At 46.5% G+C, this 57,671-nt stretch carries 56 protein-coding genes (1 of these 56 only partly in view); 36 read left to right on the forward strand and 20 right to left on the reverse strand.

The window, feature by feature from the left end; translation table 11 throughout:
- The first annotated feature begins 355 nt into the window (after window positions 1-355).
- The 5 genes from HFD99_RS19465 to HFD99_RS19485 all read left to right on the forward strand — a co-directional run bounded on the left by HFD99_RS19465 (window position 356) and on the right by HFD99_RS19485 (window position 4,048).
- A complete protein-coding gene (locus tag HFD99_RS19465) occupies window positions 356-514 on the forward strand; it encodes a hypothetical protein (protein ID WP_225164838.1) in 159 nt (52 codons plus the stop codon).
- Window positions 514-852: a hypothetical protein gene (locus HFD99_RS19470; RefSeq protein ID WP_031462774.1), complete on the forward strand. Its 339-nt coding sequence runs from the start codon at window positions 514-516 to the stop codon at window positions 850-852. Before HFD99_RS19465 ends, HFD99_RS19470 begins: the two co-directional genes overlap by 1 nt.
- A 1-nt stretch (window position 853) precedes the next feature.
- The gene (locus HFD99_RS19475) at window positions 854-2,287 is read left to right on the forward strand and encodes a glutathionylspermidine synthase family protein (protein ID WP_049828241.1); all 1,434 of its coding nucleotides are present in this window, start codon (window positions 854-856) and stop codon (window positions 2,285-2,287) included.
- A gap of 71 nt (window positions 2,288-2,358) precedes the next feature.
- Window positions 2,359-2,772, forward strand: a complete 414-nt coding sequence (locus HFD99_RS19480; protein ID WP_031462776.1) for a DUF350 domain-containing protein — start codon at window positions 2,359-2,361, stop codon at window positions 2,770-2,772.
- Window positions 2,773-2,971: 199 nt separating this feature from the next.
- On the forward strand, window positions 2,972-4,048 hold the full coding sequence (locus HFD99_RS19485; protein ID WP_031462777.1) for a Gfo/Idh/MocA family protein: 1,077 nt from the start codon (window positions 2,972-2,974) through the stop codon (window positions 4,046-4,048).
- A 7-nt stretch (window positions 4,049-4,055) separates the two neighbouring features.
- Here the strand turns inward: HFD99_RS19485 and HFD99_RS19490 are convergent, their stop codons facing one another.
- Entirely contained in the window at window positions 4,056-5,525 is a 1,470-nt protein-coding gene (locus HFD99_RS19490; protein WP_016819506.1) for an MFS transporter, read from the reverse strand.
- 166 nt (window positions 5,526-5,691) lie between these two features.
- Here HFD99_RS19490 and HFD99_RS19495 point away from each other — a divergent pair, with 166 nt between their 5' ends.
- Complete coding sequence (locus HFD99_RS19495; RefSeq protein ID WP_123796769.1) at window positions 5,692-6,114, forward strand: MarR family winged helix-turn-helix transcriptional regulator; 423 nt, start codon at window positions 5,692-5,694, stop codon at window positions 6,112-6,114.
- A 170-nt stretch (window positions 6,115-6,284) separates the two neighbouring features.
- Here the strand turns inward: HFD99_RS19495 and HFD99_RS19500 are convergent, their stop codons facing one another.
- Window positions 6,285-6,863: a TetR/AcrR family transcriptional regulator gene (locus tag HFD99_RS19500; RefSeq protein WP_039276702.1), complete on the reverse strand. Its 579-nt coding sequence runs from the start codon at window positions 6,861-6,863 to the stop codon at window positions 6,285-6,287.
- Window positions 6,864-7,053: 190 nt separating this feature from the next.
- Here HFD99_RS19500 and HFD99_RS19505 point away from each other — a divergent pair, with 190 nt between their 5' ends.
- Window positions 7,054-8,277 (forward strand): MFS transporter, encoded by a 1,224-nt coding sequence (locus tag HFD99_RS19505; RefSeq protein ID WP_045245063.1) that lies wholly within the window; start codon window positions 7,054-7,056, stop codon window positions 8,275-8,277.
- 14 nt (window positions 8,278-8,291) lie between these two features.
- On the opposite strand, the gene HFD99_RS19510 is transcribed toward HFD99_RS19505, so the two are convergent.
- Entirely contained in the window at window positions 8,292-8,720 is a 429-nt protein-coding gene (locus HFD99_RS19510; RefSeq protein ID WP_045245062.1) for a DUF3995 domain-containing protein, read from the reverse strand.
- A gap of 13 nt (window positions 8,721-8,733) precedes the next feature.
- On the reverse strand, window positions 8,734-9,288 hold the full coding sequence (locus HFD99_RS19515; protein WP_045245061.1) for a TetR/AcrR family transcriptional regulator: 555 nt from the start codon (window positions 9,286-9,288) through the stop codon (window positions 8,734-8,736).
- A gap of 548 nt (window positions 9,289-9,836) precedes the next feature.
- Here HFD99_RS19515 and thrS point away from each other — a divergent pair.
- Window positions 9,837-11,750 carry a threonine--tRNA ligase gene (thrS, locus tag HFD99_RS19520; protein WP_016819512.1) on the forward strand — a complete coding sequence of 638 codons (1,914 nt, stop codon included), beginning with the start codon at window positions 9,837-9,839 and terminating at the stop codon, window positions 11,748-11,750.
- A gap of 155 nt (window positions 11,751-11,905) precedes the next feature.
- Here the strand turns inward: thrS and HFD99_RS19525 are convergent, their stop codons facing one another.
- Window positions 11,906-12,706 carry a GTP pyrophosphokinase gene (locus tag HFD99_RS19525; protein ID WP_016819513.1) on the reverse strand — a complete coding sequence of 267 codons (801 nt, stop codon included), beginning with the start codon at window positions 12,704-12,706 and terminating at the stop codon, window positions 11,906-11,908.
- Between the two features lie 277 nt (window positions 12,707-12,983).
- On the opposite strand from HFD99_RS19525, the gene HFD99_RS19530 reads away from it, so the two are divergent.
- From HFD99_RS19530 to HFD99_RS19540, 3 genes are read left to right on the forward strand one after another with little or no spacing between them, the layout of a single operon-like run.
- The gene (locus HFD99_RS19530; protein WP_013369209.1) at window positions 12,984-13,445 is read left to right on the forward strand and encodes an S-ribosylhomocysteine lyase; all 462 of its coding nucleotides are present in this window, start codon (window positions 12,984-12,986) and stop codon (window positions 13,443-13,445) included.
- Window positions 13,446-13,450: 5 nt separating this feature from the next.
- Complete coding sequence (locus HFD99_RS19535) at window positions 13,451-14,221, forward strand: SDR family NAD(P)-dependent oxidoreductase (protein WP_016819514.1); 771 nt, start codon at window positions 13,451-13,453, stop codon at window positions 14,219-14,221.
- 29 nt (window positions 14,222-14,250) lie between these two features.
- Entirely contained in the window at window positions 14,251-15,132 is an 882-nt protein-coding gene (locus HFD99_RS19540) for a MetQ/NlpA family ABC transporter substrate-binding protein (protein WP_016819515.1), read from the forward strand.
- Between the two features lie 67 nt (window positions 15,133-15,199).
- On the opposite strand, the gene HFD99_RS19545 is transcribed toward HFD99_RS19540, so the two are convergent.
- Window positions 15,200-16,039: an AraC family transcriptional regulator gene (locus HFD99_RS19545; RefSeq protein ID WP_045245060.1), complete on the reverse strand. Its 840-nt coding sequence runs from the start codon at window positions 16,037-16,039 to the stop codon at window positions 15,200-15,202.
- A 239-nt stretch (window positions 16,040-16,278) separates the two neighbouring features.
- Here HFD99_RS19545 and HFD99_RS19550 point away from each other — a divergent pair, with 239 nt between their 5' ends.
- From HFD99_RS19550 to HFD99_RS19575, 6 genes are all read left to right on the forward strand, one after another.
- A complete protein-coding gene (locus HFD99_RS19550; protein WP_123796770.1) occupies window positions 16,279-18,462 on the forward strand; it encodes an alpha-galactosidase in 2,184 nt (727 codons plus the stop codon).
- Between the two features lie 130 nt (window positions 18,463-18,592).
- Window positions 18,593-20,374: a cache domain-containing sensor histidine kinase gene (locus HFD99_RS19555; RefSeq protein ID WP_123796771.1), complete on the forward strand. Its 1,782-nt coding sequence runs from the start codon at window positions 18,593-18,595 to the stop codon at window positions 20,372-20,374.
- Entirely contained in the window at window positions 20,371-21,921 is a 1,551-nt protein-coding gene (locus HFD99_RS19560) for a response regulator transcription factor (protein ID WP_123796772.1), read from the forward strand. Before HFD99_RS19555 ends, HFD99_RS19560 begins: the two co-directional genes overlap by 4 nt.
- A gap of 86 nt (window positions 21,922-22,007) precedes the next feature.
- Complete coding sequence (locus tag HFD99_RS19565; RefSeq protein WP_016819520.1) at window positions 22,008-22,964, forward strand: ABC transporter permease; 957 nt, start codon at window positions 22,008-22,010, stop codon at window positions 22,962-22,964.
- Between the two features lie 14 nt (window positions 22,965-22,978).
- Window positions 22,979-23,917 carry a carbohydrate ABC transporter permease gene (locus HFD99_RS19570; protein ID WP_016819521.1) on the forward strand — a complete coding sequence of 313 codons (939 nt, stop codon included), beginning with the start codon at window positions 22,979-22,981 and terminating at the stop codon, window positions 23,915-23,917.
- Window positions 23,918-23,959: 42 nt separating this feature from the next.
- Complete coding sequence (locus HFD99_RS19575) at window positions 23,960-25,639, forward strand: ABC transporter substrate-binding protein (RefSeq protein ID WP_016819522.1); 1,680 nt, start codon at window positions 23,960-23,962, stop codon at window positions 25,637-25,639.
- A gap of 231 nt (window positions 25,640-25,870) precedes the next feature.
- Here the strand turns inward: HFD99_RS19575 and HFD99_RS19580 are convergent, their stop codons facing one another.
- Entirely contained in the window at window positions 25,871-27,928 is a 2,058-nt protein-coding gene (locus HFD99_RS19580) for a glycosyl hydrolase (protein WP_225164839.1), read from the reverse strand.
- A 357-nt stretch (window positions 27,929-28,285) separates the two neighbouring features.
- Here HFD99_RS19580 and HFD99_RS19585 point away from each other — a divergent pair, with 357 nt between their 5' ends.
- The gene (locus HFD99_RS19585) at window positions 28,286-29,080 is read left to right on the forward strand and encodes a GNAT family N-acetyltransferase (RefSeq protein WP_025363919.1); all 795 of its coding nucleotides are present in this window, start codon (window positions 28,286-28,288) and stop codon (window positions 29,078-29,080) included.
- 359 nt (window positions 29,081-29,439) lie between these two features.
- Window positions 29,440-30,774, forward strand: coding sequence for an SMI1/KNR4 family protein (locus HFD99_RS19590; RefSeq protein WP_025363920.1), 1,335 nt, complete (start codon window positions 29,440-29,442; stop codon window positions 30,772-30,774).
- A 113-nt stretch (window positions 30,775-30,887) separates the two neighbouring features.
- On the opposite strand, the gene HFD99_RS19595 is transcribed toward HFD99_RS19590, so the two are convergent.
- Together HFD99_RS19595 and HFD99_RS19600 are read right to left on the reverse strand one after the other, a co-directional pair.
- Window positions 30,888-31,649: an SDR family oxidoreductase gene (locus HFD99_RS19595; protein WP_025363921.1), complete on the reverse strand. Its 762-nt coding sequence runs from the start codon at window positions 31,647-31,649 to the stop codon at window positions 30,888-30,890.
- A 211-nt stretch (window positions 31,650-31,860) separates the two neighbouring features.
- Entirely contained in the window at window positions 31,861-34,293 is a 2,433-nt protein-coding gene (locus HFD99_RS19600) for a UvrD-helicase domain-containing protein (protein ID WP_167440987.1), read from the reverse strand.
- Between the two features lie 311 nt (window positions 34,294-34,604).
- Between HFD99_RS19600 and HFD99_RS19605 the strand changes: the two genes are divergently transcribed.
- Window positions 34,605-35,450: a zinc ribbon domain-containing protein gene (locus tag HFD99_RS19605; protein WP_025363923.1), complete on the forward strand. Its 846-nt coding sequence runs from the start codon at window positions 34,605-34,607 to the stop codon at window positions 35,448-35,450.
- Window positions 35,451-35,515: 65 nt separating this feature from the next.
- Window positions 35,516-36,304 (forward strand): TrmB family transcriptional regulator, encoded by a 789-nt coding sequence (locus tag HFD99_RS19610; protein WP_017428008.1) that lies wholly within the window; start codon window positions 35,516-35,518, stop codon window positions 36,302-36,304.
- Between the two features lie 9 nt (window positions 36,305-36,313).
- Here the strand turns inward: HFD99_RS19610 and HFD99_RS19615 are convergent, their stop codons facing one another.
- The gene (locus HFD99_RS19615; RefSeq protein ID WP_025363924.1) at window positions 36,314-36,946 is read right to left on the reverse strand and encodes an NUDIX hydrolase; all 633 of its coding nucleotides are present in this window, start codon (window positions 36,944-36,946) and stop codon (window positions 36,314-36,316) included.
- Between the two features lie 173 nt (window positions 36,947-37,119).
- Here HFD99_RS19615 and HFD99_RS19620 point away from each other — a divergent pair, with 173 nt between their 5' ends.
- Together HFD99_RS19620 and HFD99_RS19625 are read left to right on the forward strand one after the other, a co-directional pair.
- The gene (locus tag HFD99_RS19620) at window positions 37,120-37,413 is read left to right on the forward strand and encodes a hypothetical protein (protein ID WP_016819532.1); all 294 of its coding nucleotides are present in this window, start codon (window positions 37,120-37,122) and stop codon (window positions 37,411-37,413) included.
- Between the two features lie 76 nt (window positions 37,414-37,489).
- Window positions 37,490-38,191, forward strand: a complete 702-nt coding sequence (locus HFD99_RS19625; protein ID WP_016819533.1) for a histidine phosphatase family protein — start codon at window positions 37,490-37,492, stop codon at window positions 38,189-38,191.
- Window positions 38,192-38,275: 84 nt separating this feature from the next.
- On the opposite strand, the gene mscL is transcribed toward HFD99_RS19625, so the two are convergent.
- Entirely contained in the window at window positions 38,276-38,770 is a 495-nt protein-coding gene (mscL, locus tag HFD99_RS19630; protein ID WP_016819534.1) for a large conductance mechanosensitive channel protein MscL, read from the reverse strand.
- Between the two features lie 150 nt (window positions 38,771-38,920).
- Here mscL and HFD99_RS19635 point away from each other — a divergent pair, with 150 nt between their 5' ends.
- Window positions 38,921-39,364 carry a carboxymuconolactone decarboxylase family protein gene (locus tag HFD99_RS19635; RefSeq protein ID WP_016819535.1) on the forward strand — a complete coding sequence of 148 codons (444 nt, stop codon included), beginning with the start codon at window positions 38,921-38,923 and terminating at the stop codon, window positions 39,362-39,364.
- 17 nt (window positions 39,365-39,381) lie between these two features.
- A complete protein-coding gene (locus HFD99_RS19640; RefSeq protein ID WP_031462794.1) occupies window positions 39,382-40,338 on the forward strand; it encodes a sigma-70 family RNA polymerase sigma factor in 957 nt (318 codons plus the stop codon).
- Window positions 40,339-40,395: 57 nt separating this feature from the next.
- Here the strand turns inward: HFD99_RS19640 and HFD99_RS19645 are convergent, their stop codons facing one another.
- From HFD99_RS19645 to HFD99_RS19665, 5 genes are all read right to left on the reverse strand, one after another.
- Window positions 40,396-40,734, reverse strand: coding sequence for a DUF4870 domain-containing protein (locus HFD99_RS19645; RefSeq protein ID WP_019686043.1), 339 nt, complete (start codon window positions 40,732-40,734; stop codon window positions 40,396-40,398).
- Between the two features lie 141 nt (window positions 40,735-40,875).
- Window positions 40,876-41,559, reverse strand: coding sequence for an MOSC domain-containing protein (locus tag HFD99_RS19650; protein ID WP_103042151.1), 684 nt, complete (start codon window positions 41,557-41,559; stop codon window positions 40,876-40,878).
- Window positions 41,560-42,003: 444 nt separating this feature from the next.
- Window positions 42,004-42,285 (reverse strand): hypothetical protein, encoded by a 282-nt coding sequence (locus HFD99_RS19655; RefSeq protein ID WP_016819539.1) that lies wholly within the window; start codon window positions 42,283-42,285, stop codon window positions 42,004-42,006.
- A 30-nt stretch (window positions 42,286-42,315) separates the two neighbouring features.
- Window positions 42,316-43,467, reverse strand: coding sequence for an MGDG synthase family glycosyltransferase (locus HFD99_RS19660; RefSeq protein WP_016819540.1), 1,152 nt, complete (start codon window positions 43,465-43,467; stop codon window positions 42,316-42,318).
- A gap of 43 nt (window positions 43,468-43,510) precedes the next feature.
- Window positions 43,511-44,548, reverse strand: a complete 1,038-nt coding sequence (locus HFD99_RS19665) for a serine hydrolase domain-containing protein (protein ID WP_025363931.1) — start codon at window positions 44,546-44,548, stop codon at window positions 43,511-43,513.
- Window positions 44,549-44,911: 363 nt separating this feature from the next.
- Here HFD99_RS19665 and HFD99_RS19670 point away from each other — a divergent pair, with 363 nt between their 5' ends.
- The 3 genes from HFD99_RS19670 (at window position 44,912) to HFD99_RS19680 (ending at window position 46,682) form a co-directional block, all read left to right on the forward strand.
- Window positions 44,912-45,100: a hypothetical protein gene (locus HFD99_RS19670; RefSeq protein WP_007428354.1), complete on the forward strand. Its 189-nt coding sequence runs from the start codon at window positions 44,912-44,914 to the stop codon at window positions 45,098-45,100.
- Window positions 45,101-45,205: 105 nt separating this feature from the next.
- On the forward strand, window positions 45,206-45,988 hold the full coding sequence (map, locus tag HFD99_RS19675) for a type I methionyl aminopeptidase (RefSeq protein WP_016819542.1): 783 nt from the start codon (window positions 45,206-45,208) through the stop codon (window positions 45,986-45,988).
- Window positions 45,989-46,172: 184 nt separating this feature from the next.
- Entirely contained in the window at window positions 46,173-46,682 is a 510-nt protein-coding gene (locus tag HFD99_RS19680) for a GNAT family N-acetyltransferase (RefSeq protein WP_017428004.1), read from the forward strand.
- Here the strand turns inward: HFD99_RS19680 and HFD99_RS19685 are convergent.
- Window positions 46,674-47,939 (reverse strand): DUF438 domain-containing protein, encoded by a 1,266-nt coding sequence (locus HFD99_RS19685; protein ID WP_019686048.1) that lies wholly within the window; start codon window positions 47,937-47,939, stop codon window positions 46,674-46,676. The two genes, HFD99_RS19680 and HFD99_RS19685, sit on opposite strands and share 9 nt — an antisense overlap.
- Window positions 47,940-47,953: 14 nt before the next feature.
- Window positions 47,954-48,181: a DUF1858 domain-containing protein gene (locus HFD99_RS19690; protein ID WP_017428003.1), complete on the reverse strand. Its 228-nt coding sequence runs from the start codon at window positions 48,179-48,181 to the stop codon at window positions 47,954-47,956.
- Window positions 48,182-48,419: 238 nt separating this feature from the next.
- Here HFD99_RS19690 and HFD99_RS19695 point away from each other — a divergent pair, with 238 nt between their 5' ends.
- The 5 genes from HFD99_RS19695 to HFD99_RS19715 are packed head-to-tail and all read left to right on the forward strand — an operon-like array spanning window position 48,420 to window position 52,764.
- Window positions 48,420-49,139: a hypothetical protein gene (locus tag HFD99_RS19695; RefSeq protein WP_016819546.1), complete on the forward strand. Its 720-nt coding sequence runs from the start codon at window positions 48,420-48,422 to the stop codon at window positions 49,137-49,139.
- Window positions 49,140-49,180: 41 nt separating this feature from the next.
- Complete coding sequence (locus HFD99_RS19700; protein WP_025363932.1) at window positions 49,181-49,582, forward strand: GntR family transcriptional regulator; 402 nt, start codon at window positions 49,181-49,183, stop codon at window positions 49,580-49,582.
- Window positions 49,583-49,587: 5 nt separating this feature from the next.
- On the forward strand, window positions 49,588-50,553 hold the full coding sequence (locus tag HFD99_RS19705) for an ABC transporter ATP-binding protein (protein WP_025363933.1): 966 nt from the start codon (window positions 49,588-49,590) through the stop codon (window positions 50,551-50,553).
- A complete protein-coding gene (locus HFD99_RS19710) occupies window positions 50,550-51,452 on the forward strand; it encodes an ABC transporter ATP-binding protein (protein WP_017428000.1) in 903 nt (300 codons plus the stop codon). The genes HFD99_RS19705 and HFD99_RS19710 overlap by 4 nt, the downstream gene beginning before the upstream one ends.
- Entirely contained in the window at window positions 51,445-52,764 is a 1,320-nt protein-coding gene (locus HFD99_RS19715) for an ABC transporter permease (protein WP_016819550.1), read from the forward strand. Before HFD99_RS19710 ends, HFD99_RS19715 begins: the two co-directional genes overlap by 8 nt.
- Before the next feature lie 213 nt (window positions 52,765-52,977).
- Here HFD99_RS19715 and HFD99_RS19720 read toward each other — a convergent pair whose 3' ends face one another.
- A complete protein-coding gene (locus HFD99_RS19720) occupies window positions 52,978-53,559 on the reverse strand; it encodes a TetR/AcrR family transcriptional regulator (RefSeq protein WP_013369248.1) in 582 nt (193 codons plus the stop codon).
- Between the two features lie 93 nt (window positions 53,560-53,652).
- Entirely contained in the window at window positions 53,653-54,663 is a 1,011-nt protein-coding gene (locus HFD99_RS19725) for a fumarylacetoacetate hydrolase family protein (protein ID WP_025363934.1), read from the reverse strand.
- Between the two features lie 165 nt (window positions 54,664-54,828).
- Here HFD99_RS19725 and HFD99_RS19730 point away from each other — a divergent pair, with 165 nt between their 5' ends.
- The 3 genes from HFD99_RS19730 to HFD99_RS19745 all read left to right on the forward strand — a co-directional run.
- Window positions 54,829-55,851, forward strand: coding sequence for an MBL fold metallo-hydrolase (locus tag HFD99_RS19730; protein ID WP_025363935.1), 1,023 nt, complete (start codon window positions 54,829-54,831; stop codon window positions 55,849-55,851).
- 198 nt (window positions 55,852-56,049) lie between these two features.
- The gene (locus tag HFD99_RS25520; RefSeq protein ID WP_155399775.1) at window positions 56,050-56,220 is read left to right on the forward strand and encodes a hypothetical protein; all 171 of its coding nucleotides are present in this window, start codon (window positions 56,050-56,052) and stop codon (window positions 56,218-56,220) included.
- 820 nt (window positions 56,221-57,040) lie between these two features.
- On the forward strand, window positions 57,041-57,671 hold the 5' portion of the coding sequence (locus HFD99_RS19745; RefSeq protein ID WP_025363936.1) for an alpha/beta fold hydrolase. Its footprint extends 188 nt past the window's final position; only the first 631 of its 819 coding nucleotides appear in the window; the start codon lies at window positions 57,041-57,043; its stop codon lies beyond the right edge, outside the window.

Genomic DNA, 57,671 nt, shown 5'->3' on the forward strand with positions numbered 1-57,671 from the left:
CAGAAGCGTACAGGAAGGGAAGGGAATCATCATCTATTATTCATTAACGTATCGCGAATGGTCAGAAGACACTCAAAAGGAACTGCGCAGCCTAACACGGGAGTCCGTATCGGGAGATGAGCTGTTCCTGCGCAAGCTTGTAGACGCTACGCGTCTCCATGACAAGCTGTGGGCGCATATCTCGAATGAAAGTGAGGAGCATACGGATCATTCCGTCTATGTAACCGAATTTACGGGGGAACGTGCGAAGCCTTACGGCGCGTCGATCACAGACCTCGTCCTGGCTAGTGAGGGAGGCTACAACTCCACATTCAGCGCCATGTACTGGGTATGGCATGAGCCTGCGTTCCGTAGCATGGATCAGCGGGAAGGTTCGGTATTTACCTTGGAGCTAGCCCAGCGGCTACTGGATCACTATACGGTTTTGGGTGGCAAAACATACGAATTTATATATTCAGTATTGGACCCTCAGCTGAAAAAGGTGCATTTGTTTGTGAAGGAGGTCGATCTGTGATGGAGCATTCTTGGGAAACCATGAAATCCAAGCCCGGCTCTCGTGCACGGATGGCGGCCTTTGCCCTGATGTTGGCTGTCCCAGCCGCTCTGACGGGTTGCGGTGACGACGAATATTATGACTGCGACGAGCTCCCCGTATCGGAGCAAACGGCCTGCCGGGATTCAGGCAGCAGCGGGTATTATTATGGCGGATCGACCTATTATAGCGGAGGCTCCTCATATCATAGCAGCCGTTCATCTTCCAGTTCTTATCGCAAGAGCTCGTCTTCATCTTCCAGCTCACACAGTGGTTTTGGCAGCAGCGGCTCACACAGCGGCTTTTTTTCTGGGGGTTAAGATGAGCATGCGTACGATTCGTCAATTACCTTATGAACATGACGAGCTTTTTCAGGGTGAAATCAGCCGTATGATTCCGTACCATCGTATGTACGGCAAGTCCTATTGCGTGCCGGCCTTAACGGTGTATCTGGAAAGCGAGCTGGCAGAGCTTCAGGCTGCTTCTGAGGCGGTACATCGTATTTATCGCAAGGTTCAGCAATTCATCCAGCGCTATATGCCGGATGAATACCTGGTGGAGCGGTTGGGAATTCATCCAGGCTTGCTGCGTGCTGCACGTATGGAGGTCGCACCGGATGGGATCACCCGACAGGACTGGATTGTGGGGGAAGCGGGGATCAAGTGCATTGAGAATAACACCGATACCCCAACCGGGATTCCCGAGGTGGCTTATCTCGAAGGAAAGCTGCTGGAGGTGCTGCATAGTGAGGGAATGTCAAGGGATGACATTGCTCTACATGGACCCTCATCTGGAATGGATGAGGCGATTCAGTCTGCCTTGACGGAGCTCATTCATTTTTATAGCCGCAAGGGTTTGGGGACAAAGGTGCACTTCACTTGCTATGATTGGCATGTTGAGGATCAGACGAATACCAAATATATTATGCGTTTATGTGAACAAGCCGGGTTTGAAGTGGTTTATGCGCCATTGGAAGAGCTGGAAATTATCCCGAACGAAGGATTGTATCACCGGGGAGAGCAGATTCACATCCTCTATCGCCTGTATCCGCTGGAATACCTGATTGATGATCGGGAAGAGGACACGGGGCTTGAGGTGGGGCAGGCGTTAATGGATATGGTGGCAGACGGGAAAATAGGACTCATTAATCCGCCGCAGCATATCATTACCCAGAGCAAAGGGTTCACCGCAACCGTATGGTCACTGTACGAGCGCAATGAGCAGACACCAGCGTTCTGCGGTTTTCGTTTATTTGACGACCGGGAGCTGGAGGTCATACGAACCTACCTGCTACCTACATATTTTGAGCCATCCGTGTTTCTGCAAAATCAAGAGCCTTATGTGGCGAAAGGTATATGGGGACGAGAGGGTAAAGGGACGCATTTGATTGAGCAGCCTGAACCCGAGGAGAGACTGGAAGGCGTCTTGGGAGTGGTTGAAAATGTGAAGGCTGACCAGCCTGATCTGCTTCATCAAGTTGATGCTCCACTAACGCCTGAACAGGAGGAAGCCGCACATATTGCCGCTTATTACGAGGGACAGCCTAAGATTTATCAGCAGCTGTGGCCCATGCAGAGCGCAGAGGTGCAGACGGAGGAAGGGCTATTTCACGGCTACGTGCTGACAGGCATATTCGTGATCGGGGGGCGTTTTGCGGGGGTCCTGCCGCGAATCGGTGAAAAGGTAACAGGGGATATGGCCTATTATTGCGCTGCCTCCGTTGCCAACGAACCTTCTAATCCACCCGCTGTATAGGCGAATTGCACAATGTATACTATTCGAACAGATCTGTTCCCTATTCATAAGTATCATAAGGAGGAAAAAAATTGGACTCTCATATCAGTTTGGGCAACGCATTGGGCAATGTAGGTATCGGCCTGCTTATCTTGTTTGCCATCTTAATCGTAGGTTATTTTGTGTTCAGCTTGCTGACACGTTATAACGATAATAAGGAAATCGCACGCGGCAATGAAGCGGCAGGTATCTACATGGGGGCAAAGCTGCTAGGCCTGTGTATCATCGTGGGAATGGTGTCGTATAGCAGCCATTCATGGCTCGATATGCTGACCTGGTCGGCCGTAGGCATTGTAGTGCTGTGCCTGGTCTATGTGATTTTTGATCTGGTAACGCCGCGTACCAAGGTGTGCGAGGAAATTGCTAAAGGCAATGTGGCTCTGGCACAACTGCTACGCTCAATCATCATCGGGGTATCTTTTGTCGTAGGTACATTTTTGATGTAGTCGAAATGATGTAGTTAATATAGAGAAGAGGTACAAAGAATCTGCAAAACCGGACAACGGAGCTGCAGATTCTTTTTTTTACGGGGAATTGTATTCACTTGGTGGGGACTATTCTACAAAGGTAAGGGTGATACTGCATAGCAAAAAGAAATGTGCTCCAGATATCAAACCAAATTGCAAAGAAGGGAATTCTGAACATATGAGTACCTTTACCTCCCCAATCCTACCCATTCGGGTGGGGATCATCGGCTTGGGCTTGATCGCTGAATATCATATCAGATCATTACACAGCATGTCGGGGGTATCGATTGTGGCCGTTAGTGATGTAAACGCGAACCGCCTTCAAGTCATCGGAGAGCAATTGCAACTGCCTGCTTCCAAGCGGTACTCCCATTATGAAGCATTGATCCGTGACCCAAAGGTAGATGCGATTCTGTCGCTGACACCCAATGATGTGCATTTTGACATTATTAGGATTGCGCTGGAAGAACATAAAGCTGTACTGGCAGAAAAACCATTGACGCTCACGTGGTCTGAGGCAGGTGAATTGAAAAAGCTGTATACTGCGAATCCCGTGCCTTTGCTGGTTCACTACAAGCATCGCTACGGAGCGGCCTTCCAATATGTCAAGCAACTGCTGGAAGAGCATAAGCTGGGTAAAATCTACAATATTCAATTCCGCTATCTAATGGATTCATTTTCACCGTATCGTCAGCATCCGTATACATGGCGACACAATTTAGCCAAGGCCGGCTCTGGAGTCGTGGGGGATACTGCCTCACATATTATTGATCTGGCCCGTTTTCTGATTGGTGAATTTAAAAGCGTCGCGGCGCTGCTACATATCATTACACCTGAGCGGCCCGATCCGGTCACGGGTCTGCCTGTAAAAGTGGATGTGGAAGATCTCGCCGCCTTTCATGGTATCATTGGCGATAATACCGTGGGTACCTTCATCACTCACAAAAATGCCATCGGCAAACGTCACGATATCGAAGTGGATATCTACGGCGAGGTCGGTACGCTGCACGCTAGTCTCAATAATCCGGAAAGTATTCGCATCGTGCTGCGTGACCTGGAACACCCGGATGCCGAATACGAGAATTGGGCTGTCCCACCAATCTATAATCATACAGCCGATGGCGATTTTGTTAAGCTGGCAAGGGGGGAGTTCGTGGACCGAGCCCCATTATTCGATGACGGATACAAGAATCAGTGGGTACTTGAGAAAATACTTCAATCCTGGAGAGAGAACGGGCGTTTAGTAGAAGTGTAAGGAGGCCCTAACTCTTTTCTTGTTGCGTTCTTGCCCGTTTAGCCCCGATCAGCCTCCAGCCTGTTAACAATGCCGACACAAGACAGATGGAGGCAGACGTCATAAAGACTACATGCATGCCTGCCAGAAAAATTTCAGGGTGACCCGGAACCAATCCGGTGACCCGATAACCAGCCTCTTTACTCATAATATAAAAGAGAATGGATGTGGCCAGCGTGATCCCCACAACCATACCGACGTTGCGCACCAGCGAATTAACACTTCCGGCCGAGCCAAGCTGTGTGCGGGGTACCTTGGACATAATCAGCGAGTTGTTCGGCGATTGGAATAAACCACTGCCAATACCCAGCATGGCAATCCACAGACCGACGAGCGGGATGGAGCTGCCTGCATGCAGCTGGGCTAATCCAATTTGGGCAACGACCATAACGACCAGCCCGGCGAAAGTGAGCAGTTCAGACCCGATTTTATCGGAAAGCGCACCGCTGAGCGGGGCCACAATAACCATAGAGATGGGGAACAACATCAGCAGAAATCCGGCATAAAAAGGCGACAAGTTCAGCATATTCTGCGCATAGAAAGGCGAAATGATGTTAAAGCAGAAGTTAGCGACAAACACCAGAAAAGCACACAAAATACTGAGCGAAAACAGCGGATTTTTGAATAGTGCGAGCTGTAACAGTGGCTGTGGACGACGCAATTCCAACCGAATGAATACGGCAAAAGCAACTACAGCCACCACCAGTGAAGCAATAATACGTGCGTCTCCATACCCGACCTGCTGTCCCAGCAACAATCCGACGAACAAGGTCAGAATAAAAATGGCAAACACCAGGCTGCCGGGAATGTCAACCTTATCCTTCACCTTGATCAGATCCTTCGGTAGAAGCTTCCAGCCAAGAAAGACAGCGACCAGGCCTATCGGTACATTGACCCAGAAAATGTATTGCCAGCCCAGCGAGGAGACAATAATACCGCCCAAGCTCGGCCCGGCGATACTGCCCAGAGAAACGAAGGTTCCGATGAGGCCAAGCGCTTTGCCCCGTTCAGTGGACGGGAAGATATCTGTTACGATCCCTTGGCTGTTCGCCATGGTCATGGATGCTCCAATGGCCTGAATGATGCGGGAAATCAGCAATAGGGAGAGTGAAGAGCTAAGACCGCACAATAGGGAGCCGAGAATGAATATAATTGTGCCGATTTTGAATATTTTGATTTTACCGACCATATCCCCCAGCTTGCCGAAAAATAAAATAGCGGTACATATCGCCATTAAATAGGCGGTTGTCACCCATTCAATTTGTGCCACAGGTAAGTGTAACGTGCGGGACAACACAGGAAGAGCAATATTAACGATGCTTCCATCCAAAGTGGACATAAACGTAAACAGATTTAAAACAATCAAAATCATCCAACGTTTCTTCTGAACTTCGATATTCTCTTGATAGGTTGCAACAGTTGTAGCAGTTGAACTCATTATGAACACCTCTTTATCGTTGAAAGCCCTTTTTATTAGTTGCATGCGCAACTAAATGAACGGTTCTAGTGTACAGCAAATTAGTTGCGTGCGCAACAATAGTATTGTAAACTTTGTTTTGGTCCCAGCTGGGGATTGCCATTTTCAAGCCAATGAGGTGTATTTGATGAGAAAAAAACCGATTGGAAAGCTAATTTCCCACCTGTACCGTCGAAATCAAAAAATACTGTCCAAAAAACTGGCTCCTTATGGAATCGGCAGTGGGGGACAACACAGTTTCCTAAAGCTGATTTTGCAGCGGCCGGGCATTACACAGGAGCAGCTGACGAATGAACTTAAATTTGACAAGGCAACCACGACACGCTCTGTAAAACAATTAGAGGAATCAGGCTACATTGAACGTAAAACGGACCCCAATGATCGTCGTTCCCAACTTGTGTCTCCTACGGCCAAGGCGTTAGAATTCGCTCCTGTCTTACAAGGGATATTGGACGAGCTCAATACCGGTCTTGCCCGCAATTTATCCGAAGAGGAAGAGGACCTTCTAATCGACTTACTGCAAAAGATTAGTACAGATCCTGACGAATAAATAAATCAGGAGTTAGCATAGAGGATCGGCGGGTAAAAGAAAAAGGAAAAAAGAAGAAAGAGAAAAGAAAAAAGCAGCCATTCTCAGAGAATACTCTGTGGTGGCTGCTTGGTGCAGTCTGAGGGTTTATTGCACGGGAGAACGGTCGCCGCTTATATGGCATTCGCAATTCAGTCCAAGCTAATGCCTTCAAACGCATTCATGACTAATTGTCGTACATAGGCATCGTCTAATGGATAACCAGTTACCAGCAATCGATAAAAAACCGGCCCATAAATGAGATCGATACATAATTCAACATCGAGATGCTCCTTCAATTCCCCGCGCTCAATTCCCCGCTCAATTAGATGCCTGGCTTCAAGTCTTCGAGGATGGAAATATCGTGTTCGGTATGCCTCTGCTAATCCTGGATCAAGTTGCCCTTCACCAATTAACTCCGTAATGATTTTACCTTCTCGACTGGTTAGGAACCGTACTAAATTCGTAGCATGAATAAGAATATCGTCCAATACACGACCTGTGTCGGGTACGGGCAATCTTGCCATGGTAGCTGATAGGAAACCATCCATTACTACGGCAGCTTTGTTAGGCCACCATTTATATATGGTGGCTTTGCTCACTTTTGCTCGCTCAGCAATTTTTTCTACCGTAACAGCCCCAAATCCTTGCTCCAACAGTAGTTCATAAGAAGCGGTAAGGATAGATTTTTGCGACTCAACATTACGCGGACGTCCTCTTTTACTCTGCACTGGAATGCTCACCTTCTTACATAGATATAAGAAAACATAGAAAAGTAAACTATACGTTCAGTATATCAAATATCGGGTAAGAATAAAAATTTGAATTTGCCTATTTACAAAACGAAACGTTCAGTATATTATTTGATTATCGAATTAACGAACTATACGTTCAGTATTTAAATTATTGAGGAGGATTATCATGCAAAGAGAACAACAAGCCGTAGAAGGTAACCGTATTTCAAATTGGATGATGTTTCTGTTGGCAGCAGCATGTGGCCTTATTGTTGCCAACCTTTACTATGCTCAAACTCTGGTAGGGCCTATTCATGTGGCGCTGGGTCTTTCTTCCACAACAGCGGGCTTCATTGTCACCTTAACTCAAATCGGTTATGTTGTGGGATTGCTGTTTATCGTACCGATTAGTGACATTATTGAAAATCGACGTCTAATGATCGTATCGCTCATCATTACAGTCTGTGCATTGCTCGTTGCTGCCTTCGCCCCCAATGCCACGTTGTTCCTTACTGCATCCTTGTTCATTGGAGTTGGATCTGTAGTTGCCCAAATACTGGTGCCGTATGCTACCTATTTAGCATCCGAAGAGCAGCGCGGACGGGTTGTAGGGAATGTTATGAGTGGACTCCTGCTAGGGATTATGTTCGCACGTCCATTGGCAAGCTTCATAACCAGCATCTGGGGATGGCAAGCCGTATTTATTATGTCAGCCATTGTTTTGACGTTGTTGACGATTCTCCTGTCGAAAGCACTTCCGGAGCGCAAGCCTGTGCCTACGGTATCTTACAGTAAACTGATTTTCTCACTAGGTACTCTGTTCAAACAAACGCCTGCATTGCGCCGGCGTGCCCTGTATCAAGCCTGCTTATTTGGCGCCTTCAGCCTGTTTTGGACGGTTGTTCCTCTACGCTTGGCGGATGATTTCGGCATGTCTCAGCAAGGGATTGCACTGTTTGCTTTAGTAGGTGTAGGCGGCGCAATAGCTGCTCCGATTGCCGGGAGATTGGCTGACAAAGGCTGGAGCAAAGTATTAACCGGGCTAGCTATGGTCATTGCCGCCTTGTCCTTTTTGGTCATCTATATTTTTCAAAGTCATTCGACGGCTGCGCTCATCCTTCTCTTTATTTCAGCCATTACACTGGATATGGCTGTATCGGGAAATCTTGTGCTTGGACAGCGTGTTATTTACTCCTTGGGAAGTGAAGCGAGAGGGCGTCTGAACGGATTATTCATGTCTATCTTTTTCATAGGTGGAGCGATTGGATCATCATTAGGTGGTTGGTCTTACGCATTAGGTGGTTGGAATTTAAGTGCTCTGATTGGAGTCATCTTGCCTGTGCTGGCTTTACTGTACTTTTTCACTGAGAAAGAAACGAGTGGAGACGTACGAAAGAAACAAAACGGGTAAAGATCATCTTTAGGCTATGCCGTACGCAAAAGCATGATCATTAAAATGGCTGTTCCCAAGAGAAAACAAAGGGGCGAGTAGAGCACGGTGTCCCATTTTGCAAAAACAGTTCCTTTTTTTCTCTTGAAGAACCCAACCCATTTGAAATCTCCTATTGAACGTAAAATAAATAAGCTCGACAACAAGCCTGCACCGTAGGAATAGAAGGAATGAAAAAACCGAAATGGTGCAACTCCCCCTAGCTGCAGGACGAACCAAGCGGCTAAAGCTAGTAAAAAGGCAACAATTGATGTCCCTATTTTGGAGGGTATAAAGAGCAAATCCGTTCCCGTGCTTGGGATCGCTGCCTTAGCACCTTTTTGTCCGCCGAATACCCAATATACATGCATGCCGCTCAGTATAAATAAAATTCCGCCAACTGCCCATGTAAGTAACTCCAACATCTGACTTCCCTCCTTAATTTGAAATCCACTCTGTCCAAATCATATGAATATGCTGCTGAATGGCTTCTTCACTTAACGTCTCTTGCTTGTGACGCTCATACCAACCCAAGTAGTAATGGTACAATATCCATGATCTCTGAAAGGCTTTTTCTGGCTGCATTCCCTTCTGGATTAAAAGCTCTTTCATAAACTCCATTCTCATCTGTTCAACTTCATCGAGTAAAGCACGGTAACTATCATCCTTCAATGACAGCCTGCGTAGATAAAACAGAAAATCTCCCCGTTTCGTCTTGCCGAACATCTGGGTTAGCACTTCTCGAATCCGCTCATCTGCGGCAGCATGGGTGATGGACGCGGCCATAACCTGTTGCGTCGTCTGTGCCTTCCATGTCTCTACAATCTGTCGAATATAGCTGTTGCGATTGTTAAAATACCAATAAAAACTGCTCTTACTGCACCCTAAAGCAGCGGCCATTTTTTCAACAACAAGTTGATCGATCCCACCCTGCTCAAAACGTTCCATTCCTTTTTGAATCCATTGTTCTTCTGTGACAATAATCTTAGGCATCTCTCGCGCTCTCTTTCTGTACGGTATCGTCTAGATAAAATGATTTTACAATGGTTTTAGTGGTGTGTAAATATAAGCCGATTCGTCTCCACAGCCAGATGATCAATAACGGGCATAAAATTACATAAACGCCCACTTGAAATACCTGTGAATTTGAACTATAATGCTGAAGCATATAGTAATATTCAAGGCATTGACCAAAGACATGATTTCCTTGAAGGGCCGTTCAGAGAGAAAAGACGAGGCTGAGAGCTTTTCCGGCAACCGCATGTGAAGTTACCCCTTTGTAGCCGTGACGTTGAACATGTAACTGTGCAAGGTGGCAGTGACATCAGTAAGCGCCCACCGATTTATCCCCGTTAACGGATACCAATGGAGGGCCACGCAGGTCGTGCATGAGCATGTTCCGATGAACATGAATGTACGTACAGTAGCGAGCCGAACTAGGGTGGAACCACGAGCTGAACGCACTCGTCCCTTGAGGGAGAGAGGCGTTTTTTTGCGTTCAATTTTGATATAGCACACAATTTGAAATGGAGGCTTTAATCGTGAGTATTCAAGTGAAATTGCCGGATGGAGCCGTGCGCGAGTACGAGCAGGGTGTATCCATTGCCGACGTGGCGGGTTCGATCAGCTCCGGTCTGAAAAAGAATGCAGTAGCAGGTAAAGTGAACGGGAAGGCTGTAGATCTGAACACCGTTTTGGATCAGAACGTTGACCTTGAAATTATTACGCTGGACAGTGCGGACGGCCTGGAAATTTATCGTCACAGTACAGCGCATTTGCTGGCACAGGCGCTCAAACGCATTTACGGTGAGAAAAACGTGAAGCTGGGTATTGGTCCGGTCATCGACAGCGGATTCTACTATGACATTGATATCGAAAACCCATTGTCCGTTGACGATCTGGCGAAGATCGAAAAGGAAATGACGAAGATCGCGCAGGAAAATCTGCCGATTACACGTCGTGTGGTCAGCCGTGAGGAAGCCACTCGCATTTTTGGTGAACTGGAAGATCCATTGAAGCTGGAACTGATCCGTGATTTGCCGGAAGAAGCGGAAATTACGATTTATGATCAAGGCGAATTTTTTGACCTGTGTCGTGGTCCGCATTTGCCATCAACTGGCCGTATCAAAGCGTTTAAACTGTTAAGTGTAGCGGGTGCATACTGGAGAGGCGATTCCAACAATAAGATGCTGCAACGGATCTACGGAACAGCATTCCCGAAGAAAGCGCAACTGGATGAGCATCTGCACTTGCTGGAGGAAGCGAAAAAACGCGACCATCGCAAGCTGGGTAAGGAACTGGAACTGTTCATGTTCTCCGAAGAAGCACCTGGCATGCCGTTCTACCTGCCTAAAGGTATGGTTGTCCGTACTGCGCTGGAAGATTACTCCCGTGACATTCAACGTTTGCATGGCTATGAGGAAGTACGTACACCGCTGATGATGAACAACCGTCTGTGGGAACAATCAGGACACTATGACCATTACAAAGAAAACATGTACTTCTCCGAAGTAGACGAAACTACATTTGCTCTGAAACCGATGAACTGCCCGGGGCATATGCTTGTGTTTAAAAATGAACTTCATTCTTATCGCGACCTGCCGATTCGTATATCCGAATTTGGACAAGTGCATCGTCATGAGCTGTCCGGTGCGTTGAACGGTATGATGCGTGTTCGTACATTCTGTCAGGATGATGCGCATATTTTCGTGACACCAGAACAGATTGAAAAAGAGATTACAGACGTAATCAAGCTGATTAACGAAATGTACAGTGTGTTTGGCTTTGAATTCACAGTGGAATTGTCCACTCGTCCAGATGACTTTATGGGTGAGCCAGCGCTGTGGGATCAAGCGGAACAAGCTTTGCAAAACGTGCTGGAACATCTGGGCATGAACTACCGTATTAATGCGGGAGATGGAGCATTTTATGGTCCAAAAATTGACTTCCACATTCTCGATGCACTCAAACGCAGCTGGCAGTGCGGAACAATCCAATTGGACTTCCAAATGCCTGAGAAGTTCGACCTCACTTATGTGGGCGAGGACAACCAGAAGCACCGTCCAGTCGTTATTCACCGTGCCATCTACGGTTCGATTGACCGCTTCATGGGCATTCTGACTGAGCATTTTACAGGTGCATTCCCATTGTGGTTGGCTCCTGTTCATGCGAAGCTGTTGCCTGTATCCGAGAACTATATCGAGACTGCCAATGAGGTGCAGGAAGCGTTGCTGAAAGCGGGTCTGCGCGTCGAAGTGGATACTCGGAATGAGAAGCTTGGTTATAAAATCCGTGAAGCGCAATTGGAGAAGGTTCCATACATGTTCGTTATCGGGGAAAATGAAAAAACAACCGGTACTGTAGCTGTGCGTAAACGGGGCGAAGGCGATCTGGGATCATTCAGCATTGCGGACATCGTAGAGAAAATCAGCACAGAGATTCACGAGAAGCAGTAATATTGGATTAAAAAATATATAAAAGAGCCGTCAAAACCATGATCATAGTGGTTTTGACGGCTCTTTATTTATACATCATACATAAGTTCCTAAGCTTCAGCACGAGAGAGGGAACAGCCTCGATTGAATGCTTTAGTTATCCTGTGCCTGTATGCCTAGCACGTCTGCGACCGAGAAGTGGCGTGATCTGCGGGGAGGGAAAGTGCCTTCAAAGCTGACTCCTCGGCTCGTTTGACCGAGGCCTCTTCCACATCCTGTTCCTCGCTAAGCGATAAAATTTCGCCACGCAATTTGAGCATTTTCTGATCCAGTTCGTAGGTTGCACGTGCAGCTTCGGTCAACCCGTTAACCACGTGTTCGGGCACTTTCTTATCAAACTTATAGTACAAAATATGCTCCATACTGGCCCAGAAATCCATAGCCAATGTGCGCAATTGAATTTCGACCTTAATCCAGCGTGTGCCCTCAAACAGGATTAGCGGAATCTCCACAATGACATGTAGGCTCTGATAGCCGTTGGGCTTAGGATGGGCAATATAGTCCTTGACCTCTAGAATCCGAATGTCTTCCCGTGTGCGGAGGTGATCCATCAGACGATAGATATCTTTGACAAAAGCACATACCACGCGCATGCCTGCGATATCATGAATTTCACGCAATATATTGTCCAGGGTGACCTCATGCCCTTTGCGCCGAACCTTTTCCACAATGCTGTGGGGTTCTTTGATCCGGGTTTTAATGTGCTCAATCGGGCTAAAACCATCTATCAGTTTCCATTCCGTCTGGATCAGCTTAATTTTATTCTTTAACTCCTCCAGAGCGAGTTGATAAAGGACGGGAATCTTTCTCCATTCCTCTAGTTGCTTGGCGTCAACACTGTTCTGGTCCAGCTGTAGCTGAAATTCCTGCAAGGGCAAAGGGACAGCATTCAAGTGCTTCCAATCCGGTTCATTCACAGAGCATTCTCCTAAATGAGGCTTACGATGTCCTCGATCTATTTCGTAAAAATGGATTACCGTATATATTGTACACTATGTCAAAACGTACAGGCAAAGGAGAGACGGACAAAGAAATAAGAAATAAAATAATAATTATAGTGGTAAAACCGAGTAATCCGATGTATAATTGCAAAAATGCTGATTTAAAGCATTAAATTTTTAAAAAAATAGCACAAATGTTGAGTAGTCGTTATTAGATCAAAAATATAAATTATAGAAAATGAGGATGAGCAAAATGGCAAAAGTAGAAAGCTTTCAATTAGACCACACGATTGTAAAGGCTCCTTATGTAAGAGCAGCGGGAGTAGAGCATGATGAAAAAGGAAGCACGGTACAAAAGTATGACTTGAGATTTCTGCAACCGAATGAAGACGCACTGCCAACAGCTGCTGTACATACGCTGGAGCATTTATTGGCGACGTATCTGAGAGACGAAATCAAGGGAATTATTGATATTTCTCCTATGGGCTGCAGAACGGGATTCTACTTGATTTTATGGAATGAACACGAGCCTGAGGAAATTGCACTTGCTTTGGAAAAAACGTTGAAGAGAATTCTGGAAACGACAGAAGTACCGGCTGTTACTGCTTTGGAATGCGGAAACTATAAGGATCATTCCCTTTTCTCCGCGCAGGAATATGTGAAGATTGTTTTGGAGGCTGGCATTAGTCGCGATCCTTTCAAAAGAGTATTTTAAAATCTATGATTTCAATAGACCTATCTCATCAGACAGCAGTAGTGACAGGCGGTAAGTCGGGTATAGGCAAGGGGATTGTAGAGCTTTTCATTCAAAGTGGAGCTAAGGTGATTTCTGCTGATATTTCATATGAAGAGCCGTATAGAGTGATCAATTCACAGTTGGTTGAAACTCAATTGGACATATCCAAGCCGGATGATATCGAAAGATGGTGCAATCTGCTAATCAGCGAAACGGGAGTTCCTGACATATTGGTGAACTGCGCAGGTACTTCTACGATGGATTATGTCATTGATAGTGAGTTGGCTGATTGGGAGAAAGTATTTTCGATCAATTCAACCGGGCTGTATGTAGCGTCCAAACGGTTTGCCAAGGAAATGGTGGATGCGCGTAAACCGGGGCGAATTATCCAAATTGCTTCACAGGCTGGAAAAAATGGATATCGGGCTATGGGCGGATATTGTGCATCCAAACATGCGGTTCTCGGCTTGACCAAGGTGATGGCCATTGAGCTTGCTCCGCATCAAATTTTGGTGAATGCGGTTTGTCCAGGTATCGTAGAAACGCCGATGAAGCATCGTGAGCGGATTGAAGGGGGCGTCATTCGCGGAATGACCGCCCAGGAGATATATGAAGAAGATTGTTCGCAGGTACCATTGGGGAGAACCGCCGAGGTAGAGGATGTCGCCAATGTGGTGCTGTTTTTGGCAAGTCCGCTCTCCGCATATATGACAGGACAAGCGATTAATGTTACAGGTGGAATGACGATGCACTAGCATACTAGCATGATCTGGGGGAAAACAACATGAAGAAATCGTTCGTTTTACTATTAGGGATTAGTTTATTACTCGTAGCCGCAGGGTGCGGTAATAAAAGTACAGACAGTAATGGCTCCAGCTCCGCTTCCGGTGCGGAAACGCAAAAGGTAGTCATTGGCTCCATGGGGTCTGACGCGCAGATTTGGAAGCATATTGCTCAATCCCAGGCCGCCAAGGATGCCAAGCTGGATATTGAAGTAAAGGAAATTAACGGTGGAATCGAAACGAACAATGCGACTAAACAAGGCGATGTGGACGTAAATGCATTCCAATCGTGGGCATATCTAGTGAGCTATAACAAAGAGAGCAAAGCCGATTTGAAGGCGATAGCCACTACTTATCTGGAGCCGATGGGGATTTATTCGCAAAAGTTCAAAAGTATTGATGAAGTGACCGACGGAGCGCTGGTGGCTCTGGCGGACAATCCGGCGAATACAGCAAGAGGTTTGAAGCTGTTGGAAGCATCCGGTTTGATTAAACTTAAAGCTGACTTTAATGATGCTTTAGGTACAGTCAATGATATTACGAGTAACCCAAAAAACTTGAAATTTGAACTCATCGACGACAAAACTGGTCCACGCGTGATTCAAGATGTAGGCTTGGTGTTGATCGGGAACACGATTGCTTTAGAAGGCGGTCTGAATGTACTGAAGGATTCCTTGTTCCACGAAGAGATCAGTCAGGCAACAAAGAACAATATTAACGTTCTGGTAACTTCATCGGATAAGGCAAACGATAAGGGACTACAAAAATTAGCGGATCTCTATCATAACGAGGATACTCAAAAGTACATTAAGGATGAATTTGGCGGTACCAAAGTAGAGGTTAAAGAACCTGTTTCTTATTTGGAAGGACAAACTGCAAAATAAACATAAAAGAGGTCAGCCAGTTTTCTGGTTGACCTCTTTTATTCGTTAGAGGCTTCTACTGGTAATTTCAGTAGTCGTTTTGCATTTGAGCATGGGTTTCGGCTCGATAATGTTTGGGAGAGAATCCCTTTACCTTTTTAAAAATTTTTGAGAAGAGTAAAGGGTCATTATAGCCGACTGAACGGGAAATATCGCCTATCGAAAGTTCAGCGTTACCCATCATTTCACAAGCTTTGTTGATCCTGTAGCGAATCAGATAGTCCTGAATGCTTGTGCTTACTCGTTGTTTAAATAACGAACATAAATAACTCCGATTGAGTCCGATAAAATTTGCAATATGCTCAATGGTAATTTTCTGAGCATAATTCATTTCGATAAAATCCTTCACTTTTTCAACGTAAATTTCCGCCCGACCTTCCTTTTGTCCAGAGAACGTTGCCGGACTGAACTCAATTAGCTCCGATAACATTGAGTAAAGCAGCCCGGCCAATCTGGTTTCCCGAGCTTTATGATACCCACTTGATTCGTTCATTTGCTGCAAATACTGATAAATCAAATGCTCTCCTTCAAAGTAGAGGATTGGGGACATCATCGTCAGGCCTGCCTGCTTGAGGAGTGTTTCTGCCAGTGACCCGTTAAAACCAAACCAGCAATAAGACCAAGGATTCACTACATCGGCTTGATAATAAGTGATGACTTGCGGGCAGATTAGGAACCATTGTCCTTTCCGTAAGCGATAACTGAACCCACCGACCTCGAAGGTACCCTCCCCGTCCAAAATATAATGGAGCAGATAGTGATCTCTTATAGCAGGTCCAAAAAAGTGACCGGGTATGCATTCCTCTATGCCAAACTGAGTTAGATACAATTCAGAGTGATGTTTACTACGTGGCAAATACTCAATCACGGTATATCTCCTTATGTAAATTATCAAGCATTATAACATAAATAGTGAGTACCATGCCATGTACTTCATATCTAAAATTAATATATGATTTCTATAGAACCTATTGCTATATCATTGAATCTTATCAAGCTTTACACCATATGGACTTAGTTGATGGCTGTTACAAAAGGGTTGTTCTAAGTGCCATTTTAGGTGTGGATCTCCGATGATTATTATCTAAGAGAGGGGTTATTTTCCCAATGGGTATCATTGTTCAAGAGCAACCGGGGCTGTTTCATTTGCAGTCGTCGGGCATGAGTTATATTATTCAGATTGTCGATGGATTTCCTGTGCATGTATACTGGGGAGACAGTTTGAAGCACCGTGAGCCCATGGCTGATCTATTGCTTCACACTCCCGCGACGGCTGGATTAGATCGGCTGCCGCAAGAATACCCGCAGTATGGGAGTGGAGACTTCCGTACACCGGCGTATCAAGTAGAGCTTGAGGATGGAACACGCATCACGGAGTTAAAGTACGATGGTTACCGGATCATTAAGGGAAAGCCATCTTTACCCGGGCTTCCGGCCGTTTATACCGAGAATGAAGCCGAAGCGGATACGTTGGAACTGGAATTAAAAGATGCCTTTTCAGGTCTTAAAGTGGTTCTTCTTTACACCGTCTTCGCGGATCGAAACGTAATCGCTCGTTCGGCTCGTCTAAGTAATGCGGGGGAACAAAATCTTCGACTCCTCCGCGCGCTAAGTGCCAGTGTCGATTTCGCGGGGAAAAGCGATTTAGAGTTCATGTATCTTTCGGGAGCATGGGCTCGGGAAGGGAATATTACCCGCAAACCGATTCTTCAAGGTGAAACCCGAATTGATAGTAAAAGAGGCATGAGCAGCCATCAGCTCAATCCTTTTACTGCATTAGTCACGCAGGAGACCACGGAAAGCCAGGGTGAGGCATTCGGCTTTAGCCTTGTGTACAGCGGAGGCTTTGAGGCGGGAGCAGAATTAGATTCATTTGGCTCTACACGGTTTAGCATTGGCGTAAACTCGTTTGACTTTTCATGGTTACTGAATCCAGGGGAGAGCTTCCAAACGCCAGAAGCCGTTATGGTTTATTCCGGTCAAGGACTGGGAGAAATGTCGCGTACATATCATCGCTTGTATCGGACTCGGCTTTGCCGAGGGACATATAGGGATGAAGAACGCCCTATTCTGGTCAATAACTGGGAGGCTACCTATTTTGACTTCGATGCGGATAAGTTGGTATCGATAGCGAAAGAGGGGGCTGAGCTAGGCATCGAACTCTTTGTCTTGGATGACGGTTGGTTCGGCAAACGGGATTCTGACAATTCGTCTCTCGGTGATTGGTACGAGGATCGTCGGAAGCTGCCAGACGGACTGGCCGATGTTGCCAAACGTATCAATCAGCTGGGTCTTAAATTCGGACTCTGGTTCGAGCCGGAGATGATCTCCCCAGATAGTGAGCTGTACCGGAAGCATCCAGACTGGTGCCTTCATGTTCCAGGGCGGCGACGTAGCGAAGCCAGATGGCAGCTGGTGCTGGACTATACTCGCAAGGAAGTACGCGATTACATCTACGATTCGCTGGCGGCCATTTTCTCCAGTGCCCCAGTCTCTTACGTGAAATGGGATATGAATCGCTGCCTGACGGAAATTGGTTCCGCTGATCTGCCGCCGGAACGCCAATCCGAGACTGCCCATCGCTATGTTCTTGGATTGTATGAGCTGTTAGAGCGCGTCACCACCGAATTTCCGCATATTCTTTTTGAGAGTTGCTCAAGTGGTGGAGGACGTTTTGATCCAGGCATGCTTTACTACATGCCTCAAGTCTGGACTAGTGATAATACCGATGCGGTGGAACGCCTGAAGATTCAATATGGAACTAGCCTTGTCTATCCCGTAAGCGCCATCGGAGCCCATGTGTCGGCCGTTCCGAACCATCAAGTTGGACGCATAACGCCCCTTGATTTTCGAGGTGATGTCGCCATGTCTGGAAATTTTGGATATGAGCTTGATCTCACGAAATTTACTGATGAGGAAAAAGAGACGGTTAAACGTCAAGTCACAGCATACAAGCAGATTCGTGGCTTAGTACAGAAGGGTGACTTGTATCGCTTAAAGAGTCCGTTTGAACATAACGAGTCGGCTTGGATGTTTGTTTCCGAAGACCAAGAGGATGCCGTCGTCTACTATTTCCAAGTGATGGCTGTCCCGAACGCGCCTTGGCGAGCTCTGCGCCTTGATGGACTAAATCCAGAGCTCGAATATGAAGTTCAGTCAGGAAATAGCGGGCAAAAGTCTATCCATGGGGGGGATAGGCTTATGAAGTTGGGCCTCCCTCTTGTCTATAGACAGAAAGACTATGAAAGTGGATGGTTCAGGCTTCGGGCCATAAAGTCCAGCAAGGCTTAGGGCTTAAAGGATCAGTACAACAGTACAATTGGCGAAAGATAGAAAACAATTGATTGAGTTATGCATGCCCCTTTTTGTATGAAAAGGGGTATTTTGCGCGTATCAGCGTACTGATCGGGGAGGGCAAGCCATGTTTTTTATACGAATGATGAATGATATGAAACTAAGGAAGAAGATGACGCTTACATTCATTTCGGTAGCTGTTCTTCCCTTGCTGTTATGTGGCCTGTTTCTGACGGGAAAGCTCCGAGAGGCCGTCATTAGGGACGCTTTTATGCAAGTATCCAACAATGTCGAGCGGGTCCGAAATCGTACAGAAGAATTGATTAAAGTGCCGCTGGACATCTCATACCGGCTAACCAATGACAATCGGATGAAAATGGTGGCTAGCCAAAAGTATGACAGCTACATCGAAGTCATTCAGGCTTATCGGGAGTATACAGGTATTCGTGACTACCTCCAATTGTACAAAGAGATATCCGGCATCCGAGTCTATGTCTCTAATCCTGGAGCATTGAACAACTGGGAATTTATTCAGCCGGACGAAAGAATCACAACCGCAGATTGGTACAAGGAGGCCATCGCACAGAAAGGATTGGCTGGCTGGAACTTAATCAAGGATGAGAGGGACGATGCCGATTATCTCAGCCTGATTCGTTCATTCGCAGTGAATTCACTAGGGCAAAAAGGAGTATTGGTCATCAATGTTAGTAAGCGCCAATTAAATTCAATCCTGAATCAGGAATCGTTCCCTACCTTGATCGTGGATAACCGGAATCAGATCGTCGCGTCCAATGAAGCAGAGTTGTTCGGAAAGAATCTATCTGAAATTCATGCCGACGAGAATATACTTTTCCAACAGGAGGGAAGTTACAACACACTCATTAACGGAAAAGCGTCAAAAGTGGTGATCGCAAATCTAACGCCACAGAACAGCTGGAATGGACTTCGCATTATTTCCGTTTTTTCCGTTTCCGAGATTACCCGAGATGCTAATCAAGTGATATGGCTCGGTGGAGTCGTGATCACGGCCAGCCTGATATTTGCAGCCTTACTTATCTATGCTTCTGCTTCGCTATTATCCAGAAGGATTCTCCGCTTGAGCAAGCATATGACCCAAGTAGGGGCGGGCTCATGGCAAACCTATCTCCATATCGACGGAAAAGATGAAGTTGGTCTACTATCGAGAGAATTTAACGCGCTCGTCAGTAACGTAAACCATTTGGTCCAGGAGGTTCAAGAAACGAATCGTCAGAAAAGTCTGGTGGAGCAAAGGCAAAACGAGATCAAGTTTAAAATGCTGGCAAGCCAGATTAATCCGCATTTTCTCTTCAATTCTTTGGAGTCCATCAGAATGGAAGCCCACATTCGCAAACAGGACGATATCGCCAAAGCAGTATGGCAGTTGAGCGCGTTGTTACGCAGCAGTCTGGAGGCCGGTAACGACAAGATTCCGCTGCGTAAAGAGCTTGAGCGGGTGTGCTGTTATCTTGATCTTCAAAAGTTCCGGTATGAAGAGCGTTTGGAGTATCGCTTAACGATTGATCCGGATTTGGAGGAAATGTTGGTTCCACCTCTGATTATCCAACCATTGGTGGAAAATTCTATTGTACACGGTCTGGATAATCAAGCAGAAGGAGCTGTCATTGAAGTGAAAGTAAAGGAAATCCCAGAAGGGGTCCGAGTTATGGTATGTGACAACGGCGCCGGTTTCACAGGTGATCGTCTCGCCCTTGTACGAGAAGAGCTTGCTGCATCCGTACATGAGCAGGAGGTCCAGCGAATTGGATTGCGAAATGTAAACGATCGTCTTGTCTTATTGTATGGGACCTCTAGTGCCTTAAGCATTGAGAGCGAGCCGGGGAAAGGCACTTGTATTCAGTTTTTCATACCTGGGGGTGAATCCAAATGATTAAGGTAGTTATCGTTGACGATGAGCCGAAGCTTCGTCAAGGCCTTCAAACGCTGATTCCATGGGAGAGTCTTGGGTTTACCGTTACAGCTACGGCAGCCAATGGAAAAGAAGCATTGGAAGTCATCCAGGAAAAGTCCCCCGATGTCGTAATCGTCGATATCCGCATGCCGGTTATGGATGGCTTACAGTTGATTGAGCACTTGAGATCTGACGGTCATCATTTACATTTTATGATCCTCAGTGGATATGCCGACTTCGAGTATGCCAAGCAAGCGATCAAATACGGGGTGTGCGGCTATCTCCTTAAACCGGTGGACATTGTTGAAATGTCGGCCAGTTTAAAGCAGGTACGCGAGCGGATCGAAGAGGAGCGCCTTCAACGGGAGTGGCGTAAGAAGGAGGTTATAAATCGGGATTTATACCTGCACAGCCTGCTCGTCTCTCAAGAGAAGACGGAAGATCCCACCAAGTTGAGAAGTAAGGCAGTAGAAGCAGACTTGTTGTGGACCCACTACGAAGTTGTGGTCGTGTATCCGCGCGTTTCCGAAGTGGACCGTTCCGATATCGCATACCAGCTTTCGAATGGATTGAAGGCAACGATCGAGGGGCAGATGATGGGACTTGTCACAGTAATCCCGCCGTATACGGTCCTTTTGCTCAACGAGCCGCTGCGTGGAAGACAACGACGCGAAACTCTGTACAACGAGATTCGTAACGCTGCGGATAAGGTCCGGTTCGCCGCTGCAACCGGAGGGGGAGTAACTGCTCCCGAAGATATTTGCAAATCTTTTTTAAAGGCCCAGGAAGCGGTAAAACGATCCTTTTTCAGCGAGAAGAACCGACTGCTAGATCCGTATCCTTTCTTTTCTCCTTCGCTGGCTTCCCCCGGATTGTCTGTCGATAAAGCTGAAGAAACGATGGAGGAATTCATCTTCCGCCTGTATTACAGTCTGGAAGTAGGAAACCAGAATGTCATACTACCATTGTTGAACGAGGTGGCAGCATTTTTTCTCCAACAGGGGCAAGATGAAAAGTCGATCAAAGAGTCGTTCTTCTTTCTATCCAATGCGATCATTCACAAGCTGACCGCGGGGTTCTGTATCGAGTTGAAAGAGACGGAGGAAGTTTCCCGTTTTTTGAATGGGATATACCAGCATGATCACCTAGATGACCTTTTGGAAGAGACCTACCGTTTCCTGCTAGCTTTGGCGAAAGACTCCGAACCTCGTGGAAAGGAGCAGGAATTCAAAAAAATGATCGACTTTATTCACAAGCATTATGCAGACAACCTGAGGCTGGAAGCGTTAGCCGGACTACTAAACTACAGTACCGCCTATTTGGGCCAGCTCTTTAAGAACAAGACAGGGGAGTACTTTAACACCTATCTGGACAGAGTCCGTATCCACAAGGCAAAGGAGCTACTGGATCAGGGAATGAAAGTTTACGAAGTCGCTGAAAGCGTGGGCTACACAAGCGTCAACTACTTTTACAGCAAATTCAAAAGGTACGAAGGCTGTTCACCGTCGGAATATAGAAATCCATAATTTGTGGATGATTTTTCCCGAAATCCGTTATCTGGGCTCTGACTCTCCTCTGTTTTATGATGGATTTTAAGAGAGGGGATGAGAAAATGAAAGCGGTAACAGCAAATTCGGAAAACGTATACAAAAAACCGAAGAGGAATGCTTGGAAGGTATTTAAAAGCCAAAGGTATCTTTACTACATGTCTATTCCGTTCGTTATTTGGGTCTTCGTCTTTCAGTATTTGCCGCTATGGGGCTGGACAATGGCATTTCAGAAATACAGACCCGGTTTGAGTTTTTTTGAACAGAAGTGGGTGGGCTTGGAGCATTTTCGTACTTTGTTCCAAGATGATCATTTCTACCAAGTACTGCGGAACACGTTGGCTATGAGTCTTATGGGACTGGTCGCTGGTTTTATTGTACCGGTTGTCTTTGCTCTATTGCTCAACGAGGTTCGCATACAAGTGATAAAGCGATTTGTTCAGACCGTATCTTATCTGCCACACTTTGTTTCATGGGTGGTTGCTGCAGGCATCGTCACCAAAATGCTTTCAGCGGATGGCGGTGTCGTAAACGATATGCTCATGGGTCTAGGCATCATCGATCAGCCAGTCCAGTTTATGGCCCAAGGTAAATTATTTTGGTGGGTTGTAACTTTCGGAGACATCTGGAAGGAAACCGGTTGGAACGCCATTATTTATCTGGCTGCCATCGCCGGTATTGGTCCTGAATTATACGAGGCTGCGCGGGTGGACGGCGCTAGCCGATTCCAGCAAATGTGGCACATTACGCTGCCGGGAATCCGGCCGACCATTATCATTCTCCTGATTATGTCTATTGGCCATCTGCTCGGTACGGGATTCGAGAAACAATTTCTGCTGGGCAATCACCTGGTCATCGATTACTCTGAAGTACTTGATTTGTATGCGCTTAATTATGGTCTGGCGATGGGACGTTACTCTTTCGGAACGGCCATTAATATTTTCAATTCGGTGATCAGCCTAGTCCTATTGTTTGCGGCTAACGGAATCTTTAAGCGCTATACCAACGAGAGCATTATGTAAGGAGGAGAATGGACATGGAGGCTGTCAAAAGCACTACGCCGGTCGGCGGATTAAACAACAAGCTTCAGGCGAAATCACCACAAGACCGAATCCTGGGGGTAGTTGTTTATCTTTTCATGATTGTGGTCACCGTTCTGACGATCTACCCGTTCTTAAATGTGCTGGCTATCTCTTTTAACGATTCGGTAGACACCATTAGAGGGGGAATCACCATCTGGCCAAGGCAATTTACGTTGAAGAATTACGATTTGATTTTCACCTATGAGGGGTTAATCACTGGATTCAAGATCTCCTTTCTGCGGACCATCATTGGCACCGTAGCGGGTTTGGTCAGCGGCTCGATGCTTGCCTATACACTTGCCCGAAGTGATTTTCAAGCTAGAAGGTTCATCTCCATCTTTCTTGCTGTCACTATGTATGTTTCCGGGGGGTTAATTCCAGGTTTTATCCTGATGAAGGAACTGCATCTAATTGATACATTTGCCGTCTATATTTTACCAGGTCTTGTAAGTGCGTTTAACGTCTTCATTATTCGTTCCTTCATTGACGGTCTGCCTTATGCGTTACAGGAATCAGCCAAGCTGGATGGTGCCAACGATTTCACAATCTACTGGCGCGTTATACTTCCTCTTTGCAAACCGGCATTAGCGACCGTAGCACTCTTCTTGGCCGTTGGGCAATGGAACTCTTGGTTCGATACTTATCTGTTTAATGGGTCCAATGAATCGTTGACGACCCTGCAATATGAATTGATGAAAATTTTGCAAAGTACGACAACAAGCGCAACCAATTCCCAGGACGCTGCCAATATGGCGGAGCGTATGGCACAGGTATCCCCGGAATCGGTTAAAATGGCAATTACCATCATTGTTACCGTGCCGATTCTTATCGTCTATCCTTTTTTACAAAAATATTTTGTTAAAGGTATGACGCTTGGAGCGGTAAAAAGCTAAAACGAAGCAGCAAACATTCATTATACAGGGAGGTTTCGCTCCATGAAGTCAAGAAAAAACAGAATGATCGTATCTTTCGTAATGTCACTGACTTTAGTGGCTACCCTAGCAGGGTGCAGCGGTAATAATCCGTCTGAGGCTACCAAGGCCGTAACTACAGGTGACATCACGCTTACTTATTTTTCGGAAGACTCCAGCACGAATTGGAATAATATGAAGGATGAAGTCGGCAAGGTCATCGCGGAAAAAACCGGAGTAACTCTAGATGCTGAATTCGCTGTCGGCGACCCGGTCCAAAAGATTTCATTGATTGCAGCCACAGGAAACTATCCTGATTTAATCGCTGCTAAGGCGGATGTCGGCAAACTTGTCGATGCTGGCGCAATCATTGATTTGACGGATTTGATCGACAAACATGCACCAAACATCAAAAAAATGCTAGGAGACAAGCTTGTTCGGGCGAAGTACAGTTTAGATGACCAATCCATCTATGTTATTCCGACCTGGTCCGCTGTCGAAGAAGAAAAAATCAAACCCGACGTAGGATTTAAACTCCAGCACCGTGTCGTCAAGGAAGCGGGATTCCCGGACATTCGTACAGTACAGGATTTCGAAAAAGTCATTAAGGACTATATAACCAAGCATCCGACGGACGAAAATGGCAACAAAAATATCGGACTGTCCCTAAATGCCGACGATTGGCATATGTACCAGGTAACCAACTCAGGCTTCCAAACGACCGGGGGACCAGACGACGGCGAATACTACATTGATCAAAAAACACACCAAGCGACTTATCATTTCCGCCGACCGGAAGAAAAGGAATATTTCCGTTGGTTAAATCACATGAATGCCATTGGATTGCTTGATTCGGAAAGCTTCGTGCAGAAGACCGATCAGTTTAAGGCAAAAGTGGCTTCTGGCCGCGTACTGGGTCTAGCCGATCCAGAATGGGACTATGGCGATGGACAAAATGCACTGAAGGCGGAAGGCAAATTCGACCAGACTTACGGTCATTACCCAGTCACCATGAGCAAGGAGTACAAGGATACCAACTTCTGGCTGCCTGGTTTTGATGGGGGATACGGAATTTCGATCTCAAGCAAGTGCAAGGACCCGGTACGCGCTATTAAGTTCCTCGATTTTCTGGCATCGGAAGAAGGTCAAGTCCTGAATAACTGGGGAATTGAAGGCAAGCATTACACGGTTAAAGACGGCAAACGGACGATTATTCCGGCTGTACTTGAACGGATGAACAATGACAATGCGGCTTTCCAAAAAGAGTCCGGAATCGGTCTATATTGGAACTTGATGGTCCATTATGGTGATGGCATCAAGGACTCAACTGGCAACTATTTTACTCGTAGTTATCCGGAACTGCTGACGGCGACTTATAACAAGTCGGAGAAGGAAGTTCTGAAGGGCTATAAGATTGAGCACTGGAAGGATCTATTCCCGAAGGAAGATGAATTCCAACCGAGAGCATACGGAGCAGCTTACACGATGTCTCTTCCCAATGACGATCCGGCTGTTATTCTCGGAGCCAAGATGAAGGATATTACATGGAAACGAATTCCGGAAGCTGTCATGACCAAGCCGGAAAACTTCGACAAGGTTTGGGATGCCTATATGGCAGAACTGGAGAAAGCCGGAGTACAAGAAATGGAAGAATCTTTTACCAAGCATATCCAAGACCGAATTAAGCTGTGGTCCACTAACTAACTTGATTCACATAAAAGAACGGGACCGTTTCCACTTTCCTGCCGGAAAGGAGACGGTCCTTTTTTCATAATGGTTTGCCATAGACGACTTTTGCTCAAGGCACAAACAAACAGCGGCTACCCCGGTTATTTTTAGAGGTGGCCGCTGTTTGTTTAAAGTAGACTACTTCGTTACTTCATGACGCTGACGGGACGGTATAGTTACGGATACGATAATTCTCATAAAAGCGCCTTACTCCGCTTTATTTTTGAATAAAGTAAGCAGGTCTTGAGGAAGCTCATCCCTCGTGATCACGTAATCGCTGTTGAACACTTTTATGAGATGATCCAGGGAGTTATATTGTCCATTGCGGATGAAGTCGCCCGTCCACGTAGTGAAAAAGAGCCAATGCGCTGAATAGGTTTGAAGCAATTCGGGATCGCTAATCGGGCCGTTTTCAGACAGACCAACCAGCTTCTTACCCTGCACGAGATTTACCAAACTGTCGTACTTTCCAATACTTGGGCTATAATTAGCCGCCTGGTTGTAGATATCCACACTTACAATATCGACGACATCATCCCCTGGATACCAGTCGGGACTCTCGGAGTTCCAAACCCAGATCAGGTTGTTCAGGTGATGGTAGTGTGTTAGGCGGTCGTACATGATACGGTACAGCTGCTTGGCGGAGTCTGGACCTTGGGCGCCCCACCAGAACCATTTGCCCTCCGCCTCGTGCAGCGGTCTCCACAGCACCGGAACGTGAGCGTCTTGGAGGCGTTTCAACTGAGCAGCAATGGCATCGATATCCCTTAGCATAAGCTGATACTCTTCCGACTCGGGATGACTAAGTGCATATTGAACGTCGAATGTAGTAGCGTCCGTGTAAAACCCGCGCCACCATTCTTTACCGGGAATATCATACAGTCCCTTAGGAGCATTCCAGTGCCATGCGAATGTGACAAGTCCACCTTCTTGGGCCCATTGAATTGCCTTTTCCACCTCAGTTGAGGTGGCGCCATGCTCGATGCGAGAGGGGGAATAATCCATCATGTCCATTGATAACATGGCAGGATACTTTCCAGTTTGGTCTTTAATCCACTGTGCATCCTCCAAAGTGTGCTGACCGGAAAGAATGTGGCTGCCGTAACTATCCACAAGATAACCCATGAGTGCCGTGGTTTCCGCAGTCGCATTCGGGTTTACTGGCTTTTTCTCAATTTGATGCAGTTTCGGGGGGGACACTGCTGATAGCTTGACGTAGTCGATATGATATTGGTCCGAGTCGACATTGAACTGTAAGATATTGTTTCCCGAATTCAGCATCAGTTTACCGCCGGATACCTCTGTGTAGCTTGCTGTTGTCGGCAGTGATATTTCGCTGGTCTGGCCGTTGACCACCAATTGGGTCTTTTTGTCTCCATTGGGGTTACTGTAACCGATTGCAAGATTGTAAAGCCCGCTTGAAGGTGCATTATAGGCAAAGGTTAACGAGCCTGTGCTTTTGAAGGCGGCGTAACCGCTACCCGAATAGCCTGTATCAGCAGCTTCGATGTTGACCTCACCAGTAATGACTCCGTCTTCGGCTTCAATTTTGCTAATTGCAGCAGGCAGATTGGCGAATTCAACCTTCACGTATTCGATCCCGTAATATCCCCAGCCTCTTGCAAAAGTAAGCTCGTTTGTGCCGGCATTCAGCATGATCTTGGTTAATATTTTCTCGTTCACTGCCGCACCTTTCGGAGGAGCAGCCAGCGTTATGTTCTCAGACATTGTGCCATTGACCTCGATGCTGGTATCCTTGGAGCCAGTGCCCGCCGGAATGTAGTAGCCGAGGCTCAGTCTATAAAGACCTGCTGTAGGCACGTTCACTTTAAACGTGGCCGTCCCGTCGGACTTGCCGGAATTTGGGTCGTAGTCATAAAAGAAGGATACATAGCCATCGCCTTTATAAAGCGTATCGCCGGTATAGGGGGTATCCCGTTTTTCTACACCGTAACCTTGAAGAATTGCATCTTTGGAGCTGACGACGATAGAAGAGGAATTGTCGTTAGTGGATGAATCTTGACTTGCATTCATCAACGTTCGGTCTTCAACATCGGTGACCAAGTGAGTTGATTCTGCTTTAGCTAAGCTTGGAATTAAACCGAGAGATACCAACAAAAAGGATAAGAGAACAAAACTGAGAATACTGAAAAACCTTTTTTTCCATGGATCTGGCATATGACTCACTCCTTGAATTAGTAGATGATACCGCCTCAATTGACCTGCAACATGCATTACGGAAAACGCTTTCATTAGTGCGTACATATGAAGTACACTTTGAAGTAATCGATGACAGGTGATTAAGGACTAGCTTGCACTTGTAAGCATTTTTTCTTCATTTGTATACGTTTTCAATATTTGGTATTCGTTTTTTGGCACCTCACCTCTCTTTAATTTCATCATAAATTAGAGGTGAGGCAGGAACCATACAATGAATTTCGGAGAAAATCATCCTTAAATTATGGATTTTTATACTCCGGTGGCAAGCAATCTTCATATATTCTTTGAGATGTATAACACAAGATTATTAAGGCTATATGGGGTAAGCGGGAAGGATAGTTTCAATTTGTGGTATCATGCCCATAAGAAGATTACCCACATGGAAATGAAAGGGACTAATACATGATTTCTCATCGACTGCTTACCTACGAAACTATTTATCAATTAACGGACCAGATTCATAGGGATCAACACTTGTTATTCTATAGCTATTTAACTCAACGTAAGGAGCAGGCTAAATTTGTTGGTCAATATGTAGATGACAAGCTGACAGGGGTCTTAGCATACTTTTGTGGGCTCTCCTTCCCTGCGTTTTCTTTCCACTGCATAAACCGAGAGAAACTTAACTTTTCAGCTCTTATTGCTTTTACAGAGGAACTCATTCAACTTAAGAAAAATACCGTTTGTGGTACAATCCTGTGTGATTGTGACCTACAACTTTTTCAGTCTCATGGGCTCATAACGGGTAACCCACAACGTTTCTTAACAATGAAGCATAGGGATCAATCGAAACTGCTCGATTCAAACGTGGCTGAGCTAGTTAAGGAAAATGACATTTCAGATATAGTGGATTTATTGCGAAATGGGGGCATGAAATTTTTTACGAGCAGCGAACTTGAACAATATCCTTTCCTTGGGATCAAGGAATGTGGCCATTTTATTGCCGCAGGCGGCTTCCACTTTTATGATTCTAAGCTTGTGGAGCTCGGGAACATATATACAAGCCCTGCTCACAGGGGGAAAGGACTAGCAAAGCACTTGACGAGCCAACTTACAAAACTGGGTAGAACACTATCATCAGATGTCTATCTGGGAGTAATGGAGGAGAACCAGGCTGCTGTACAACTTTACAAAGGATTAGGATATGAGGTTACGGCTGAGCAAACGATTGTTGATTTTAAACTATCTATTGATTGACGAACGAGGAGGGAGAAGGCCCTGGAACAGAATGATATTAATGTTCATCAACTGGCTGGCGAGATCCGTCAAATTTTACACAAGAGAATGGATAAACTAGGTATAGCATACGGCATCGTTAGCGAATTTAGTTATAATCCTGAGGAGCCACCATCTTGGATTATTAGTATCGAGGATTCTGAAATCGTACTCACCTCGGCCATCTTGTTCCAATATCTGAAACGGCATCAAAATTTGAAGGATGCGTTAACTCATTTTATGCGCGATCACTTTTCATACTTTAATTAAACAGTATCCACTGGATTATATAAAACTTACTTAAAGGTACATATCATATAGTCAACAGGAGGGTACAAAATATGTGGTTTGAGAAGAAAGAAACGCAACTGGATCGAATACAAAACAAACTGAATCAGACTATGAGCAAAGACGCAGACTTCTCGGTGTTTGGAGCATCCTCACATCAATATAAGGTTAATGAGAAACTTACAGCAAAAGAGCTGGCGGACTGGCAAGCCCACAATCAGGTCACACTTCCTGAGCCTTACGCCCAGTTTTTAACGAACGTCGGCAACGGAGGCGCCGGACCCTATTATGGAATTTATCCGATTGAAAAGACAACTTCCTATACCGAGCACCGGGCACTCCTTGCAAAATCCGTTTTGCATCCCGGGATGACCAAAGAGGAATGGAACAACCTGATTGAGCCCCTGACCAAGGATGAGGACATCCCCGACGAGGAATACGATGACGCCCGTAATAAGGTGCTGGGCGGCATGTTGTGCATAGGCACCCAAGGTTGCGAATACGACATATATATCGTACTTGAAGGGAAATACAGGGGGAGAATTGTGTACACCTCCGATTTTCATCCCGATCATCCCTTTTTCTTTGTCTATGAAGACAGCTTTCTGGACTGGTACGAACGCTGGCTGGATGAAATTATTCTGGATTATGATATTGGGTGGTTTGGCAGTCGAATGCCGGGTGATGAGAATGCGCTGATCCAGATTTATCAGAGCGCTCCAAACGAAGAAATCCAAGCAAAAGCGCTTGATGGAATGTTCAAATTTAAAGTAGTTTCTCAGCCAACCCTTGTTTTTTTGAAAAAAATTGCGGAGCAAAGCCCAAAAAATCGAGCCACAGCTGTTCGGCTAATCTGCAAAACTTCTTTTGACACGGGAAGAAAATATCTTCTGGAGCTATTGCAATCAGATGAACATGAGGATTTTCTGCAAGCTTTAATGATTCTGCACGCTTCCAGTAAAACAGTAAATTTAAAGGAATTTATTCCAGCGATTTTGCACAGTCTTGATAGGATTCACGACCCGGAAACGTTGCGTTATGCAGGATATATCCTGGAGGATTACGGTGCGATTACGCTCCAGAACTTTGCACCTTTCTTGTGTGACGCCGATCCGAAAATGCAAACCACTGCCATCTATGCCGCACGCAGTTGCGAAAACAAGCTGGGAAGCTGGCAGATCATTGAACAGATGTTGGTGGGCGACGACCCGCATGTTCTGAAAAACTCAATTTTATATTGGGGCGTTATTCCACATGAGAAGTTGCTGCCTTACTATCAGGCGGTATGGCCGGAATATAAAAGAAATCCGAATTTCAAAGAAAAATTTATCAGTTGTTTGCAAGAACTGCATTTGCCAGATGATTATTTTGACAAGGGCGAATCGTGAGAAATGAGATTTGGAAATGACGATGATAACGTGCTAGTCAATCTACTAGGTAAATCAATAAAAAGCGAATTGAAAAAAGGGCAATCCAGCAAAAGGACAGCCCCATAAGCGAGCTATTTTATTGAATTTTTCGTTGCCTTATACATATTTTCTACGTGTTCGTCTACTTCGTCTCGTGACATGCGTAAGCGAGGCACAGAGGTACCAAATCCGATTTCTATTTTTCCCTCTTCTAATCCTTTGAAAATTCCATCTGCGAAGGCATCTAACGGCTCTCCATGCGTATGCAACCCTGCTCCACCTAAATCTGTATTTACTGCTGGCGGGACAACTTCAATTACCTCTACAGACGTATCAGAAAGCTGGTGTCTTAGGCTGATTGTAAAGGAATGAAGTGCCGCTTTCGTTGCTGAATAAATCGGAGCAATCACAAACGGCGTAAAAGCTAACCCAGAAGTGACGTTAATGATAGTCGCCTCTTCTTTTGTTGCAAAATAGGGAGCGAACAACATGGATAGATGGAAGGGTGCTTCAATGTTAGTGGTGATTTCTTTACTGAAATAATCCCAATTGCTTTTTACATCCGTTTTTAGAACGTTAAAGCGTTGTTGGATACCGGCGTTGTTAACTAACACATTTACTTCTGGATAGTTGGCTGTTACCCAATCCGATAAAGCTATACGCTCGGATTCCATATTCAAATCACTTACATGAGTAATAAGACTAGGCAATTTCTCTTTCGCTTTTTGAAGTACATGTTCACGCCGTCCAGAAACAATGACTTTATTTCCAGCTTTTAAAAATCGTTCTGCAAAGGCAAATCCTATTCCAGTACTTCCACCGGTAATTAGTATTGTATTTCCTGAAAGTTTCATTATATGTTCTCCCCTTTTATTAGTTTTCGTTCTTGTTTCCTGAATGCGCTGTGCCTAAACTGTAACTTTAACTTAGATAAAATTATATATAAAAAAACGGCAGACTAGGATTTTATTCTCATATCCTAGTCTGCCGTTATTTATTTTATTTAGTCTGTCTAAAACTTATTTTCGCAAAGAACAGTTCCATCCGGCTATGTGCACCTCACATTTATCTGGCCGGGATGTTGCGCGTTCCCTCCGTCATCGGGGAGGAGCAAAGCGGACACACCGGCGGCGTGCCTGCACTGGCCCCCGTTGTGCGGCGTCCACCTACTGTGTCGCGCCGCATCCATGCCTTGCAGGCGGCGTCCGTGCATTTCCACACAGGCACATTGACGCGTGGCTCAGTCTGCGACTTAGCCGCCGCCGAAGCCGTACGTGCTGTAGGGGTTGCTGGGGCTAATCCCGGCCTGCTGCTCACACGGGTTGCCGTGTCAGACATTGGCGAACCACCGCCAGCCCGGCTGCCATACCCCGAAGTACCCTTCGGTTGGCCGAAGCTACTGCGGCGCGTTTCTGGCTTGGAGACTTCAGGGGTGACCCCATAGGCTTCAAGCAGAAAACGCGACACGGCGGCAGGCTTGCCGTGATTGGAGGCGGGGGAGGTGATATACAGCAGCTCCTTCGCCCGGGTAACGGCTACGTAAGCGAGGCGACGCTCTTCCTCCAGCGCAGCATCGTTATCCACGGCTGTTGCGGGGGCGGCGCCTGCCCGACGATCCTCTGGCAGCTCGCTGTGTAGAGCTGAGCTGTGCGGCAGGATGCCTTCGCTGGCCCCGATCCAATATACGCAAGGGAACTCTAGTCCCTTGGCTCGGTGGATCGTCATGAGCCGAACAGCATCGCTGTCTTCCTCTCTGCGCAGAGATTCCATCTGGCGGTGGCGCTCGGAAAGCTCGTCCGCAAAGTTGACGAATGCCTCTACCGTGTCAAAGCGCTTGGCTGCCGTTTCGAGCTCCTCCAGACTTTCTTGCATCGTTTCCTTATAATGTGTCCATGCGCCTGTATCTCCGCTTTCCAAATATTTGTCATAAAAGACGCGCCGCATTTCTTGAATAGCATAGGCAGGCTTCATGGTAGTGAGACTGCGAATCAATCGAATGCGTTCTTTCACCTGTTCACGCTGAAAATCACGTAGTCGATCCCAACGGCTGAGGTGGATTAGCGGGTATTTTTTAGCCTGCTGCTTCTCTTCACGCATAATCCATTCCATTCCGGCCTCACGAGAGACATACAGCGGTCCAAGGGTGCTTGGAATAGATTCCATTCGCCGGGGATTCAGCGACAAACGCAAGTGATCCATTAAGGGACGAATCAGAGATTGATCGTAAAATACGGCTCCCGCTCCGTACTGAATAAATGGGACATCCCGCATAATCAATTGCTCAAAAATAGATCGGCTTCCGCTGGCTGTCCGGTGCAAAATAGCGATATCCCGGTAGCGAAGCCGACCTTCCTCTACCTGCCCGAGTAGATGAGTAACAATATGTCCCGCCTCTTCCTCAGGCCCGGATGGGGTGGCAAACTGTGGCGGCAAGCCCTCACGCCCAGCAGCCGCAAGACGTTTGGAACGTCGATGAACATTTTTAGCGACGATGTTGGAACCCAGCCCCAAAATGCGCGCATCACTACGGTAATTAATATCAAGGGTGATGACCTTTGCATCTTTATAGACCTTGTCAAATTCCAGAATGGATTCCTGGCGGGCTCCGTTAAAGGTATAGATCGTCTGGTCATCATCTCCGACGACCATCAGATTGCGATGCCTCGCAGCCAATCGCTGCACCATTTCGTATTGTAGGGCATTCGTATCCTGGAATTCATCGACCATGATATAGGAAAAACGCCGTTGAAGCGGCTGAAGCACATCCGGGTCACGCAGGAGAACAGAGGCACGCAGCAGAATATCGTCAAAATCCATCTTATTGCGTTCCTGTTTCCACGCTTCATAGGCGAGCATGGCACGCTTGGCATCCGCTTCCTCGCGCATGGTTTCCGGCAACTCGTCTGCGCTACGACCTTCCGCTTTCCAGGCGGAGAGTGCGGACAGCAGGCTTTCCGGCTGGAAAGCCTCACTCAGTCCAAGCTGGCGTAGCATCATTTTCATAACGGTATGTTGGGCCTGCGTTTCACCGAACACTTCGTCTTGCACGCCGCGATGACGCAGCATCGCCAAAGCGAATGAGTGGAAGGTACGCGCCTGTACTGCGCGTGCAGCGGCAGGTCGCACACCGGGTAATCCCGCGATGCGCAGCTTCATTTCGGCAGCTGCTTTGCTGGTGAAGGTCACCAGCAGGATGGAAGATGCAGGGACATCCCGCATCGCCATAAGGTAGCCTGCACGGGCTGCCAGCACCGTGGTTTTGCCGCAGCCAGCCCCTGCCAGGGTGAGAAGGGGGCCTTTACCATGGCGTACAGCCTGAATCTGCGGGCGGTTCAGATGAATGCCCGCGTTCTCTATAGCACGAAAATAGGCCGCGTCTTGGTCGCTGTCGGGTACCAGCGTTATACTGGTATCCATAGAAGCTCGACGTGCCTGAGGGCTCGTCGTTGAATAAGGAACCCCGATGGGTCGGGGGTAAAATGCAGGATTTGGGTTCATGATCCTGAAACCCCTTTCGTTCTTAAAATCTTCCATTTTCACAAATGGGGGTAGTTTTTGGTATGATAGAGTTCTAGTCAGCTTTAGATGATGATAAGAACAAGGCGATGGACTAAAATGATACTGAATTCATGCGGATCTAGAGCTGGAGCGTCAGAACGTTAATAGGTTGACGCCAATGCCTATAGCCTTCAAACAGGCAATATGACCGCATTCCATTATACAGGAGTTCGAGGCTTGCCAACAGAAAAAAACTTTGGGATATACGGACGGTACAGTGAAATCCGGCTGGATATGGGGAGGAAATAACGATGAAGCTGATTCAACGTATAAAGGAAGGCGCTAATCGCGCAACAGAAAAGGCGCAGCATGCTGTCGAGATTAGTAAGATCAATTCGCAAATTACAACAATTCAGCAGGAAATGGATGTACACTTTTTACGAATGGGTCAAATTTTTTACGAAGGCTACCGGGCGGCCGATATGTCAGTGGCTGAAACCGAGATGACACAGCTATCTACTGCTTGTGATGAGCTTCAGGATGAAATTGATGAACTGCGCAGCAGAATTGCAGAATTGAAAAATGCCCATTTATGTACCTGTGGTGCAGTTGTGCCGCTGGATGCGAACTTTTGCCCCAAATGCGGACGCAAGCTGAATGAAGGGCAGGCTGCCTCCAAGCAAGTAGCGGCCGTGCGGGAAGAGGTGCCGACAGACGCCTATTCGTTTGATCTGCGCAAGTCAGAGGCAGTGAAGGATGCTGCGCCTGCTTACACGGAGTATGCAGTAGATGAAGTCATCGATCGGCATGAACAGGATGAGCGGTATGAAACGCATGATCCAACGGAATTAGACCGCAATTACACGGTGTCTGATTTTACTCCGGAAGAAAAAGCGGCATTTGATGAAGAGTGGGAGCGCCGTCGTCAGGAAGAACTGGAGAAAGAACACCAGCGTCTTGAAGAACTGGAACGTGAGCGGGAGCGTCAAGAGGAGCTGGATGAGCGCATTCGATATTGGAAGGCCAACAATTCCGGGTCCGAGAAGCCGGCAACACCGTCTACGCAAATACGCGAAAATGTAAAATGCCAAATCTGCACAGCGGAACTACCCAAAGGCTCCAAATGGTGCCCGCGCTGTGGAGCTGAACAGATTTGACGCAGCCGAACAGGCTGCCGCAGGACACAGACATAACGCCGGGCAGCATAGGGGGAACAGAACATATGGAGCGTTTGCTGCAACATCTGCGGAATCTGGGTTTTACGGAGATGGAAGCCAAGGTGATGGTCGAGCTTTCGAGACAAAATGCAGCGTCCGGCTATGAAGTGGCTAAGCGTTTGGGGGCATCGCGCTCCAACGTGTACGCAGCTTTGCAGCGTTTGGCCGGACAGGGATATCTCAGAGCGAGTGCAGGAGAACCTGTACGCTACAGCATGCTGCCGCCAGGTGAGCTGACCCGGATGATTGAAGGGCAGATGCGGGAATCCCTGCTGGCGGTGGAGAAGGAGATGCCACGAACAGAACCAGCCAAGCCGACCTTTTATAATGTGGAAGGTGACCGGAAGGTGCTGGAAAGCCTGACACGCGAGCTGGAACGGGCTAAGCATGAGATTGTGCTGGATTTGTGGCGTGAGGAAGCCGAACTGCTGCGGGAAGAGTTGAAAAAAGCCGAGAGTCGGGGTGTGCGACTCCTATGGTCCTGCGACAACGGAGAAAGCATGTTGGGGCCGTGGCTACCGCGTGCATCTGGTACAAACGGCCAGGAACCGTCAGGGCGCAAGTTTTCCTTTGTTATTGACCGGCGTTGGTGCATGCTGGGAATGCGGGGAGAGAATTGCCCGACACAGGCGCTTATTACCGAGCATCCGGTGATGACAGGTTTGCTGCTTGATCATTTTGCCCAGGATCTTATTTTGTATGAGCTGGAGCATGATATGGGCAGCGAGCTGTCGACCCGATATGGCTGGCGGTATGAAGGCATTGTCGGCAAATATATGTCAGCCGGAGAATAGGGTTAAGGATTACTGGGCGGGAAGTTCCATCAGAGCCCGGCATACAGATGTAATATAGCCCGCTTGATGAGGCACAAATTGATCCGGTGTAATCAGGCGGCGAGTTTTTTCCGGGTTCGGCCCCGACGTAATACCTTGGGCTTCGATAAATGGAATATGGCCTTCAAACAGGGCCAGTGCTTGCTCAAGGTCTGCTTCGTACAGTCCAGCTACTTCTTCCTGCTGGAGACAATAGGCTTCCAGGGGCTGGTTGGACAGCAGTCCAAACACCGAGCTGATCTCCCGATCCCAAAAAGAGGTGCCCTGTGCGGTACCTTTACTTTCATACCGAACGGTCATCAGCGGTGTTAAGGAGTTAAAGGGAACATGAATGCCCAGTTCTTCCTCCAGCTCGCGAGCTGCCTGGGACATATCTTCGCCTGAAGTCAAATGCCCAGCTGCTGTAATATCGTAGCATCCGGGGAAGGTGTCCTTTGTATCCTGACGCTGTTGGAATAGCAAGCGGCGGCCTGTCGAAGTGTCTCGTGCCAGCCAGCAGTGAAAGGTATGGTGCCAGTATCCCTTGGCATGTGCTTCCTGTCGAGAGGCTGTGCCAAGGGGGTTGTCTTCATCGTCATAGATATCCAGAAGCTCGCTAGTCATCGTGGTTCCTCCTATAATCAGCAGAAAATCAAAGTCTTACTTTACAGTATAACGTGTTTTCCACCCTGACGATATGATGGTCGATGTGGAATGTGGAGTAGCTTTTGGGGTATGCTGGGAACATGGAGATTTGCGCCATAACATAGGTTTATGATTGAAAGGAGCGATTTTACATGGAATGTATTGTACATTTCCGAGTGATGCATCCAGAGGAGCCCAAAGAACTGCGCGGGCTGATTATGCTGGAAAGCGGAGGCAAGCCGGGGATTGACCAAATAACAGATATGTTCAAAAATATGGGCTATGATGTGCGTCCAGACAACCCGGAGGAATTGATTTTTAAACCAGTCGATGCCAGAGCGAACTATACATATATCCGGGTTATTGAGCTGGATACGGGTGAGGAAGTTTACCAAGAAGACAGAGATTTGCGCGCGATTTTGGAAAATTTGTTGAATAAACATTAATTAAAGATCAGGAGAGCTAACCAATGGAATGAGATCAAGCGATCCTGTCGCCATTCTTAGGAACGGAGAACCAATGATGAGATTGTATATTATCCGACATGCAGACCCTGATTACCCTAACAACACTATCACGCCGGAGGGACATTTGGAAGCCAAGGCACTGGCCAAACGACTGTCCAGTCACGGATTGGACCGTATTTACGTCTCTCCGTTAGGGCGGGCTTTGGACACAATGCGCTACACCACCGACTCTCTCGGTATGACTTATGAAGTGGAGGACTGGACGCAGGAACTGGCTTTAAAGCTGGAGGATACTCCATACGGTCGTCTTTCCCATTGGGATTTGCCTGGTGAAGTGATTCGTTCCGGGTCGCCTCTGCCGACTCATGACTCTTGGAAGGAAATTTCCTATTATCAGGGGACGCAAAGTCCCGAAACCTTCGAGCGACTGAAGGTTCATTCTGATGAATTCCTGAAGCGGCAAGGCTTTGAGCGGGTGGAGGGCAGGTACCGAATTTTGAAGCATACCGAAGACAGGGTAGCCGTATTTTGTCATGGCGGCTTCGGGCTGACCTGGCTTGCACATCTGTTGGAACTACCTTTGGCTTTGGTCTGGTCCGGTTTTTGGATGCCGCCTAGCTCTGTAACCACCATCTTGTTTGATGAACGCTCCAAGGAATGGGCAGTTCCCCGTTGCATTGGCTTCGGTGATGTCTCCCATTTGTACGCAGAAGGTTTGCCAGTCAGACCTCGGGGTATTATTACCAACTTCAATTAATGGGATTTCTATACGATGCCAAAACGGCTTAAGACGAACCACCGTCTTAAGCCGTTTGTTGTATTCATAGGAGTGTAGGTTGAGTCAGCGTGATTCAACGAATCCCTCTAGCTTGGATGTGCAATGTGCACAGCGGGTAGCAGCTATAGGAATTTCCGACAGGCAATGTGGGCATTCCTTGATCGTTTTTTCCTCCAGAGGTTTTTCTTCCTCTTTGCGCTTCAGCATGTTAATCCCTTTGACCAGCATGAACACACAGAAGGCCACGATGAGAAAGTCCAGCAGGACATTAATAAACTGACCATAGGCAAGGACCGCAATTCCTGCTTCTTTGGCTTGTGCTAGGGTTTTGCGTGTACCGTCAGCATTTAGAGGATCGGCGGCTTGTAAAGCTACATATAAGTCTGGAAAATTCATGCCGCCCAGAAGTTTACCAATCGGAGGCATAATAATATCGTTCACCACAGAAGTGACAATCTTGCCAAACGCACCACCAATGATAACGCCGACCGCGAGGTCAATCACGTTACCCCGTACAGCGAATTCTTTAAATTCTTTAATAAAACCTTTTCCGCTCATGTGATGTACACCTTCTTTACATAAAATCATTTATTTATAATACATGCTATGCCTACTGAGGGCAATTCCAAATTGATGTATTGCACTTTGTCACAAAGCCACATGTTCATTTGTCTTCTATATGTAAACTAATAATGGAGGCGATATATCGTGAGTTTAAGATTTAATCACAGAGCAGTGAGTCCTAGTACATTCAAGGCAATGATGGAGATGGAAAAATATATTTCCGGCCGTTTTACAGACAAAGTATTGTACGAACTATTGAAAATTAGAGTATCCCAAATCAATGGCTGTTCCTATTGTCTTGATATGCATGCAAAGGATTTGCTAAAACTAGGCGATTATGCTGACCATATTTTGCAGCTTGCTTTATGGCGGGAGGTTCCTTTGTTCACGGAAAAAGAACGTGCTATGCTTGAATTAGCCGAAGCGGTCACTCATATCTCAGAGCAAGGGGTACCTACAGACTTGTATAATCGGGTCAGAGAACATTTTACAGAGGAAGAGTACGTAGATTTGATTACCGCAATTAATGTGATCAACAGCTGGAACCGGATTGCCATAGCGACCGGAATGTATCCAGGCAGTCTTTAATGAATGGGGGCTATGTTTTGTCTGGCAAAGAATACGGAATTGAACAAGAATCGGTGGATGTAAGTCTGGAGGAGCTGTATCAGAAATATCGCAAATATTCTTTTGCCATTGCTTATCGCATGCTTGGAACGGTGACGGATGCCGAGGATGTCGTTCAAGACTGCTTTGTCGAGCTGGAGCATAAGCCCCTGAATGACATACAGAACCCCAGAGCCTATGTAGCCAAAATGACGATGAATCGGTGCTTGAATCTGCTGAATTCTGCGCGCAAGCAAAGAGAGACGTATGTAGGACAGTGGCTGCCGGAGCCGCTGGGTGAGAGCGCGGATCTTCCTGCCGATTGGTTAGAACGCAAAGATATGATATCTTACGCATTTCTGGTTCTGCTGGAGCAACTAAAGCCGATAGAGCGGGCTGTTTTTGTGCTGAGAGAAGCTTTTCAGTATGATTATAAAGATATTGCGGAATTACTGGGCAAGACCGAGAGCAATTGTCGTCAGTTGTTCAGTCGCTCCCGCCGTATTCTATCTTCCGGAGAATCTGCTCCTGAAGCTCCAAACAGTCCTAGTATAAATAACTCTTCCCGGGTAAAACTGCTGGAACGTTTTACAACTGCTTTTCTCGCCTACGATGTGACTGCTATGCTGGAACTACTGGCTGAACAACCTGTATTCGTGTCAGATGGTGGAGGTAATGTGCATACGGTGATGAGACCGATGGTTGTACGCAAAGGCGTTCTCGCCCTGTTGACCTCTCGTCGGGTATTAACTGTTTTACGAGAAAGAGATGTGGTCCACACGGTCATCAATGGTGAGGTTCAGCTGGCATTTCTGAAAGACGGTGAAGTGAGAGAGACCTTGTGTCTCAGACTGGCACCGGACGGGGAGCATATTCAGAATTTTTATTTAATGGTTAATCCAGATAAGCTAGGACACATTCATATAAGGACAGAAGAAGCAAGCGTAAAAGAATGAACTGCCCAAACGGAAAAACCTTGAATCCTTGTTTAGGATCAAGGTTTTTTGCTGTCTTTATAACTGCCGGGCTTGATGAAGAGCCAGATCGCCTATCCAGGGAAGCTTGAGCCACTTTCCTTGTCCCGCACGAATTAACAAGATAATCCACATGGCAAGGCTTGCCAGCGTTAGCAGGGAAGCGAGCAAAGGACCGAGTAGCGGAATGAATCCGACCAGCACATGCCCGATCATGAGGGCTACAAAAAGAAGTATGGATTGCAGTGCGTGAAATAATACGAATCGGCTTTTCTTTTCCAGCATGACAAAGGCCAGCGCTCCAATAAATGCGAACAAATAGCACAGGACAGCTGCTATATTTTCATCCAGTCCTGTGGAAGACTTATAGACTGACATGTCAGGCATATCCTCCTTTATAAATGATTCAAGCTAAGTCTCCGTACTATACAAGCTATGAGGACAGGATTGAAGGATATGCCCGATCTCGGTAAAAAAGTTCACTCTACACAAAACATACTAACTCATTGAACCACTTCCTTACGAATTGCCTGATAGTCTTTCCCGAGAATCCGTTTCTGTTCCCGCCAAACGTTTTAGAAACGTATTTCTCCAGTTTACGGACAATTCTTCCACTTCGAGAATTTGTTTAATACCCTCGATATGATCCTTCTCTTGATGCATAATTCGATTGGCAAATGAAACCGTAATTGCTTTCGGATGGCGATGAAGGAGGGATAGTCCGTCGGCTTTAGAGGCAACTCCTTCTTCCAGAACGCGGAAGTAGAATCCCGTGTAGCCTGTTTGCTGTACCTTCAAGGGCATGTCCGGTACGCCGTACTTGATGGACAACTTATAGCAAGGCTGTCTCGGCTGGCTAACTTGAACGATAGCTTTGCCAAGCTTAAAGACGTCTCCAATGCAAACGTCGGATTCTAGCAAACCCTTTATCGTTAAATTTTCACCGAATGCGCCGTAATCGAGCGGACTCCGCAATTCATTTTCCCAGAACGGGTAGTGCTCGTAGGGATAGACGCATACAGCTTTCTCGTGCCCTCCGTGATGAACTAGATCGCCCTGCCCATCCCCTTCGAAGTTTAGATAAGATAAATACAGATATTCATCTGTGGCCGACTTGAATATCCCCGTAGAAACATCCTTCTGATTAAACCGGATCTGCTTGGGCATGCCGACATTAAGAGAAAGGATTTTAATAGATGCCATTCGGATCACCTCTACTCCAAATTTTGGTCAACGAGTTTCGCTAGATGCTTCTATATTCACGTTCCTGCATTCCTGTTCCGCTTTCATCACGTCCATGATGACACCGCCTTTTTACATTTCGGTAATTCCTCTTTTGACTCTGTTCGTCCCCGTTTCCATTTTACACTTCTCCATGTGCTATTTGCGAATTAGAGAATGTGTATAAAAATACGAAAAAGGCTGAACGAAAAAGATTCGTTCAGCCTTTTAAACAGTTATACACATGTTTTGCACATGTTGTACGCACTTTATCCACCGCATAATAGTGTTTATCCACAAAAACAACGTGGTTTATACACAACTTGTGCACAAACTGTAGACAATATTACAATAGTTCATAGTTTGCGCACAGTTTGTACACAAACTATCAACATATTGGTAGTAATTGTGGATATACTTCCGTAATTATCGGTCACCAGTTTTTAAATGACGGCGCGGGTGTGTGATTTTACCCATTTTATTCTTGTCATCCTCTTTGGGGATAAGTCGTTCATCGGTACGTCCTTCGTGATGGTTCTCAAAGGCATATTCGGTCATTTTCCACTCAGAAGTACCCAAAACAACATCAGCGGGAAAGTGCTGGCCTCTGTGCAAATGCTGCTCATGTCCATCCTCATCCACATAAATACCATCCACTTCTACCTTTTCACCCGTTAGTGGGAGTAAATCCTTTCCTTTGTGTTCCATTGGTATCCCCTCCGTCTGGCTTATTCTTCGTTAATTTGTCCGGACGGAGGTTCTTTTATCCACAAGCTGCTGTAAAATATCCTCGGCAATCTGGTCTGCGGGATGAGGTTTGCGAAGTAACTCAATCGCCTGCTTCATTTCCTTAGCAAGAGAGGGAGTGGAGATCAGATCCAGACAATGTTGAATCAGTTCCTCCGTTGTGCGAGCAATGCGGGCAGCTCCTTTTTGCTGCAGATACAGAGCATTATTTAGTTCCTGACCGGGTACGGGTTTGAACACCAGGATAGGCAAACCCGATGCGATGCTTTCCGAGAGTGTGATACCGCCGGGCTTTGTAATCACCAGACTGCTTGCTCGCATAAGTGCTGGAACGTAGTCCACAAATCCGTAGGTGTAGATGTCGGGGTGGTCTGCATACAGCGCATCCAATTCTGCTTTCAGCTGCTGATTGCGTCCGCAGACGATCAGCAGTCGAAGCTGCGGCAGCTGGCTTAAATGATGACAGATATCCAGTATGCCGGATAACACACCATACGCACCTGCCATAATGAGCAGCGTGGTCGTCTCAGCTTGTAACGGTGGGATTACCTGTTGCTGATCAGGGGGTTCGTTGACAGATAGGTTATAAAAAGAAGCGTGAATCGGAATTCCAGTCGCGGCAATACGTTCGATAGGTATTCCCCGCTGTGCGGCCTCCTGCTGCAGATCCTCAGTAGCTACATAGTAGCGGTCAATATCGGGATGTAGCCAGCGCCCATGCAGGTCAAAGTCTGTAACCACGTTGACAATAGGCAAATTCATACCCATTTTGCGGCGTAACGCTGGAAGAGCGAGCTGCGGGAACGTATGGATCACGAGATCCGGTAATTCCTTTTTCAGTGTGAGAGCAAGTTGACGCATTCCGAATGAATGCAACACATGGCCAAAGGCTGATTTAGCCTGCATACCGCGCGTGATGTTATAGACCCAGCCGTAAAGCTGTGGAATGGTTTTGAAACTTTGCATATATACAAATTTGGTCAGCCCATTCAACCATGGATGAGATTCAGCCATCAGGTCGAGTAGTTGTACCTCGCAGTGTCCGAGTCTTCGCAGACTATCCATGATTGCCCGAGCGGCCTGCACATGGCCTTCCCCGTAGCTGGCGTATAAAATTAGAATTTTCGGTGCTGAGACTTTCATGATTGTTTAGCCCCCTATATTCAATAAGCACATGTAGCTCATTTTAGGAACGTTCCAAGTTGAGGGAGGATACGGCTGGCAAGACGAAACGCTCTAGCAGTGTTCGTGGGTTTTTCCAACGGCTCACCTTGCTGTCTGCTGTAAATACCACGACTGCATTCGCTTCCGGTATCAGATATATTTGCTGTCCTCCATGTCCGTGTGCACACGCATAGTCAATGCCGTGGAGTCGTCCAGTCCACCATTGGAATCCGTAATCTCCGAATTCTGGATAGCCTTCAATCTGTCGCTGCGTCGCCTGATGCAGCCAATCGGCTGGAATCAATTCTCTTCCATTCCAGATGCCTTGATGAAGGCAGCAATCGCCGAATTTAGCCATGTCTCGCGACGTCAGATACAGTCCGATATGGCCCATGGTGTAACCCTCTGGATCTTGTGCCCAACCACTTCTCCCGAAACCTAACGGTTCGAATAAATGCTGGAGAGCGTACGTATAGGCGTCCATGCCACAGCAACGGGTCAGGAGCACGGACAGCAGATGTGAATCAACACTGCGATATTGGAATACCCCGATTTGATCCTCCTGTACAGGTAAGCGAAGGGCAAAGGACGGCCAGCTCTTGCTGCGATGAAAACGGTGGATAAAGGCTTCGCCGAGCTTTTTGCCCGTCTGCCAATACAAGCCTGACGTCATAGTCAACAAATGACGAATCGTAATCCGCTCTAGCAGTGTTTCCTTCCGCCGGGGCAAATACTCAGGCAACAGCTTATGCACAGCCGTATCTGGTCCGGGCATATCCCCACGTGCCATAGCCATGCCGACGAGCGTGGAAGTGAAGCTTTTGGTCGCGGAACGCAAATCGTTCAGAGCGCTTGCTTCATGACCGTTGTAATAGCGCTCCCAGATCAGCTTGCCGTGGCGAAGCAGGAGAAAGCTGTGCATTTTCGGAAATTTAGCTCGGATTTCATGATCTGCCTGATCAAGTAGGGAGGCATCGATGCCTTCCTCTTCACAAGTTCCGAGGTTCAGCGCAGACAGACGGGCAACAGGTGCAGTGAACAGTGGAGCATAACGGCTCATCCCTTTCCCCCCTTTTTATGTTTATTTATTTTACCCCAAACACATACGCTCCAAAAGCCGATAAATAAGGTATACCTCTATGCAGCAGCTAATTGAGAACTCCAAATGCTATGAAGCGTAAAAGATAGGTAAAATCAATGTAAATTTACTGGAAAGCTGAAAGCTGTATCTGAATATGGTATAATGGGGTAGTGATTCAGCCAATAGAAAATCGGTTAATAATAGTGTCAGGTACATGCCTCGCGTAAGGCATTCCCGACCTAAGCTGCACTAGACATACTACTTCACTGCATAAGGACATCAATACTTTTCGGCATTCTCTTCAACGGAGCACTTATTTTCAACGTTTTGGGAGGGAGTTACATGGCAACGAAAGGTCACAATGAAGTTAAGGAAAGTCTGCGGGAAATGACTCGAATTTTCCGGCCTAAGGATCCCAAAAAATTTGTAAAGGAATATGTGCGAAAATACCGGATAACAGGAGGGTATGAGGAAGAGTTGACCATGGTGGTGGAAAACGAACTCGGCCGCATCAATTCTTCAGTATCTTAAAGGGTTCGCTTACCCGAACAACTAGAAACACGACTTTTATAAACCGTCTTTCCCTAGAGGAGACGGTTTTTTTGTGTCCGTCCTGCATACAATGGGATAGGTTTAGTGAATTTGTATGCTCAAAGGAGGCGGATTCCAATAGAAATAGCGATACGAACACCGGAGGAAATCGGCTACATCAGGGAGGCCGGACGTATTTTGGCAGATTGCCATCGTGCGCTGGAAAGTCGTATTCTTCCGGGAATCACAACGCTTGAAATCGATGCTTGGGTGGAGCAATTTCTATGCAAGCGTGGAGCTACGCCTGAACAAAAGGGCTACAAGGGGTTCCCTTATGCGACCTGCGCTTCGGTCAATGAGGTGGTATGTCACGGCTTTCCCTCGGAGCGGGTGCTTCATGATGGGGATATTGTAACCATCGACATGGTGGTTAACAAGGACGGATGGCTAGCTGACCGGGGATGGACCTACGCAGTGGGTGACATCAGTCGTCCGGTAGCAAGGCTGTTGCGGCAGACCCATAAGGCGCTGATGCGCGGCATCGAGGTTGCCCGCCCCGGCCGGACATTAGGGGATATTGGGCATGCGGTCGAAAAAGCGGCAGGCTGGCGACGGTACGGTAACGTCAAATCTCTGATCGGGCATGGGATTGGCCGCCAAATACATGAACCGCCGGACGTTCTCCACTACGGTCGTGCTAGAACGGGATTGCCACTGCGCGAAGGGATGGTGATTACCATTGAGCCGGTATTTACCCTCGGACCCGAAGGCGCGGTGCTCTGGGGGGATGATGGTTGGACCATCAGCACAGCAGACGGCAGTTGGGGCGCTCAATATGAGCACACCATTGCGATTACAAAGAACGGTCCTTATATTTTGACCTCATAAAAGAGTATTGTGCCATAGGGAGTCCAATGTGCGGGTTGTGTGCATAAGACTCTCTTGGTAAGTTTTTTTAGGATGGCATATCCGCTTCACCAAACAATGAGCTACTTGTTATAGATCATAGATCGCGATTCGGATCGTCGGTATAATAGGAGGCATAATATTGGAAACTAGGAGTGGAACCCACATGATGATTAGGGAAGCGATGATATCAGATGCCGAAGACATCGCCAAGGTGCACGTAGACTGCTGGAGAACGACATACAAAGATATCATGCCTGCCGAGGTTCTGGAACGGCTCTCCTATGAGCAAAGAACAGAATTGTGGAATGCGAATCTATCTACTGAAGACGGTCATCTCGTATATGTGGCTGAAAATGAGAAGGGGGAAATGATCGGATTTGTGAGTGGAGGTCCAGAAAAGTCAGGGGAATATCCCCCGTACGGGGGAGAGATAACGGCTCTTTATGTTTTGAGTGAATACCATAGTTTAGGGCTCGGCAAGAGACTATTTCTGCGGTTGCTTCAACACTTTAATAGTATGGATATTCACTCTGTCATGGTGTGGGTGCTGGCAGATAATCCAGCGTGTACTTTTTACGAAAAGCTAGGGGCCAAGCCTGTAGTAGAACAGCATATTATAAATATGGGTGGCAAAAACCTGAACATGGTGGCTTATGGCTGGCTGCTATTCTGATAGAATACGCTTTTGTCCTTCCAAGGCGCGAATAGGCGCGATATTTTGCGTGAATTCCAGTGTTCCCAAATAGCGTCCTTCGGAATCACGAACGGCAAAATAACGGATGTAGACAAATTTGTCCTTGATTGGAATCCAAAAATCTTCAACATCCTTGCGTCCGGCCTTAAAATCTTCCAGCAGTTTCTCAACGACATGCACGCTTTGCGGCGGATGGCAATTTTGCACGGTACGACCAATGACGGCCTTTGTGCGGGCAAAGATACGTTCTTTACCGTGAGAGAAATAGCGAACAACATCATTTTCATCGATAAAGGTCAGATCCACAGGCAGGTGATTCAACAGTAGCTCCAATTGTTGTACGGATACAATCCCTGTCTCGAATCGTATGAACCCTTGCGGAGTACCAGAAGTGGAAGTGTCTTCTGTTTGCTCAAGGGCTTCTACAGGTTCCTCTGCCCGTTCAGGTATCCATTCACGCTCAGGAGCGGTCAGGCAGAACCCGATTTCCTCGCTTTCCCGGGCTATTTTCAGCCATTCATCCTCGGTCAGCTTACTGAGTGCCATCGGCAGCAAAATATTCTCTTCCTTGAATATCATTTCATTCACTTCACTCATGATATGAGCAAGCGCCTTCCCAATCTGATCACGATCTCCGTTATATTCGGTAAGCAGCTTCTTCGCATCCTTGATTGCGGCGCGAATGCCGTCGTCCACCCCCCACATCACTTTGGTTGGACCAAAGATTCCATAGCGTTCTAGATAAGGAAATACTAGATTTTCTTTGCGGCTATAGTGTTTGTCGACATCCATCAACAGACTTAAATCTTCAAGCAGCTTGTAAATAACCTTGGGGCTGTCGTCCTTTTGAAACTGCTCTGCATGGAGGGCCAGCTTAAAGTTGACCAGACGTTCGATCTCACGATTTTCCAGCTTGAAGGTGTGAACAGGATGTCCTGGTTGTTCCTCCGGTCCCGAAGGACGATGAATATCCTCAATAGAGCCCTTGAATATCGATGTATGAACGGAACAGAGACGTTGGACTTCCGACACCGGAATTCCCTCTTCGGTCATCAAGGCATGCTCCATCGCTGAAATTTCCGCCACGCTTACCCCACCAACAGCCTCTGCAAAACGCGCTTTAACTTCCTCCACGCTTTTCCCGGCATGTAGTTCTTTAATAATTTCCTTCAATGTTCGCTGACGCTCCGTTAATTCCTGTGCTGTATGTTCACGGTTGTTAATTAGCTCGCTCATGATCGTTAACCCCTTTATTTTTGAATGGTAAAACCATGTTGCATAAATGTCTGCTGCACAGTTTCCATACTTATTTTCTTCAACGCAATTCCTTTGGACAGTGTCATAAAACGTCCTGCGGTTTGGAGCATGCCGGGCTTGGCAATATCGTGAAAACCCAGTTCTACCATAATGTCCTTCACTTCAGGATAACGATTAACAAGGTTAAATATGGACTCATCCCAATGCAGTATTTTATCCATTTGTTCATCCCCTCAATTGAGAACGTTTTTCATTTACAGAGTAGCATAGGTCCAAACGAGCTATTGTGATTGTACGCACAATATTGTTCAGGTAGTTGACAACGGTAAATCTTGGTTTATATACTGTGTATAAAGATATATACAGTAATAACACTGAATACTGTGGTAACACCTTTGAAATGAAGAGCGAACGAAGTTGTTATTACACAAGCAGTGCAGAAGGGATCAGGATAAGAAAATGACAATCATGAAGCAGGCATGGATGATTACCCGTCAGGATTTTCGCAAGAATCCATATGCAGGACTATGGACGTTGCTGTTTATTGCGTATTTGGGATTTACCATGAGTTTTGCGGTAAGTGTGCAATGGGGTGAGCATGCAGCCTTGAGTCCAGTAGCTGATTTCATCATGCTGACGTTGATTCCGTTTTTAGGGTTCATTTATAACCGTCGAGCGTTCAAATATTTACAGGAAGATTCTTATACGCACATGCTAGCCTTTTTCCGCACCTTGCCTATACCGATGAAAGCGGTAATTATGAGTCGAATTCAACAGGCGGTGTTGGCGTTTGTTGCGAATAGTGTGATATTTTTTGCTCTTTTGTTTACATTGTCAGGTACGCTTCGGATATATGCCAGCACAGGATTCTTTGTATCGTTTGCTCTGACCTGGATAGGCTACGGAATGCTCATTCAAGCCATTTATATTCACTTGGAATTTTTGAAAAGAGGAAAAGAGTACTTCTGGCTATCTATTGTGATCATGCTAATGTGCGGGATGGTTACGATTATAGCTCGAGTATGCGGGGCCAACCTGGTATCGATAACGGCTTCTTATAGTAAGGAATGGTTGCTGTTGTCCCCGGTGATGTGGGGAGCATTGTTAGCAGGAGTTCTGGCTATGTCAGTGTCCTATCGGGTGACACAGCGTAAGCTCATGAAACGGAACTTAACTTAGTAGTATGTGTACAAAAATAACTAAAAAGGGGGGGAAAGCAGGTGAATATTCCAGTGCAAATTGATGAGAATAGCGCGGAACCGCTGTATGCGCAGATTGAAAAGCAGCTTCGTTCACTCATTGTAACCGGACAGATTGCAGCGGGAACGCTGCTTCCCTCCATTCGTGAGTTCGCGGGGACGCTTCGTTGCAGTGTAATCACCGTCCGGCGAGTCTATCAGGATTTGGAGAACGAAGGCTTGCTTCGTACCCGGCAAGGAACGGGCACCTTCGTAGCTCTGGTCGAGGATGATATGCGCTCAGGTTACCGTCTTAAAGCGGTGACTGAGGCATTGGAAACGGCGATTGCCACAGGCATCGCTGTACAGATGAAAGAGCGGGAGTTATTGGAGCTTTTTGCAGAAATGGTGAAAAGAAGGTATGAAGTCCAGGTGAGGGAGTGACAGCCGTGAATAATCATGTGGGAGTTCCTACGGAAATACAGATGAAAGCACCAATTATTGAGATGAGCCAGGTCTATAAAACCCGGGGTGACCGGAAAATTGGACCGATTAATTTAACGGTTGAACCAGGATATGTGGTCGCTTTGGCTGGACATAACGGATCAGGGAAAAGCACATTGATTCATTTGCTGACTCAGCTTGTTCATCCGGATTCCGGTGAGATTCGTTGGTTCGGTCAAGCATACCCCGACGGCATGCCGGCAGATACACGACAATGGGTTGGGTATATACCGGAGCAGCCGGTTCGCGAGGAGGATCGACTAACTGCAGAAGCAGCAGCGGCTTTTCGAGCATTGTGGTATCCCGGCTGGGATGAAACACGTTTTCAGCGTCTAATGGACCGCTTTCAGGTTCCAGCACATACGAAATTATCGCGTATGTCCAAGGGACAGCGCCGGAAATTCGAACTGGCTGCTGCCTTGGCGCCGCACCCCCGTGTGTTGCTACTGGATGAGCCTTCATCGGGTCTAGACCCTTTTGCCTGGAAGATCATGCTGGAGGAACTGCGGGATTGTATGAAGAACGGTAAAACGACGATCATTATTGCTACCCATATCATGGACGAGATCAAGCGTTTGGCGGATTATATTGTCTTGATGCACGATGGCAGGCTGCTTGGCAAGCTGGAAAAAGACCATCTGCTCGAAAATGGCAAGGAAATGTGGTTTGAAGGTACACCAGAGGAGGCATCGGAGCTTCCGGGAGTTGTAGAGACGGAGAGTGATGGGAATTTACAGCGAATTATAACGCTGGCAGCTGGAGAGACCAGTGCCATATTGGAACAAGCGGGTATTCGCCCCATCCGTGTGCGCCGTCTGGAGCTGGATGATATTTTAGTACATTGGTCTGCGGGACAACTATCGACGGATACAGAGACATTCATGAAGAAGGAAGGGGTAAAGCAATCATGAGCATGCTGCAATTGGAAAAGGTCGTGAAGCAATATGGGAATCATACGGCGGTAAACGGAATATCCCTGAATGTGAACGGTGGCGAGATTTATGGACTGCTGGGAGGCAATGGAGCAGGCAAAACGACAACGATGCGCATGGTGCTCGGCCTGATTTACCCTGACGGGGGAAGCATTCAATATGAAGGCAAGCCCTACAGCAAGGAGCTTCAGCGGACAATGGGCTATTTGCCCGAGGAGCGTGGACTGTACCCCAAGGTGAAGGTGAGCGAGCAGATTAACTATTTGGGCAGGCTGCGGGGAATGTCGGCCAAGGAGGCAGACAAAAGTCTACGCTACTGGCTAGAGCGCTTTGGAGTGCCGGAATATTACGACAAGCGGATTGAGGAGCTATCCAAGGGAAATCAGCAAAAAATGGGCTTTATTGCGGCTGTTGTGCATCGTCCGACGCTGCTCATTTTGGATGAGGCCTTCAGTGGGCTGGACCCGGTGAACGTCGAATTGCTTAAGGATACGGTGAAGGAACTACGGGATGAGGGTGCTGCGATTTTATTTTCAACCCACCGTATGGAGCATGTAGAGGAACTGTGCCGACATATTACGATTTTGCACCGCTCGAATACCGTAGTGCAGGGAAGTGTGCAAGAGATTAAGGGCCGTTACCCACGTGAAAAAGTTCGCCTCATCACTACAGGTGAAGTGAACGGACTGGAACAGCTGCCGGGCGTACGCCGTGTAGAGCATATGGATCGTGGCTGGATGCTGCATATTGAGCAGCCGGATGCGGCGAAGTTAATTTTGCAAACAGCGTTGGGACAAACGGATGTGGAGCATTTTGAGATCAAGGAACCTACGCTCAACGAAATTTTCATAAGAGAGGTGGGGGATTCCCATGAATAGACTGGGTACGGTGATCGGGTTTACGTTTCGTCAGAAGGCGAGGACCAAATCCTTTATCATTACGACACTGGTATTGGCCTTGCTCATTACGCTGGGCATGAATCTGCCGTATTTGATTTCTTTGTTTAAAGGAGAAGGGGCCGGAGGTTCCGGCACAACTGCAGCCGCACATCAACGCTTGGGTCTGATTGCCGGGAACCAGACAGAAGTGGCAAATCAGCTGGAGCGATTTACCAAGGAGCAGTCCAATCCGGCAGCCATCTGGGTACGTTATGACAGCGTACAAGCGCCGACAATGCAGCAAGCCTTGAACAACGGAAAGCTGCAAGGTTACGTGCAGTTCACGGAGCCTGCCGCCAAGGGAGACACGTTTCCTAAAGTGGAATACGTCTCTGTAGAAAAAGAGCCATCTCCGGCTGTCATTACATTGGTGCAAACGGGACTTCAGGAAGCAAAGGTCAAGGCTATTATGGGCGACAAGTCGTTGACCAGCGACCAAATCCGTGAAATTAGTACACCTGTATTGGTGGATAGCAGGGAAGTAGACAGTCCGTCTGAGGCAGGGGGAGCTGCGGGGAAAGAGGAAAAAGCGACCTCCATGATTAACTATGGTTTGGTCTATGTATTGATGATTTTATTCTTCACCTCTTCCATGATGACGGGGAATATGATCGCCGCAGAGGTAACATCGGAAAAAAGCTCACGGATCATGGAGATTCTCATCACAAGCGTGTCGCCGTTGACCCAAATGTTTGGGAAGATTATTGGCATCTTCCTGGTGGGTCTGCTGCAAATTGCCGTTTTCGCAGCCGTTATGTGCGCCAACCTCATGCTGCCGCATAATAATGTCATTCTTAGCTCGGTCGGACTGGATTTGTCTCAACTGAATATTGCGGTGCTCGGCTATGGTCTCATATTTTACATTCTCGGCTACTTTCTGTACGCGGTATTGTTCGCCGCGGTGGGCTCCATTGTTAGCCGTACCGAAGAGTTGGGGCAGGCAATCATGCCGATTACCGTGCTGTCACTCGCAGCCTTTTACATCGGGATCTTCAATATTGCGGCACCTGATACGATTTTCATTAAGGTGGCCGGATACATTCCGTTCTTTTCTCCGACCGTCATGCTGCTACGCATCGGACTGGAACGGGCGAGCCTGCTGGAAATTTGGCTGTCACTAGCCATTCTAGTTGCTTCCATCCTATTATTTGGCTGGCTGGCCGCCAAGATCTACCGTACGGGTGTCTTAATGTATGGCAAACGACCTTCGTTCAAAGAGCTAAGAAAAGCGATGAAGGCTTACAAGATTTAATAAATGTAGGAGAACATTGTGAGTAACCATTATAGTTGAGACAAATGTATTAATAAATGAGATTTTTCAATATATGTTTGAGACAAAGTGAGAGCCTTGATTCATCAGAAGTACCGATGGATCAAGGCTTTTCTACTTTATATGGTGATGATTAATAATTGGTGATGTTTTGAGAGGAGAAGTTAGACTTATCATTAAATAAATCAATAAAGCTTATGACTGAGACAAGATTCCTTTAACAAACAATGAGACACTGTGCTTGTAGAACTCTTCCTCGGTGACGAGTTGGGACTGATATTGCCGGTGAATCAGCTCGCTCATCTGAAATCCGTAGCACATCGAGAGGAAAGTCATGGCGGCAAGACGCTCATCCTGTCTGGCTATAACTTTTTTCTTCTGCAGGCGTTCAAAATATTCAACTAGCAAGGAGTGCAGCTTCACCGGCGGATCGGCCAGCACTCTGTCCAATTCGGGAAGCATTCCTTTGTCACGGATGCCAATCAAAATGATGTCCGCATTTTTATGGAAAAACAAGCGGTACTGCTGACTTACATTCAGCAGATCTACTTCCGGATTATCGGTCGCATCCTCTTTTAATAGCTTCTCAAATTGCGGGATATCCGAATGTCTTTCAATAATGGCTTCCAATATGCCTTGCTTGCTTCCAAATTGCCGGAAAATCGTAGATTCATTGACTTTAGCTTCCGTTGCAATGGCTTTGGTGCTTACTCCCCGATAGCCCTTCTTTTTGATGAGCCGTGTCGCGGCTTCAATGATTCTGTCTGAAGTTTGCATTGCATTTCTCCTTTTACATATGTTAAACCTATTCTACTACAAGATTTTGCATATGCAGCAGGATCGGGGTTCATCATTTTCATAAACGTTTATTTAAGGCAAATCGCTTCTTTTTTCCCAGCGGCTTGGTTCAGTAATCTTGACATGATCAGGCACCAATTGCGTGAGCGAGCCTAATTTATCAAATGTAATCTGGATTCGGTCAGAGGGCAACAGCCATTGCTCGGTCTCGATTGCGCAACAATCCGGTATCGTCCCCATTCCTATAATCGTGCCTGGGAGCGGCGTGAAAACTTTGAGAATCTCCTCCATCACTTTTGCAGGGTGTACAGAATACTCGGATGTGCTTCCCTTCCAATGCAGTCTCTCCCCGATCCGTACATCCACATCCAGTGCCAGCGGGTTGCCGATTTCATCCGGCGTAGCCAGAAATGGTCCAATTCCTTTGCTGCGATCAAAATCTTTGCAGCGCGTCGGTCCAGTCAGCGCCAGGAAATCAGGCCACTGCACATCGCGAACAGTACTGTCGTTAAAAATAACATAACCTGCAATGCAGTTCCCCTTCCCTGTAACAAAGGCCAGCTCCGGCTCGATATCCAGGTAGGAAGAGTACGAAGGCCAATGTATCGTATCCCCATCGCCAATTAATGCGTTATGGTTACACTTGTAATAACTGAAAATTACTTTATTCGGATCTCGCTGGAATTTTTCAGCAATTTTTCGTTTAAGTTCTTCTCTTTCCGGTCCTGTGTATTCTCTTTGCAGCAGATTTACGCCAGCATTTCTCAGATGTCTTGGCGTCAGCCCGAAATCGATAAGCGCAGCCGGATGTGGAACCGGCGGCAGCAATTTTACCGCTGCAATCGGGCAGACTTCATTTTCATTGAATTGATGCGATAGTTCGACAGCATATTGCATCAATTCCTTAGCGGCATCATAACTTGCCGGCAAATAATGAAGATAGCTGTCCATACTTTCAAGACTGTCAACGAATGTTCCCTGCTTTTTCATGATTGCGGCAAAAGACACGACAAATTTCTCGTTAATTACAAGCCCAAATAAAGGTTCCTGAGATGTCTTGGTTTGAAAGGTTACTAGCTTCATGTTGCAGCGCCACCATCCATGTTGTTTGATGTTGTTCTGTTACTATCATATTGCATAACATAAATGCACGCAAGTGCTTGCTTGCATTTATGTTTTCGATTCTCTATATTAAAGACATAATCAGTGTGCTTTACCCCAAAAACATATACGCAAAGGAGAATTTCCATGAAGTATGGACGTATTATCCAAAAACCTCGCGTTAAATTTTTTGAAGTCGCAAATGGCGTCTTTGCCGGTATTTCGCCGTATCGCGGCATCAGTTGGGCCAATGCCGGGTTCATCAACAAGGGCGGAGGGCTGGTGTATGACACGTTCTTCGATTTGTTCCATGCGCGGGAAATGCGGGAGGCTTTTAAGGAAGTAAGCAATGGCGGCTCTCCCGCATATGTGGTGAATTCGCACTATAATAGTGACCATGCCTGGGGAAACAAAGTGTTTGAAGATGCTTGCATTATTATGCACAAGGAAGCGTCCAGAGAGCGTCTCACCGAAAATATCGCCTGGATGGATAGCGTCATCAGAAGAGGAAAGAATTCTCCGGAATCGACTTCGGGCGAGCGGTTTTTTGCAGCGGAATTTGAAGGATTCGACCTGGAAGGCGTAGAATGGGTGCTCCCGAATATTGAGATAAAGGACGATATCAACATCCGTCTTGGCGATATGGAAATTATGATTTACAACGTAGCTCCGGCCCACTCTGACAGTGACTTGCTGCTGTGGATGCCAAAAGAAAAGGTGCTGTTCGCCGGCGATGTCGTGTTTAACGGTTGTACGGCATACAGCGAAGAGGGAACCCTCAATTGGGTTAAAGTGCTTGATCGCATTATTGATGAAATTAAACCCGAAATCGTTGTTCCAGGACATGGCGCCATCTGCGGCCTGGACTTCGTGAAGGAGCAAAGAGACTACCTCCTGAACCTGATTAGCGAGTTTAACAAGCATTACAATGACGAAATTGATACCTTGTCCCTGACCAAGCAAATTGATATTTCCCGCTTCCTTCATTGGATTCAGCCAGAACGGTTGTATGTTACAGTGGATATCCTATTGAAAAGTAAACGAGGGTTACCACCCCTTCCAATTTGGAACGAGGTGCCTGCTAAGCTGGAAGACATGAAAGCTTTTTTGGCCGGAAAATATGGCGATCAGATCAAGCCATGGGACCCTATGAGTGTTTGGCAAGAATAGCAAGTTGAAGCTAGCGTACGAAAAACAAAAAACGGCCTTGTCGCAAACGATGCGAACAGCGGCCGTTTTTTTTATTGTTCCACGGAATTTAAATCGGCGTTTAGAACCGATTATAAAGAAATGGAGATGGACTTATGACTAACTTAACTTTCGCAGCTCAATCATGGGAGAAAAAACAGAGAGTGGTAAGGCAAGGCAGTGTCTGAGCTTGGAAGTTTTCCACCCATTCGGATACGGGTCCCGGATTCGCCGCAGTACACACCGCAGCAGCCGAAGAGTAAGGAGCAGTTTATAGAAGGACTTCGTGGTGTAGTGGAGCGGATGAAACGTACTGAAATCACCTTGCGTCAGGCACCCGGATTTGAATAAAATCCTCCATCCCGGTTTCGATGCATTTAATGCTACAGAGTGGTTTTTACTAGTTAAAATGCAATACAGCATCATCTATTGCAGCTAGGGCGTTTGTAACATTTTTTAGAAAATAACGATGTATAAATTGCCAAGTAGAAGTGATGTAACAATGTTAAATGTAAATAAACAGCACCAAAGTCGCGGCTGGAATGGCGTTGTATCTGCTTTGAATGTTCTATATGTTGGGTTCGCGCAGCTCTGTCATGGCAAAGCCCCGCCCGAAGTGATTCTTCTAAATTCATATTTTTTACAAGAAAGCAATTCTAAAACCACGATAACATTGTCCCGCTGAAAGTCGCTATTTTAAGTTGAAATTAAACATTGAAAAAGCTTGTCGCTGGCAAGCTTTTTTTGATGTCTTTGAGCTAATAAAGATAATATGAAACCTATACAAGTAGATGTATACTTATCCATTACAGTAATGAGGATATTCTCATTAATTATGATTTTTATGGCTTACATGAGTTGGATAGCGATAATTTTCTCACTAATTATGACACCGCACATTGTGAGTAACCATTATAGTTGAGACAAAGTAGGGACCTTGATTCGTCAGAAGCACTGATGAATCAAGGTCTTCCTACTTTATATGGTGATGAATAATAAAACAGCAATTTAGTTTAACCCCAGAAACAATTATGGCGAACAAGTGTTCTTTACATATATTATGTATGAGTATATAATCAAAACGAAACGGAGATCTGGTGTGCTAGATAAAGCAATGTAGATTTTTCTTTAGTATAAGCACATTATAAATATATCAATTGGAGGAGTCTGTATGCCATATTGTAAAGTCAAGAATGCCAATATATATTACGAGGAAATTGGTACAGGCAAACCGATTATAATGATCCATGGTTTTACACCAGACCATCGATTAATGAGTGGGTGTATGGAACCGATATTTGAAGATATCCCCGGTTGGCGTCGTATCTATCTTGATTTGCCTGGAATGGGACAAACAATGGATTACGATCAAATATGTAATTCAAATGATATGCTAGAAGCAGTTATAAATTTTATTGAAACTCTTGTCCCAAACCAAGATTATCTCATAGCAGGCGAATCATACGGTGGTTATATTACAAGAGGAATAATTAATAGACATAAAGATCGTATTGGTGGAGCTGCACTGATTTGTCCATTAATTGTTCCTGAACACAAAAGGAGAATACTTCCCGAGCATTTTGTTGTTCATCGTGATCGCGAGTTTATGGGCACCTTAAGTGAAGAGCAAATAAGCGATTTTAGCGCAAATCAAGTCGTTCTCGATGAATATAATTGGAAGAGGTATTCAGAAGAGATCGTGGCAGGTTGTAACATCGCTGACTACGATTTTCTTAGCAAGATTCAAAGAAACTATGGATTTTCCACCAATATAGATGAATTAGTATTCGATAAACCAACAG

It is taken from the genome of Paenibacillus sp. EKM301P (genome assembly GCF_011800295.1).
In the GTDB taxonomy this organism is placed as follows: Bacteria; Bacillota; Bacilli; order Paenibacillales; family Paenibacillaceae; genus Paenibacillus; species Paenibacillus polymyxa.

Coding starts and splice junctions, on each gene's coding strand:
- HFD99_RS19680 (WP_017428004.1), top strand. CDS start 46,173: ATGATGATTAGGGAAGCGATGATATCAGATGCCGAAGACATCGCCAAG.
- HFD99_RS19570 (WP_016819521.1), top strand. CDS start 22,979: ATGGAGGCTGTCAAAAGCACTACGCCGGTCGGCGGATTAAACAACAAG.
- HFD99_RS19695 (WP_016819546.1), top strand. CDS start 48,420: ATGACAATCATGAAGCAGGCATGGATGATTACCCGTCAGGATTTTCGC.
- HFD99_RS19515 (WP_045245061.1), bottom strand. CDS start 9,288: ATGCCTAAGATTATTGTCACAGAAGAACAATGGATTCAAAAAGGAATG.
- HFD99_RS19510 (WP_045245062.1), bottom strand. CDS start 8,720: ATGTTGGAGTTACTTACATGGGCAGTTGGCGGAATTTTATTTATACTG.
- HFD99_RS19670 (WP_007428354.1), top strand. CDS start 44,912: ATGGCAACGAAAGGTCACAATGAAGTTAAGGAAAGTCTGCGGGAAATG.
- HFD99_RS19575 (WP_016819522.1), top strand. CDS start 23,960: ATGAAGTCAAGAAAAAACAGAATGATCGTATCTTTCGTAATGTCACTG.
- HFD99_RS19585 (WP_025363919.1), top strand. CDS start 28,286: ATGATTTCTCATCGACTGCTTACCTACGAAACTATTTATCAATTAACG.
- HFD99_RS19605 (WP_025363923.1), top strand. CDS start 34,605: ATGAAGCTGATTCAACGTATAAAGGAAGGCGCTAATCGCGCAACAGAA.
- mscL (WP_016819534.1), bottom strand. CDS start 38,770: ATGAGCGGAAAAGGTTTTATTAAAGAATTTAAAGAATTCGCTGTACGG.
- HFD99_RS19710 (WP_017428000.1), top strand. CDS start 50,550: ATGAGCATGCTGCAATTGGAAAAGGTCGTGAAGCAATATGGGAATCAT.
- HFD99_RS19580 (WP_225164839.1), bottom strand. CDS start 27,928: ATGTACGCACTAATGAAAGCGTTTTCCGTAATGCATGTTGCAGGTCAA.
- HFD99_RS19540 (WP_016819515.1), top strand. CDS start 14,251: ATGAAGAAATCGTTCGTTTTACTATTAGGGATTAGTTTATTACTCGTA.
- HFD99_RS19595 (WP_025363921.1), bottom strand. CDS start 31,649: ATGAAACTTTCAGGAAATACAATACTAATTACCGGTGGAAGTACTGGA.
- HFD99_RS19665 (WP_025363931.1), bottom strand. CDS start 44,548: ATGAGCCGTTATGCTCCACTGTTCACTGCACCTGTTGCCCGTCTGTCT.
- HFD99_RS19470 (WP_031462774.1), top strand. CDS start 514: ATGGAGCATTCTTGGGAAACCATGAAATCCAAGCCCGGCTCTCGTGCA.
- HFD99_RS19550 (WP_123796770.1), top strand. CDS start 16,279: ATGGGTATCATTGTTCAAGAGCAACCGGGGCTGTTTCATTTGCAGTCG.
- HFD99_RS19535 (WP_016819514.1), top strand. CDS start 13,451: ATGATTTCAATAGACCTATCTCATCAGACAGCAGTAGTGACAGGCGGT.
- HFD99_RS19495 (WP_123796769.1), top strand. CDS start 5,692: ATGAGAAAAAAACCGATTGGAAAGCTAATTTCCCACCTGTACCGTCGA.
- HFD99_RS19615 (WP_025363924.1), bottom strand. CDS start 36,946: ATGACTAGCGAGCTTCTGGATATCTATGACGATGAAGACAACCCCCTT.
- HFD99_RS19660 (WP_016819540.1), bottom strand. CDS start 43,467: ATGAAAGTCTCAGCACCGAAAATTCTAATTTTATACGCCAGCTACGGG.
- HFD99_RS19620 (WP_016819532.1), top strand. CDS start 37,120: ATGGAATGTATTGTACATTTCCGAGTGATGCATCCAGAGGAGCCCAAA.
- HFD99_RS19720 (WP_013369248.1), bottom strand. CDS start 53,559: ATGCAAACTTCAGACAGAATCATTGAAGCCGCGACACGGCTCATCAAA.
- HFD99_RS19505 (WP_045245063.1), top strand. CDS start 7,054: ATGCAAAGAGAACAACAAGCCGTAGAAGGTAACCGTATTTCAAATTGG.
- HFD99_RS19590 (WP_025363920.1), top strand. CDS start 29,440: ATGTGGTTTGAGAAGAAAGAAACGCAACTGGATCGAATACAAAACAAA.
- HFD99_RS19685 (WP_019686048.1), bottom strand. CDS start 47,939: ATGAGCGAGCTAATTAACAACCGTGAACATACAGCACAGGAATTAACG.
- HFD99_RS19690 (WP_017428003.1), bottom strand. CDS start 48,181: ATGGATAAAATACTGCATTGGGATGAGTCCATATTTAACCTTGTTAAT.
- HFD99_RS19475 (WP_049828241.1), top strand. CDS start 854: ATGAGCATGCGTACGATTCGTCAATTACCTTATGAACATGACGAGCTT.
- HFD99_RS19610 (WP_017428008.1), top strand. CDS start 35,516: ATGGAGCGTTTGCTGCAACATCTGCGGAATCTGGGTTTTACGGAGATG.
- HFD99_RS19555 (WP_123796771.1), top strand. CDS start 18,593: ATGTTTTTTATACGAATGATGAATGATATGAAACTAAGGAAGAAGATG.
- HFD99_RS19725 (WP_025363934.1), bottom strand. CDS start 54,663: ATGAAGCTAGTAACCTTTCAAACCAAGACATCTCAGGAACCTTTATTT.
- HFD99_RS19655 (WP_016819539.1), bottom strand. CDS start 42,285: ATGGAACACAAAGGAAAGGATTTACTCCCACTAACGGGTGAAAAGGTA.
- HFD99_RS19600 (WP_167440987.1), bottom strand. CDS start 34,293: ATGAACCCAAATCCTGCATTTTACCCCCGACCCATCGGGGTTCCTTAT.
- HFD99_RS19650 (WP_103042151.1), bottom strand. CDS start 41,559: ATGGCATCTATTAAAATCCTTTCTCTTAATGTCGGCATGCCCAAGCAG.
- HFD99_RS19715 (WP_016819550.1), top strand. CDS start 51,445: ATGAATAGACTGGGTACGGTGATCGGGTTTACGTTTCGTCAGAAGGCG.
- HFD99_RS19565 (WP_016819520.1), top strand. CDS start 22,008: ATGAAAGCGGTAACAGCAAATTCGGAAAACGTATACAAAAAACCGAAG.
- HFD99_RS19625 (WP_016819533.1), top strand. CDS start 37,490: ATGAGATTGTATATTATCCGACATGCAGACCCTGATTACCCTAACAAC.
- HFD99_RS19560 (WP_123796772.1), top strand. CDS start 20,371: ATGATTAAGGTAGTTATCGTTGACGATGAGCCGAAGCTTCGTCAAGGC.
- HFD99_RS19465 (WP_225164838.1), top strand. CDS start 356: ATGGATCAGCGGGAAGGTTCGGTATTTACCTTGGAGCTAGCCCAGCGG.
- HFD99_RS19645 (WP_019686043.1), bottom strand. CDS start 40,734: ATGTCAGTCTATAAGTCTTCCACAGGACTGGATGAAAATATAGCAGCT.
- HFD99_RS19730 (WP_025363935.1), top strand. CDS start 54,829: ATGAAGTATGGACGTATTATCCAAAAACCTCGCGTTAAATTTTTTGAA.
- HFD99_RS19530 (WP_013369209.1), top strand. CDS start 12,984: ATGGCAAAAGTAGAAAGCTTTCAATTAGACCACACGATTGTAAAGGCT.
- HFD99_RS19485 (WP_031462777.1), top strand. CDS start 2,972: ATGAGTACCTTTACCTCCCCAATCCTACCCATTCGGGTGGGGATCATC.
- HFD99_RS19490 (WP_016819506.1), bottom strand. CDS start 5,525: ATGAGTTCAACTGCTACAACTGTTGCAACCTATCAAGAGAATATCGAA.